Below are 57671 nucleotides of genomic sequence, written 5' to 3' on the forward strand. Positions count from 1 at the left end.
TGCTGTGTTGGCGATACTTCCTAAGGCTGCCCAAGGACAGGTAAATGGGGTAGGGCAGAAGCCGTATTTGGGGTGGAGTACGTTCAGCCAGCAAACGGTGGATGGAAGCTTTCTGACGCAGGCAAATGTGCAGGCGCAGTCGGATGCACTGAAGAGTTCCGGATTGCAGGAGCATGGCTTCACGTACATCAACGTCGACTCGGGATGGCAAGGGACGTTCGATGGAAATGGCAGGCCCACACCGAATGCCAGCCAGTGGGATATGAAGGCGTTGGTCGATCACATCCATGCGAATGGTCAGAAGGCCGGGATTTATTGGATCCCCGGAATTGAGCAGCCGGCTGTCGACGGCAACTATCCGGTGCTGGGGACAGCGCTCCATACACAGGACATCGTCGTGACCCCGCTGGCGCGCGGCAATGCGTTTGGTGGCACGCCTCCGAATCCGTATCACGACAAGCTGGACTTTACGAAGCCGGGAGCGCAGGAGTATATAAATTCGGTGGTTGCGCTGTTCGCATCGTGGGGCATCGACTTCATCAAGCTGGATGCGGTGACGCCCGGGTCTTACTCGAATGATCTTTCGATCGATAACCGAGCGGATGTGGCGGCGTATTCAAAGGCGATCACGTTGACCGGCCGACCGATGTGGTTCACGATCTCATGGCAGTTGGATAAGGACTACCTGAGCACGTGGCAGCAGTTTGCGAATGCTCGGCGGATCGATGACGACGTTGAATGCGAGGGGAGATGCAGCACGCTGACAAATTGGGCGCGTATCGCGTTACGCGAGTACGACAGTGTGGGCTGGGAGCATGATGCGGGCGCGCAGGTTGGTTGGAACGATCTGGATACGCTCGATGTTGGAGACGGCGACCGTGATGGATTGAGCGATGTAGAGAAGCAGACAGCGACGACGATCTGGGCGATGGCAAACTCTCCAATTTATCTTGGGGGTGACCTGACGAAGCTCGACAGTTTTGCTAAAGCGGCGTTCACCAACGACGAGTTGATTGCTGTGGATCAGAGCGGTCATCCGGGTGTGCAGGTAACTGGCGGAGCGCAACCGGTGTGGATTGCCGATGCCGGAAGAGGGAGCTACTACGTTGCGCTATACAACTTGAACGGGATGCCCGGTGCGGTGACTGTTCGGTGGAGCGATCTTGGATTTGGTGGCGCGGCGAGAGTACGTGACGTTTGGAATCGCATTGATCTTGGCGCGTCCACAGCAAGCTTCACGACGACGCTGCTGGGACATGGCTCACGGCTCTTGAAGGTGACACCGTTTGATAAAGCTGTTGTTGCTGCCGGTCAGAGCTATGAGGCTGAAGCTGCGATGCTGACCGGCAATGCGACCATATCGACGTGTGCAGCTTGCTCGGGTGGCTCTAAGGTCAGCTATCTTGGGGCATCGCCTTCGACGAATGATGTTGTATTCAACAATGTATTTGCTGAATCAGCGGGAACGTACCGAATGGAGGTTGATGCCGCTGCGCAGGGTCCGCGAGCGTTGGTGTATGCCGTGAACGGCAGCTCGCCGGCGACGTTGAATCTTAGTGGTGGGAGCTTTAATCTTCCTCAGGTGACAAGCGTTCCAGTGGTTCTTCGTAAAGGTTTGAACACGATTACGTTTGGCAATCCGGGAACTTATGGTGCCGATCTGGATCGTATCGTGATCGGTGGAGATGGCAAGGAGCTTGCACCGCAATTTACGACGTACGAGGCTGAGGCTGCACAGTTGACGGGAACGGCGAGTGTAGGAGGTTGTTCGTTCTGCTCGGGCGGCGCTTACGTGGGCAACTTTGGAGCAGGAACGCAGAATAGTGTCGTGTTTCCGCATGTACATGTCGCACAGGCAGGAACCTACCAACTTGAGGTGGACTATACGACGAGCGGTCCTCGATCTTTGTATGTCGGGTTGAACGGCGGACCTCTGACGGAACTTGATTTAGATGGAAGCACGTTTGATTCGCCTGTGCCGGTTGTCCTACCGGTTGTTCTTGCGGCCGGGGACAATACGGTGACGATCACCAATCCAAATCCTCAGGGATATGCACCGGGACTGGATAGCATCACTGTTGGGCCGGTTGTAAATGCGTCCGATCTTCATGGTGTTGTGACGCACCAGGCCAAGCTGGGCGGCCTCAGTTTGTGGCAGTTGACGCTGACGAATGATGGTGTCGGTCCTGCTTCGAAGGCAGAGGTGAACACCTTTACCGTTGTGCCCACGGGAGGCGATGCTCAATGCAAAGCATCCGTGCTGATGCTTACACCGTCTGTGCTGGGTTTGATTGCACCGGGAGGAAAGCGCAGCCTGGAGATACCGATTCTCTTCTCGTCGGGGTGCCGCGCGGATACAAGCTTCGCTGTGCACGCGGTGTTCTCGGCTAACAATGGTGCGGATGTGGGCATGGTGGCAAGCAGTGGCGAAAAGCGCTAGGGAGAGCTTCCGAGCTGGTACTTGCCGCAGGGATCGCGCGGCGTCGCAGATACAGGGGCGGGACGACCCGCCTTGCTCTGGCGGCCTCGGAGATCAAGGATGAGACAATCGTGGGCGAACGTGCACACGAATGAGACAAACCCATCCTATGAAAAATGACGCAGCCAATGCCGGGATCAAGGATATTGCGAACGCCCTGAACGTGTCGATCGGTACGGTTGATCGGGCACTTCACGGACGCCCGGGTGTGAGCGAGAAGACTAAGGTCAAAGTTCTGGCTATGGCTGACAAGCTTGGCTATAAGCCGAATCTTGCCGCACAGGCTTTGAAACTCAACCGTCGGCTTTCAATCGGTGTTGTGCTGCCGAAGTACATCGCACATTTTTTCGACCCAATGCGGGCGGGTATACGCGCGGCTTCTGCGGCAGCTGTCGGGATGCAGGTCGGGCTGGAGTTCTATGAATACGCACGGCTTGGCTCTGGTGACATCGCGGCGATGGAGAGCGCACTTGGCCAGCATCATGATGGAGTGATCTTTGTGCCCGGCGATCCTCGTCAATTCCATTCACTCATTCAGAAGTTTGCGCGCAGTGGTACGGCAACACTCTGTGTTGGCAGCGATGCACCGAACACGGATCGAAGCGGGACTGTGGCCGCCCACGCTTATGTCAGTGGAGCGATCGCTGCTGAGTTGCTGGCTCTGACCCTGCGAGACAAGGCTAATGTCGCCATTTTTACGGGCGAACGACATACGTTCGACCATGCGGAGAAGCTTCGGGGATTCGCGGCCACGCTGGCGCTGCAAGCTCCTCACCTCACCTTGCTACCTGCACTGGAGAACCATGAGAAGCCGGAAGAGGCTTACCGACAGGCGCTGGCATTGATGAAGCAAGCGGACCGTCCGGCGGGACTTTATCTCAGCACGGCGAACAGTATGCCCGTAATCAGGGCGTTGGATGAGGTCGGCTTGTTAGGAACCGTTCAGGTCATAACTACAGACCTCTTCCGTGAGCTTGTGCCGCTGCTGGAGTATGGCAAGGTGCTCGCTACACTTCATCAGCGTCCGTATACACAAGGCAAGATGGCGTTCGAGAGTATGCTCGGACTGCTCACGCACCCCGGCAAAAAGCATCCAGCGGTGTGGCTCGCGCCGCATGTCATCCTGCGTAGTAATCTTCCTCTCTTTTCACACTTGATCACGGACACTGACGAGGAATAGCCGACGGTTAGTGTTGGTCGACCGGCACAATCCTGATGGCACATCCGCCGCCTGCCGCTAGTTTGAGAGTCAGGGTCTGGCCGCGGCGTACAGTCTGTTTGCGGATGGCGATTTGGGTGGGTTGGGTATCTGCGTTAGGGCCGTCCGCATAAATCTCCGCCGTATATTGACCGGGAGCGAGAAAGTCGAGTGGCACGGTCAGGGTGCGCGGCGACCAGTTTGTCATGCTGCCGATGTACCAGGAATCACCATGCTGTCGCGCGATCGTTGCGAACTCTCCGGGTATGCCGTTGATCACGTGCACGCTATCCCAGGTGACGGGGACGTCTCTTATGAACTGGAAACCAGGCTGACCAGCATAGGCCTGCGGGCTGTCGGAGACCATCTGAAACGGAGTTTGATAAATCACGTAGAGAGCGAGTTGCTGGGCACGTGTTCCCATAGCCATAGGTTCGCTGTCCCGCGCGCTGAAGCCATCTTCGGTAGCGTTGCGGAAGGCACCCGCAGTGTAGTCCATTGGACCTGCTAACAGGCGAGTGAAAGGGAAGACGGCACGATCGGTCGGGCTATCGCGCCGTCCGACTTTATTGTTCTCAAGCCCGAGCACACCTTCGTAGCTCATCACATTCGGATAGGTACGTTCCAGACCCCAGGGTGTGCGAGTGCCGTGAAAGTCGACCATCAGGTGGTGCGCTGCGGCCTCGCGAGCCGTGTCGTAATAGAACTGCACTCCTTGTTGATCGTCGCGGTTGATGAAGTCGATCTTGATTCCGGCGACACCCCAATTTTCGAAGAGCGGAAATGCTTCCTGCATCTGCTTCATGACGGATTCGGAGTAGCACCAGATCCATACTTTTACGTTCTTTGTAGCAGCGTAGCGAGTCAGTTCAGGAACATCGATCTTGCCGTTCATCCGTGTGATGTCCCGGCCTACAGCCCATCCGGCATCCAGCATGAAGTAAGGAAAGCCCGATTGCGCGGAAAAGTCGATGTAGCGCTTCATGTTCTCGGTGGTGAAGGCGGGCTTGCCCTGCGCGTCAACATCGTTGACCCACCAGTTCCACGAGGCTTTACCAGCCTTGATCCAAGAGGTGTCCGTGACGCGACTGGCAGGACTTAGATCGTAGACCAAGGTCGATTCGACGAGTCGGCCTGGGTCATCAGCGATAGCGAGGACGCGCCACGCAGAATGGTAGGGGAGGGTACTCGTGACAGCGAGGTCCGGTCGATCGAATCGGGGTGAGAGCTTCGCCTGAAAGTAGTGGCCAGCCCAGTTACCGGAGGGATTGGTTACGTAGAGCGAGGTGTTGCCCTCGATGTCAGCCTCCATGAGCGAAACCCAAGCGGTGCCGGGCTCATGCATGAGGAGCGGCAGGCCGATGAGGAAGCTGCTCGACACACCACCCTGATTACTCAGGGCTGAGGTTGGAAGCTTGACGTACTCACTCTCATAGCTGCTGCGGTAGTTCGGCAGAGCAAGAAGCCAGTCTGTGGCATCCGTACTCAGGCGGAACTCGGTGCCCTCACCACGTAGCTCAACAGACGAGGAGCCGCCCGCTTGTGGGACGTGATAGCGAAAGGCAATTCCGTTGTTGTAGACGCGCGCTTCGATGTCGAGTTTACGTGCGTGCGTACCGGTTTCGCCAGTATGCAGCATCACGCTGTTGTACGCGTCATGGACCTTGCTCACTTTTTGGTTCTGTAGGGTGTAATCATCAATTCCGCTAGATGGCTCCGAACCGGTGATGGCAACGTCTCGACCAAGGGCGGATCCTTCTCCCAGGTTCAATTCCAGGTCGGAATCATCGATCACCGGCTTGTTATGGAAGGTGATGGAGTAGGACAACCTGCCTGCGCCGGGCGAGGAGCTTTTGTCGGGACGAGTTGTGAAGCGCAGGATGAGTTGACCATTGGGCGAAGCCAGGGCGACTGGTGTTGATGGCGTGACAGTTGTTTGTGCAGAGCAGGGAAAGTTGGCCAGGAGGAGCACGAACGCGGGTAAACCAAAAGACGTGAATATGGCTGATGCTTTCATAGCGGAGTAACTCCTCGTCGCGACCAGGTGCAGAAAAGAGACCGCGTGCCATAGGCCCTTGAGGCTTCGGCACACGGTACCGGAGAAAGTTAGAAAGCGTACCGCAACGCGAGTTGAAAGAAGCGGGAGTCTGGCGTGTTGTTTTGAAAAAACTTTGGTCCAGTGATTTGTCCGGCATTAGAGTCAAGCGAGGTATCGGAAGGATTGCCAAGCGTGGGATGATTGAAGACGTTGAAGACATCAGCACGGAACTGAAGGTACTGTTCGCGAAAGGTCGTAAAGTTCTTGAACAGTGATGCATTGACGCTGTAGTAGCCGGGACCGTAGAGGACGTTCTGGCGACCGCCAAGGAAACGGATAGCCGTGGCTTCATCGGTGATAGGACCAGCGATCTGTCCTGCTGTTGGCGCGGTGCCAACAGGCGCGATCAGGTTGCCCGGTAACGGATTGCGAAATGAGCAAGGATTGTAATAGTGCAGGCGCGTCCTGGTCTGTGTTGGGCACTGATCAGGGGTAAGGCCCGAGGTCGGATCGGGAGTTCCGCCGGGAGCATATGGATCGCCAACGAGAATCGCTCGAGCACTACCGCCGGCCGCCGTATTGTTGTTATTGCCGACGGTAAACGGGCTTCCACTCTGTGCAACCCAGGTTGCACTTCCGGACCACCCACCTGCGATCTCATCGAGAACGCCGTGGTGCGTCAGATGAGCCCGACCGACTCCAAAGGGTAGCTCGTAGTTGCCGTTGAAGGTGAAGCGGTTGCGAACATCGTAGACGGAGTTGGTGTACTCATCGATGAATGGAATGATCGCCATGTTGCGGTCCCCGATTGCGGTAGATAGGCCGCCTGCCGAGCTTGTGTCATCCAGAGCGTGCGCCCAGGTGTAGGTCGACAAGAACGTAAGTCCGTGTGACGCACGCTTCTCCAGCTTGGCTTGCAGCGAGTTGTAGGTACTTACTCCGGCGAAGAGGATCGTACCAATTCCGCCCAGGTCGGGAAAGGGCTGAAAGGCTTGTGTCTGAGTTCCTGGAGCGTAAAGTCCGCGTACCGTGTTTGGATCGTAGTAGGTGGAGAGGTGGCGCGACACGTTGCCGACATAGCTGATCGTCGCCGCCATGCTGGGCGTGACCTGCCGTTGGAAGGAAAGGTTGTAGTTCATGGTGTAGGGCGTCTTCGGAGTACGCTCGACAGCGTGGAAGCCGGGGTTGGAAACAGCGTTCAGGAAGCCAGCGGCAAACTGTGCGCCCTCTCCACTTTCGAGGGTGATGCCATTTGAAGGGCAATTACCGAGGGAGCAACTAACTGGATTAACGTTGAGTTGTCCACGGAATGGGAAGTTATCTCCGAGATTCGTTCCGCCCTGGCTTTCGAGGCCTCCGTAGAAGATGCCGTATCCGGCGCGAACTGCTGTTTGCGGATCGAGTTGATAGGCGATTCCGATGCGTGGAGCGAAGTTGGTTAGCTGCGCGCTGACGAGGCGCTCGTTATCGATGTACGAGACGCCGATCCCATCCTTCGCGAGGATCGATGGCAGCCTGGTTCCGAGTGACACCGTGTTTTGAATCTGCTTCGGAAGAATGAGGGTTCCAGTTCCGGTACCGAAGCCTAGTGAGCCCGGGATGAAGTTCTCCTGCATGTGCGAATTTTCTTTGTAGGGTTCGTAGTAGTCGTAGCGAAGACCCAGGTTTACAGTCAGGTGCGAGGTGAGTTTCCAGTCATCCTGCACATAAGCGGCGTCGTACCAGAGGGCATTGTTGATGTTTGGCGCAGAGGATAACGCGGAGGTATTCATCTGGTCGGCCAGGAAGTCGGCTACACCCGATCCTGTCTTATTGGACAATGCAGGGTCGCTCGTATAAAGACCGGTGAAGTAGTAGTTGCCGAGGGAGGATGGAGCGTACCGATTGAAGAAACGAATGGACTGCATGGAGGCACCAACGCGCAAATTGTGTTTACCGATCGTCTTCGAAGCGTTGTCGAGAATCTGGTAAACATTTTGCGATTCGTTGGATGTCCCGACGGAACCCCACTGGCTGATACCGTAGACGATACCGAGCGGGAGACCGCCCTCATTGGGCGAGAACGGAACACCACCTAAGCCAAGGGTTGGAGAGAGATTGACATTTGCGTTTGGCTGTAGAAAGCTGAACTTCCCTGCGTTGAATCCGAAGCGAAATTCATTTGTAAATGATGGCGTAAAGAAATGAGTTTCGCTGAAGACAAAATCTTGTGCAAAGCTGAGATCGCGTTCTCCGCCATAGCCGGTGCCGTCCAGGATCGGTCCAAGCGGCAGGCCGTTCAACGTGACAACACGGCTATAGCTATACCGGGCATAGGCCTGGTCGCGGGCGGTGGCGTTCCAGTCGATGCGCTGATCCCACTGCACGGTATTGTTATGAGTCGGCGTGTTGACTACGTAGTTGTTCGTTGTCTTGCCTCCGTTTGCGTTCGGGAGCGGATAAAGGTTGAGGATGTTCTGGGCGACTGCGTTTATCTGATTGGCGCAATAGACATTGTTACGACCGTTGCACTGTAACGTGTTGCTCGCACCGCCGCCGGAGTTTGGTTGGTAGAGCTGGACTGACTGTCCGTTGAGCGTGGAGTTCAGCAGCTCTGTAAAATCTCCTTTGCGCATCAGCGCCGTTGGAACGCTGTAGGTTCCGGGATTGCTGCGAGCGATGCGGTTGGCTTCGATATCGCCGAAGTAGAAGAGCCTGTTCTTGAGGATCGGCAGGCCTAGAGTCGCTCCGAACTGATTCTCGTGGTACACCGGAATCGATTGCGCTTCCCAGTCCTTCGCGTCGAAGGCGGTGTTGCGCAGATACTCCCAGAGGCTTCCGTGGATCTGGTTAGTACCGCTCTTGATGCTCGCGTTGACGACAGCGCCGGCAGAGTGTCCGAACTCTGAACTGAAGCTACTTGTCTGGACCGCGAATTCCGCCAGTGCATCGGGCGGCGGTCTCACGACGTAGGTCTGGCCGTTGAGGAAATCGACCAGGTTAGTGTTGTTGTCGACTCCGTCGAGAATGAAGTTGTTTTGCGTGGCCCGCTGTCCATTGGCAACGAAGTCACCTGAACCAGCACCGCGGGTGTTGCCTCCTGGAGGGGCGATTCCAGCCGTCAGTTGTGCGATGTAGACGAAGTTTCGTCCATTCAACGGAGTGTTATCGATCGACTGCGCAGAGATCACCTGCTGCACGGAGCCATCCTGCGTCTGCAACAGAGGAGCCTGGGTGCCTACATCGATGGTCTGTGCAACGGAGCCTGGCTGCAGGGTGAGGTTCACGCCAAGCCTTGTTTGAATGTCGACCCGAAGACCGGTTTGGGTCAGGGGCGCGAAGTTCGGCGCTGTAGCCGTTACAGAGTAGTTTCCGATCTTGAGAGGTGCAAAGACGAAGACGCCGCTGGAATTACTCTTTACGTTGAGACTTAGCCCGGTGTCCGTGTTGACGACCGTGACATCTGCGTTCGGGATGACGGCTCCGGTTGGGTCCTTCACAAAGCCGGTGATCGCACCCTGGTCAGCTTGGGCTATCGCTTCGGCCGGGAAAAGGAGTGGCGCGATTATGGTCAGAGTCGCGCAAGTAAGCCCTAATTTCAGCACTGTCGTATGCAGTGTGCTTTTCATATAGCTACCTCTTTCATCGGTTCGTCGATCTGCCTGATCACTGCTTGCCATGCAATCATGAGGGAGAACGTTGGCGCTGCAAAATATTGTGTACGTTACCGGTGACAACCGTATAGAGCTTACGATAAGGATGTCAAGACCTTTTGTTTTCGACAGGATGTTCTCTGCAGTGGGAGTTTTGTTGCCAGAATTTCAGGTGTGAAGCTGGAGTAATGCTTTGTTCCTGAGAGTGTGTACCTTACCGATCTGAGAAGGAAGGTGAGGTCCCTGCACTCTCCACGATCCACTCCAAAATCATCTATAGGTGAGAGGTCGATTGATCCGTCGGACCGGAACCGAGCGCGAGCTGTATTGGCTTTTGGAAGGGTGCAACTGTGCAGAGTCTATTCGTACTGCGGAACACAGAGATTTCCGTCGATGTTATCCCCGTTGAAGGGGGGCGTATCGCTTCACTGCTAAGCATGAGATCCGATCAGGAGTTCTTCACGCAGCCACATCCTGAGCGCTTGGCATCGCAACCAGGCCGGCATATGCCCTTTGAAGCTGGGCCGTGTGCCGGCGCTGAAGAATGCTTGCCGAGCGTAGGCGCTTGCCAAACCTCTGATGGACGAACTGTTCCCGACCACGGTGATTTCTGGCGATTGCCATGGACGGTAGATGACTATGAGACAAGGTCAATACGAATGCATGCCCTTGGTTTCAGTCGGCCATTTCGTTTCGAACGGCACCTGACACTTGAAGGCAAAACTTTGACACTAAGGTATCGCATCACCAACTTCGGTGATCGGACGGAAACCTTTCTTTATGCCTGGCACCCTCTTTTTGCGTTTGATGAGGGAGATCGAATCGTGCTTTCGCCAGAGGTCGACGTGCTGCAACTCGATTACTCCCATAGTGAGCTACTCGGTAAAAGAGGCGATGTTATTGCCTGGCCTATTCACCAATCGAGACGAGGAGAATGTATAGATCTGAGTCTCTTACGATCCTCCACGGCAGGAACCGCAGACATGTTGTACACCAACCGTTTACGCAGAGGCGTGTGTGGTTTGTATAGGAGCTTGAGCCGCCAAGGATTGATCGTTCGCTTTAATGCTGATTGTCTTCCATATCTAGGATTGTGGATCTGTCACGGAGGCTGGCCGCCAAGTGGGCAGAATCTCCAGGTTGCAGTAGCACTTGAGCCAACGGTTGCTCCCTATAACACTCTCAAGGAGGCAGAAGACGTAGCGCGAGCACCTCAAATTTCGCCCGGCGAATCGTTCGATTGGACTATCAGCATCGAAGTGACTCATCCCGGCCTAAGTCTGGCTGAAGTCTCAGCTCAAATGCTAACTTAGCTAAGATTGGGTTTGGCAACTTGTCGCGACACCGCTCTGGGTGGCTCTTTGCAGGGATGGAAGCGGTTCTCTGGGGCACTTCATGCTTTGTGCTCTCCTCCGTCATTACGACGAAAAACGCTGGTAATGAGATGATCCGCCGCCTGATCTCCACATTGACGAGATGCATTCGGTCGGCGTTAGGCTTGGCAGGGCTACTTTTCACTCGCAGCCCTGAGTGCAGTCGGCAGGGACGTTCCATGAGACCAACAATTATGCTTCAACTGAGAGGTCACCGAGAGATTGCGTCGGGTTCCAGCACCGGTTCCTGAATGATCGATCTAGTGTGGCTTGTGGGCCATCCAGTCCATCGTCCAGCCTGCTTCCATTTTCGATCGAGACCGGATGGCGCGAGGTGCTCCGAGCGAAGCGCAGGTCCGCTGGACGGGGTCCTTGCCGCGTCAAGAGGGCCGTGTCAGGGCACCGGTGCAGAGAAACGGGTCCTCCCCCCTTATGGTGTAGCTTTCATCCGATTAGACCCAGCACAGCGATCCAGGCTGATTACTATGTTCCGAACGAAGTCTATAGATTTTGTCGATGCCACTCGAGCGAAATGCTCGCCGTAGCGGCGGCAAAGGTGAGCCCTGCCTCATGCTGTCCACTTAGAATCGCTTCAATATGTCGAGGTGAAAGTGCCACGAATCGGAATACATTCTGCGCATGGGACCTTTCGACGCCGTACTCTGTGGCTAATTGGTTGAGTCGAAAACTTCACCAGCCGCGATCCGGTCCGCCTACTCCCCTCGCCATCGCGACAGCGCGAATGAGCGATGATACGGGTTAAGCTTCAGCGTGACTTCCCTTAAGGACAAGCCGCACTTTACGTCCCCGCCGCCAAATCTCAAACGGACAGTCAAGGTGATCGGCTCCTCTGAAAGGTGCCCAGTCGGCGTATCCAAGAGTTCCTTCTCAAAGCTCGAGCGTTCGATTTCGATGCTCAACTTTCCGTTCTGGATCGTGATTCGGCGCAATAAGGAGCGGACCAACATGCGAGACGCCGATGTTGCGGCCTCTGTGAGCCGTAGTGCTTTGCCTTCGGCGGAGATGAGGAGACGCTGGGTGTTACGAATGTGGAACGCGCTGAAGTGCTCTGAGAGTTGGAGAGGGTTCATCAGAACGCCCGAACGGTCTCTGCAACCGCTTGCTCCAACCCAACCGCAGGAAGGCGCACCGATTTGGCGCTTGAAGCAATGTCCGCGGCCGAGAAATAGTAGGGGTAGCGCCGGGTTCCTTTTGTGGCATGCGTCGGGCTCAGCCGGCGACCATCGGGAAGAAACAGGAGTCCTCTCAGGGAGCGTTGAGAGTCTGAGCGCGGGTGTCCCTTCCGATTCGGCTCATGGCTTTTCATCATGGCTCTGGTCGCATCCCAGATTCCCTGATCAACGGTGGGACCGATCTCGCGACGACTTTCGATGGCGCCACACGCAACTCCGCCTACGTAAGCGAAGAGGCTTATGCCGATCCGCTCACGGAGGACATCTTCTTCGGCACCAGCGCAACCGGCAGCGTGTGGGGATCAGGTGGTGGGGACAGTGTCATCTTTACCAAGCCCATCTATCAGTTTCTCGTCAGCACTGGGAACAAGAGCTTTCGGACCGTCCCCGATGTAGCTCTGCACATGGGTGGCTGCCCGGTGGTTCGGTCTCGCCCTGCAATCCTGCAGACAGTTTCGACTATGAGGTCTACCAGAACCTCTACTACGGGGTGATCGGCACCAGCGCGTCCGCCCCAGACCCCGACCAACCCCTAGAACCGAGACAGACCACTACACACAAAAGGCAAGCAGAGTTTGCTGGCCTTTCGTGTGTGGTTCGCGGACCTGACAACGGTGTCCTGCTGGTCTTGGGGGCAGCTATTTGTCGGCCTTTTCGAGGGCCATGACGGCGTAACCGGTAGCGGCGTCGCTCATGAAGCGACCAACGTCAGTCGAGAGGTCGCGCTGCTTATTGACAGAGTAGGCAAGCCATTGACCGCTGGCGTGGTCCTGATTCTGCCTGAGCCAGGTGACGGCGCGCCGGACCTGAGGACGTTTATGAGCGAGGCCTGCCTGCTCGAGTGCGTAGATGACAAGGCCTGTAGCGTAGCCATCGCTGCTGGTCGCAAGCGGGGTACTGTCGCGGCGCTTCCACGGGGCGAGTGCGGTCAGACTCCAACCGCCGTCGGGTGCCTGGCAGGCAAAGATCTTTTCCGTGAGTTGCTCCCTTTGAAGCTTGTTAAGCAAGCCAGGGTAACGGGCGGAGGCCCAGAGGAGACCGATCTGGTTGATGAGCGGCTGCTTGTCGTAGTTTGCTGTGAGATAGGTTCGCAATAACATGAGATTTTTAGCGATGCTCGGATCGCTGCTGTACTGGTCGGGGGCGAGGCCCACGCCTACGGCGGCGAGGGTGGCACCCCAGTACTGTGACTCATTCGACTCCCAGGGACCGTTGTGGAAGTTGAGCCAGATCCATGCGCCCTTGCTCTCACCGGAGGTGAGTTGGAGTGCCCACGCATCGTTGAAGGCCTTCTTGGTCACGTCCTGCAACTTGCTTTGGCGGGCGTCATAGCTGGCGAGGATGACGGCATTGAGGACAGCCTCGGTCGCCCGTGACTCGGTAGACTTTGTCGGGCCGTTGGGATTGTCCTTGTAGAAGGGCTCGACCTCATCCCAGAGGTCCACACGCTTGGTGATGTAGCCAAGCATGGTGCGCTCGGTTTCGGTTGGTTGCGCCTCGCCCAAGGCGTGTCGCAGTGCAGGGCGTGAGAGTGCGTAGGGCACCGCGGTGTGGCAGGAGACGCAAGCTGTGCCGTGATCGCGCTGAGCTTTAGGCCAGGTCATCCACCAGCCCTGGCGGCCATCCATGTATTTTGCGGCTGCCTGCCTGTCCCAGTCGGCTGGCATAGAGGCGCTGGCCGTGATGAACGGATTGCCGAGTTGCGCGAGGACACTTGTGGTGCTGAGCAGGGCGAGGCAAAAGGTCAAACGCTTGATTATCATGAGTCCTCCATGACGCGCAGATTGTTGTGCGGAGGCCGGCAGAGAAAGCCGGTTAGTGCGACAGTACAGGATTTGCAGCCAGAGTCTACAGAAAACGTAGGAATCAAAGCATTTCCTCTTGCGTTGTGATGGAAGCGGAAGAGTCGATGTTCAGCATCCGCGAAATTTCCGATTGCAATCTGTCCTATGAAGTGATAACTACTAATCAACACAAGACAACAATTTGCTGCACGACTTTCTTTGGAGCAACTTCCACCCTCTTTTCTCTTGAGAGGCATGAATTTGTGCACTCTCTGCAAGACGCCTTTGTTTGACTTAGCTCGATCGTGTCGCCCCAATATGCAGTTTGTGGTTCTTACTACTCTCACTTCAAAGAATTACCGCACGTGCAGTGAGCAGTTAGTGCTGCATAGACGGAGCCTATCTCCTACACCTCCTCCGTTCTGTACGACGGGCGTCCTTACGCTGCTTCTCCTGAATTGAAAGGGCAGAGTTCATGTCTTGTTTTTCCTGTAGGCGATGCTGGATTGGGACGAAGTTTTTTACTCTGCTACTGGTTGGAGCCGGGCTAACTGCCGGCGCTATTGCGCAACGTGCGCGTGGAACGGCGATTACCGGCGGCAAGGAAGTACATGACGTTTTGATCCCGGTGACTGATCCCTTAGTGATGCAGAAGTGTGGCACCTGTCACTCTGCGGATGCGCTGGGAAACCTGACGCGGATCTCATCCGTGCGCACCACTCCCGAAGGTTGGGAGGAAGCGATTAAGCGTATGGTGCGGCTGAACGGGTTGCAGGTGACGCCCGAAGAGGCACGCAAGATCGTGCGATACCTCAGCGATTCCCATGGGCTGGCGCCGGAGGAAGCGGCGGCGGTTGAATATTTTCCGGAGCATAGGCTGGTCGATGAGAAGTTCCCGGACGACGATACGCAGCATGCCTGCGCCTCGTGCCATGCACTTGCGAAACCTCTGAGCTGGCGGCGAACCCCCGAGGACTGGGATCTGTTGAAGAACATGCACATGGCTTTCTTTCCATCCATCGAAGGATCGTTCCGGCGAGGTGGATTCGGGGCTCGTGCCGAGCCTGTTGCACCCGGAACCGAGGCACCCAAGCAACCGGTCGATATCGCGCTGGCGTACATCAAGAAGAGCACGCCGCTGACGACGCCGGAGTGGTCGAATTGGGTGGCGATGGAGGAGACGCCGAAGCTTGCAGGTGCGTGGTTGGTCTCCGGCAGTTTGCCGGGCAAGGGCAAGTTTTATGGCGAGATGAAGATCGAGGCCAAGTCGGATGATGGCGGCTATACAACGCACACCAAGGTGAACTTCACAAACGGTTCTACGTGGACAGGTGAGGGCAGTTCACTGGTGTACACGGGTTATGCGTGGCGCGGCCGTTCGAAGGGTGATGCAACCGTAGCAGGCATTGATGATCCGAACGGTGTACGTGAGGTGATGATGCTGTCGAAGGACCAGTCGGAGCTGACTGGCCGCTGGTTCTGGGGAACATACCAGGAGTTCGGGTTGGATGTGACGATGCGGCGCGAGACCGCGGCACCCACGGTGCTGGGCACGGATATCGGCGCGCTGAAGACGGGATCGACCGACAACACGGTACGAGTCTTCGGAACGCATCTGCCAGCGGGCTTGACCGCTGCGGATGTAACCCTGGGATCGGGCGTGACCGTGACGAAGGTAGTGAGCAGCACGCCCGAGATGGTGACGGTGCTGGCCAGTGTGGATGCGAAGGCAGTGCCTGGTAGGCGCGTCGTCTCAGTCGCAAACGACACACTCCCGAACGCCTATGCGGTGTACGACCACATGGACTTTTTGAAGGTAAGTCCAACGACCGGCATTGCGCACCTTGGCAGCGACCCGCACGCGAAGGGGTATATGCAGTTCGAGGCGACAGCCTTCAGCAATGGGCCGGACGGCAAGCCAAATACGCCAGACGATATTGACCTGGGCTTTGTTCCGGCCTCTTGGAAGATGGAGGAGTTTGTTGCTTCGTATGGCGACGACGACATTCAGTTTGTTGGAGCGCTGGATGCGAAGACGGGCTTCTTTACGCCGGCGAGCGATGGGCCAAACCCCAAGCGAAAATCCATGCGCAATAACTATGGCGACGTGTGGACTGTTGCAACGTTTATGCCACCGGGTGCGACCGTACCGCTGGTGGGCAGAAGCTACTTCATCATCGCTGTACCGCAGTACATGCAGTGGGATCAACCGGAGGTAGGCCAGTGACGTTATCACTATCAGAAGTACATACCTTCCGTGGAGTTGACTTTGATTTTGCGTACCTCGTGCCGAGCGGCGGCATCGTGGCGCTCGACGAGATTTCAATGGCTGTATTGAAACGGCTCGAACAGGTTTCCCTGACGCGAGAAGAGCTGATTGAGGAGCTTGTAGTGGGCGGGTACTCGGGTGTGCAGGCGTCAGAATGCATCGAAGAACTCCAGGCTGTGCGGGCGATCCAGAACGGCGCGGTGGTGTATGAGAAGTCGCAGGCTTTGCCAGAAGATTTTCCATTGCAGAGCATCGTCCTGAACGTGACCAATCAATGCAATCTCTCATGCTCCTACTGCTACGAGTTTGGGGAAGACAAGATTGCGACGCCTGATGGCAAGAAGAAGTTCATGGACATCGAGACGGCGCAAGCCTCAGTCGACTACCTCTTCGAGGAGTCCAAGGGGCGTGAGTCCGTTCATATCACCTTCTTCGGTGGTGAGACGCTGATGAACTTTCCTCTTATGAAGCAGGTGGTTGACTATGCGCGTCAACAGGCAGCTCTGCGCGGCAGTAAGGTCGAGTTCAGCCTGACAACCAACGCGACGCTGCTGTCGACCTCGATCATCGAGTTTCTTGCAGAGCACGGCGTCGGCGTTACCGTGAGCATGGACGGAACGAAGGAGATGCAGGATAAATTCCGCATCTTCTCAAACGGTAAGGGCAGTTACGACATCATCAAGCCAAAGGTGCAGGAGCTGATCGCGAAACACACCAGCCGGCCGGTAGGCGCACGGGTCACGATGACCTCGGGCGCGATGGACGTACGGAAGATCTATCAGCATTTGAAGCACGAGCTGGGATTTCACGAGGTAGCGTTTGCACCAGTGACCACTTCGCCTGATCGGTTGTACTCGATCGGCGAGGTCGGCATGGACACCGTGCTGGAACAATTCAGTGAGCTGGCGGATGAGTATCTGGAGCATGCGCTGCGGGGCGAACACCATGGCTTCTCGAACGTGAGCGACACGTTGGCGGAGTTGCATCAAGGTGTGAACAAGGCGCTGCCGTGCGGTGCAGGCCTGGGGATGGTTGGCGTTGGTCCTTCGGGCGATATTGCGCCATGCCATCGCTTTGTGGATTCGGATGAGCACACGCTGGGTCACATCTCGACCGGTATCGACAAAGAGAAGCGGGCGGACTTTCTTGGTCGCGGCAACATCGATACAAAGTACGACTGTCATAGCTGCTGGGCTCGTCCGCTTTGCGCGGGTGGGTGCCACCACGAGGCATTCGTGCGGTATGGAGATACTGGCCATGCGAATCTGCACTACTGCGACTGGATTCGGACATGGACGAACAAATGTCTTGAGATCTATGGCGCTATTGCTGAAAAGAATCCATCGTTTCTCCAACACTTCGCGGAAAGGAAGGCTGCATGAAGCATTTACGCGCCATCAACAAGAAAGCTATCCGGATCGAGACCAGCATGCTGGCGGAGACGGAAGATATCGTCGGGCTACAGGCTCCTCAGCCAAAACCCCATGTGCCGATGGGCTGTTCCATTATTTTCTCTCCGGGGTGGGAGGTTGATTCGGCCGGTGGTACGGCAGGTCTCTGCCAGCCGGTGGAGCGCGATATCTATGACTGCTATGTGACGTGCTTCTGGCCGGCGCAGGTGCCGGACCACATGAACAACTATCCGGACTGGACGAGCAAATGTGCGTTGGCGACGAAGGACTGGCGCAACGTCGATATCGTCTTCCCATAGCCTGAGCGGCCTTCCCAGTTTCGAGAGGAGCACCATGAAAGCGGTCGCAACATTGTTGTCGGTCTGTGCCCTTACTACGGCCGTCTTTGCCGCCGGCGCGAAGCCCGTCACGAAGCCAGTGGGTGAGCAATTGATGTATCTGGCGACTTGGCCACACACAATCAAGGTGATCGATGTGGGCAAAGATAAAGTGGTCGACAAGATCGAGTTGCCGTCCGACATCGCGCGCGTGCTCGTGATGTCTCCGGATAAAACGAAGATCTATGCGTCCACGCTGCGGGACAACTCGATCGTTACGGTTGATCTGAAGACTCGCAAGGTCGTTGATTCCTTCACGTTGAACACACCGTCTGAGGGCAATCGGTTGAGTGGCTTTGCGATTGATCCAACAGGCAAGTTTATCTACTCGATCATGACGACGGTTTCGAAGAAGATCGACCACTATGAGATCAGCGAACCCAAGTTCATCGCGATTGATATCGAGCAGAAGAAGATTGTACGGAGCGGCGACTTTCCCAAGGATGAGGTGCCGGGTGCGCGCTCGCTGCTGAGGGTATCGCCTGATGGCAAATCGCTGTATGTCTTCCGTCAGGAGATCCTTGTGATCAACACGGCGGACTTCAAACTCGAAAAGAAGATCGAACTATCGAACCCTGTGGCGCCGCCAGGAATGGATAGTCTTTCGCTCAACGTACTCGATGATCCGAACGAGCCTCCTGGCAAACTGATGAGCATCTTTAATGCCTCCGATCCGTATGTGCATCGCAAGATCTTCGGTATCGCCGAGATTGATCTTTCGAAGCAGACCTTCGAGTTGACGCCGATTGGTCCGGCAGCGACCAGCATACAACCGTTGATGCTGACGCCCGACCGCAAGCTTGGCTACACGGTTGCGGTGAATGGAGACCATGGAGACCGGGTAACAGAGTTCTGGGTCTTCGATATGGCGACCAAAAAACTGATCAACAAGAAGGAGTTTCTAGGGCGGACTCGGTTGAACTTCGGAATCACGGCGGACGGCAAAAAGCTGCTGATCTATAACGCCGGTTATGAGATCGAAGTGTATGACGCCAAGACACTGGCACTCGATAAGACGATCAATCTTGAAGGCGATACGACTTCGAATCTAATCGTGGCCCCGCTGAACTAGAAGACGCAGCACCCTGGGGCGCGCTGAGAGTTTGGCGCGTCCCGCAATCTCCATCCCGGAAGACGCATGAAGCAGGACAGAGCCCGCAGCCCAATACCGTTCCGTCAGTACCGCCGGGCATTTACGTTTGTAGCTCCGTACTGGCGGGGACTGCTGGCGGTGCTGACGCTGGGCCTTTTCTCGACGCTGGTCGGCCTGGCGCAGCCGTACATCTCACGACTGCTGATCGACGATGCGCTGGTGCGGCACAATCTGCATGAACTGTGGAAGATCGCGCTTGCGATGATCGTGATTACGATCGTCGGCCTGGGTGTGAATGCGTGCTCAACCTATTGCTACACGCGATTGTCTGCTGAGAGCCTGTTCCAGATGCGGCTGGCCGTCTTCCAGCACCTGCAGAAGCTATCACCGCGCTACTTCGCTCGCACCAAGCTGGGCGATATCGTCTCCAGGATCAACAACGATATCGGCGAGGTGCAGCGGGTGTGCTCCGACACGCTGCTTTCCATCTTCTCGAACGTACTTTTCCTGGTGGGCAGTGTCGCCATCATGATCTGGTTGAATCCGCGGCTCACGCTGGCGAGTATCATTCTGCTGCCGGTAAGCATCTTGACGCTACGCTACTATCAACGTCGATTGATGTTCCAGACCGCGGAGCTACGGCAGCGGAGCGCAAACTTAGGGAGCTTTCTGATTGAGAGCATTATGGGGCTCCGGCTGATTGTGACGTCGACAGCGGAGCAGAGGGAAACGGAGCGCTTCAGCTGGCACAATACGCAGTTCGTACGGTCGCTGATGTCGATGCAGATGACGTCGTTTCTGGCGAGTGCGCTACCGGGAACCGTGCTCACACTCTCGACAGCGACGGTGTTCCTCTATGGTGGGCGGCTGGTGATCGAAAATCGGCTTACGCTAGGAGCGTTCGTAGCCTTTATGGCCTACCACGTGAAGCTGCTTTCGCCGGTGCAGAACCTGTTGGGGATTTACACAAGCCTGCTGACCGGTGGAGTATCGCTGGCGCGGGTCTTCGAGGTGCTGGATGCGCCGGTGGAGGTGGCAGAACCGAAGGGTGCCGCGCCGCTTTCGCCGTTTGCCGATGAGATTCGGTTCGACCATGTCGCCTTCCAGTTCTCCCCCGATGTGCCGGTACTGCAGGACATCTCGCTGACGCTTCGCAAGGGAACGTTCTATGCGCTGGCAGGGCCGAGTGGTGCGGGCAAGTCGACGATTGGCGACCTGCTGGTGCGCTTTTTCGACGTGCAGCATGGAGCAATTACGATCGACGGGCGTGACATTCGTAGCGTGACATTGCACGACCTTCGATCGATGGTGGCGGTGGTGGAGCAGACCCCGTACCTGTTTCACGCGACGATTCGGGAGAACCTTGCCTATGGGCGGCCGGGTGCGACGCTTGACGAAATTGAGCAGGCCGCGATGCAGGCAGGCATCCACCGTTTTATATGCACCCTCCCGGAGCGGTATGAGACGTTGATCGGCGAGCGCGGGGCTACGCTATCGGTGGGCGAGCGGCAGAGGATGGCACTGGCGCGGGCGCTGCTGCGAGACCCGGCGGTGCTGGTCCTCGATGAGCCGACTTCGGCGCTCGACCCAGGGTCGGAGTCGATCGTGACGGATGAACTGGCGTCTAATCTGCGCGGGCGCACGACGCTGGTGATCACGCATCGCCTCTCGCTGATCGAGGCTGCGGACCACGTGTTTGTGTTGGAAGACGGACGTATTGTGGAAGAGGGACGGCCGGCTGATTTGATGGAGCGGCGTGGACACCTGGCGCAGCAGTTTCGAGCGAGTGGGGCAGAGCGAGCCGGGATGGCGGTGCGGTGACGAGGCCCGTCCGTGTGGCTATGCTCGACAGCGGCGTGTACGCAGCGAATCCGCATATTCAGCGTCCTGTTCAGGGTGGGGTTACGATCCTGCCGGAGGGCGAACAGGCTGGCTTTGAGGACAGGCTGGGACACGGGACTGCCGTGTGTGCGGTGCTCCAGGAGCTGGCGCCGGCAGCCGACCTGTTTGCGGTGAAGATCTTCGATGCGCGGCTGGCAACGAGTCTGCCGGTTGTGCTGCGCGCAATCGACTGGTGTGTCCATCACGAGATGGACATCATTAACCTGAGCCTGGGGACCACGAACGATGCGCATCGGGCTCTGTTCATGGCGGCGATCGAGCGGGTGTGTGCACGGGGTTCCGTGGTGGTGTCGGCTTTTTCGATGAACGGCGCACTGATGCTGCCGGGGTCGCTGCAGCGGGTGGTGGGCGTTGTGGAGGATGCCGCGTGTGCGCGGGATTCGTACAGCGTGGTGGCGGATGCTGAGGGGAGCGTTCACTTTGCTGCGTGTCCGTTCCCACTCGACATTGCCGGGGTGCCGCGCGAGCGGAACTTGCGAGGTGTCAGCTTTGCGGTGGCGCACGTGTCCGCGCAGATCGCGCGGATGTGGCCTGAGGTACAGTCGCCGGTGGACTGGGTGGATCAGCTTCGCGCTAGGCGGGAAGCGGGAGCAGGTCGCGATCCATCAGCCTGAAACGGGGTGGGGGCAGGCTGGCTAGTTCCGTCTGCAACTGCTGGATGCCCAGCTCGAGGAGACGTGTTTCGGAGTGCCAGAACTCGCCGGTGCCCCCGGTGGCGTAGAAGGGCAGGCAGGTCTGCAGGTGGCGAAGGAAGCCCTGTTTGAGACGGGTGGTGTAGTGCTCTGCGAGTTGATCGGGGTTGAAGCCCTGGTGGGCTGCGCGAATGCAGGCTGCGGCGAGGAAGGCCTCGCGTACGGCGTTGCCCGCGCCCTCGCCGCAGAGTGGATCGAAGCCCATCGCGGCGGTGCCGCAGGCGATGGTGCCGGGTGAGGCCAGGCTCCGGGCAAGACGTGGGGCAACGGGAATGGGCGGCGAGACCGAGAGGGCTCGGACGATCAGTGGAGCGATGAGGCGGCTGGTTCCGAGGAGCTGCTCGACGGTGTCGCCGACTGCGATGAGTGCGGCCCTGCCCTGACCGAGTGGCAGCAGGAAGAGCCAGCCGCCGTCGACGGACTCGACCCAGCAGGCCTCGGGGATGACGCTGCTGCTCAGCTCGACCTGGGCGATCCGGCCGATGCGAGTGCCGAAGCTCTGCTCGGGTAGTGGCGCCGACGAGGTGCGGGAGGAGCGAAGGTGCCAGTGAGAATGCGCGGTGCCAGCGGGTGATCGAGGGTCGGGGACACGGTTCCAGAGGCAGTCGAGCAGCTCTGCCTCGGGAGCTACGATGCCTTGATGGGGCAGGTCGATGGGAACGGCGGCGCTGCCCCAAAGGACGATTCGGCGGGTGATGCGGGGGAGGCCGTCGAAGAGGTTGGGGGCAGATGAGTCGAGCGGAGGGAACAGCTCCTGGAGGAGATGCCGGGTCTGCTGGCCGAGGAGAATGGCGGGGAGACGGGGGCCGGGGCGGGGTTGGCGAGTGAAGGGGACGCTGGCATCGCTGAGGAGCCGGGCGACGCAGGCTGAGGCGATCCCGTCGCCCTCGACGGTAACGCTGGGGTCCGGGATTTGAAGTGCTTTGCTAGCTTCCACGTGTCTGGTTGTGCCTTGTTGGTGGGCTCAGGTTGCCTGCTGGGCGGACTTGTCTTCCTCCAGACCTGGACTCAATTATTTTTTCCCAATAAGTCCAAAGTGTTCAAACGAAGGGACTTAGGTCCAAAGTAGTCCAAAAGTCGCTGAAAATGGTCTAACGCCTTCAAACTAAAGCGGTTATCCAGCCCTGTGCAGGGCGGCCAAAATGAGCCCTGTTGATTTTCCAGTTAACCTTTGTCGGTGAGTGTAGCAGGCACCATGCTGGGGCCGAAGTAATGCGGAGCGAGAGGTTCTCGCTCCGCATGGGTGAAGGTTGGGTTTGGGGTTAGAAGGAGACGCGGCCGGTGAGCAGGAGGGCTCGTGGACCGGCGTTTGCCTGCTGGCCGGCGGCCTGACCTTGGACGGTGGTGCTGATGCCGTAGCTGCTCGGCACGTTGATGTCGAGGGCGGTGGTCTCGTAGTTGTGATGGTTGAAGAGGTTCTGGACCTGGACACCCATATCGACCCGGATGCGCTCGGTGAAGGTGATGCCTTTGAGGAGTGAGGTGGAGAAGCTGTCGGTCCCAGGGCCGACGACGCTGCCGACGGCTGCATTACCCTGGCGACCGATGTTGTTGGCTGGGGAGGTGAAAGCGGCGGGGTTGAGGGTGTGACGTGCTCCGCCGCCGGAGAGGTAAGGCGAGACCCCAGCGACGACATCCGGCCGGGTGGCAGCAGCATAGCCGAGGGCTATGAGGCCGGTGCCGGTTGGATCGGAGCCGGAGTTGATGGGCGTCATGAACGGACCGGTCTGGTGGAGGTAGAAGCCGGAGAACTGCCAGTTGCCGATGACCTTATCGATGGCGGAGTTGAGGTTGCCGAGGTAGGCGCGGTTGTGGCCGAAGGGCAGGTCGTAGACGCCTGAGCCGAGGAAGCGCTGGCGGTGCGTGAACTCGACGTTGCCGTAGTCGACCAGCGGGTGGTAGTAGTCACTTGGCAGTGCACCGCTTTCGCCAACTTCTGCGGTGGGAGCCAGGCCGCCCTCGTCGGAGAGATTGCGGGCGAAGGTGTAGCTGCCCTGGAACTGGAGGCCGTGTGTCATACGGTGGGTGGCTTCGACGCTTAGGGCGTTGTAGTTGCTGACGGCGAGGTTCTCGTTGGCCTGAATCTCACCAAGGGCGGGGTAGGGAAAGGAGGATTGCGCGGGGGCGGTCTGGCCGGCGGGCAGAGTGCCGTAGGGGACCTGATTGATGTTGGCCTGCTCGACGAGGTCCTGACCGTGGCTGCCGGAGTAGCTGACGCGGAGGCCGGTCTGATAGCCGAGATCCTGCTCGACGGTCAGGTTCCATTGCTGGACGGTGGGGTCTTTGTAGTGGGGAGCGACGCCGTAGTCGAAGTCCAATGCGCCGGCTGCTCCAGGAGCAGTAGCAAAGGGCGTGGGGAACTTGAGTTGTGGTACACCGGCGGAGGCGTACGTGTTGCTATAGATATTTACAGTGGAGGCACTGACGGCCCAGCCACCGACGACGCTGCCGCCGAGGGCGGTGGCGATGAAGCGGCCAAGGCCGCCGCGGATGACGGTTTTGTCATTGCCGAGTGGCCGCCATGCGAAGCCGAAGCGGGGTGCGAAGTCATTCTTCGAGACGGAGACCAGGCCATCGCTGATACCAGCCTGGGCGGCGGTGAGGAGCGGCAGAGGAGCGATCTGCTTGATGAAGGCTGGAAGGACGTTGTTGGCGAGGGCGTAGGTTCCGGGAACAACGACAGCGCCGTGGACGGTGGTGCCGTTGATGTTGCTGTAGTAGTCCGGCAGGAAGTTGGCACTATTCTGGAACTTATCCGTGAGGACCGGATGGTACTCGTAGCGGAGGCCGAAGTTGAGGGTGAGATTGTTGGTGAGCTTCCAGTCGTCCTGCAGGTAGACAGCGTATGCGTTGCCGCGACCGTTGAGGTCGGGGGCGAGAACATCCGACAGGGTGGTGCTGTCGGGGATGCCTTGGAGGAAGCTGGCGAAGGGCTTGGCGATGACCTTGCCGGGAGCGCTGGAGCCGGTAAAGCTGTATTGGCCAAGCCGTGAACTGCCGAAGACGTTGCTGGCATGGGCGTAGAGACGGCGGAAGTCGCCACCGCCCTTGAGCGTGTGGCGGCCCCTGGTCCAAGTGAGGTTATCGATGAACTGATAGGTATTGCTGCTGCTGACGGCGGAGCTGCCGGTGACCGTCGTGAAGCCGGTGATGGCGATGCGTGGGAGGGCAGCGATGGAGGGATCGAGCAGGTCGGTAATGCCCTGAATACCTAGAGTGGAGATGACGGAGGAGTTGGAGTTGAAGCTGCTGGACTGGATGAACTTGCTGAGCCCGGCGCGGAACTCATTGAAGAGTGTGGGCGTGATGCCGTAGTTATAGGAGCCGGTGAGATTGATGTTCTTGGAGGGAATGCTCTGGATGCCGGTGAGCAGGCCAAGGGCCGTGGCGGTGGAGCGCTGCTTGAAGCCGTAGCGCACGAAGGCCGATTGCTTGGGGGTGAAGATGTGGTCGATGCGACCGTCGCCCTGGTCTGAGCCGATGGAGGTGTTGAAGTTCTGAATGTAGTTGTTGGTAATAGCTCCTGCCGCCCCAGCGTTGGGCAGCGGATAGTAGCGAGCGAGCATGGCAGCGGAGGTGGCGTTGATCTGGCCGGTTGGAATGATGTTGTTGGCGAATGCGACGCCGGCGGGGTTGAAGATCTTCGTGGGATAGACGGAGAGATCGCCGCCACGCATGGCCGCGGTGGGTACGCTGTTCGTAACGGTGGAGGTCTGTGGAAGGCGCAGGCCCTCGTAGCTGAGGAAGTAGAAGGTCTTATCGCGTCCGTTATAGAGGAAGGGCGCAATGACGGGTCCACTGTAGAACAGGCCGAAGTTATTGAGAACGAGGTTCGGCTTCTTGGCACCGAAGGGCAGGTTGGAGTTGAAGCCCTTGGTTGCGTAGTTATCGAAGAGGCCGCCGTGGCCGCGGTTGGTGCCGCCCTTGGAGACGGTGGTGATGTCGGCGATGCCGCCGAACTCGGCTGCGTTGGCGTTCTGGCTGACGCGAATCTCTTCGATGGTGTTGAAGGAGGGGAAGAGCTCTGAGTTGGCGCCGCTGGTGCGGACGTTCATGGTGCTGATGCCGTCGACGGTGATGGAGAGGAGGCTGGGCTTCTGACCGGCAACGGAGATCTGACCGCTCTCATCGGACTGGACGCCGGCCTGTGTCTGCAGGGTGGCGTAGGGGCTGGTGGAGCCGCTGGCGCGGGAGCTGATGGCGATGGGCAGGTTATTCAACTCGATGCCGGAGCGGGTCTCGGTAAGGTTGGATGTATCAGTGTTGATGACGGCTGCTGCGGTCTGGACCTCGATGGTCTGGTTCTCGGCACCGAGTGCCATGGTGGCATCGACGCGCTGGGTCTCTCGAGACTGGAGGACGAGGCCGGGAAACTGAGTCTGGCGGAAGCCCTTGAAGGTCACTTCGATGCGATAGGTTCCGGGGCCTACGTTCTGGAAGGTGTATTGGCCTTCGTTGTTGGAGACCTCTTCGTGGACGGTTGCGGTCTCCGTGTTGATGAGCTTGATGGTGGCGCCAATAATGATGGCTCCCTGCGGATCTTTAACGGTACCGACGAAGACGCCGTAGGTGGACTGGGCAAGCAGAGAGGACGTCAGCAGGAGTAGACAGAGGCACAGGGTGGAGGAGAGCAGCGTGCGAAGAGACTGGCGGAGGCGGGGTGATATCGAATCATGAAAACGTTGCGTCATCAAAACCTCTCTCGATCAATTGGTGCAATTGGATAGAAACGAAGCTGCCGATATCGAGTGCGCGTCTGCTGCGGAACGAAGTGCTGGATGAAGCAATACTGTTGGGAACAGTGGGGCCGTTGCAGCGCTGGGGCGTTGCATGAGCGCGCTGAAAAGTGCTGTTCAGAGCGACACGTCTGCTGCGAGGTTTCACTGAATGAGTGCGTTACTCAGTGGTCTCTGTGCTGTTAAATTTCGTGGTGATGGTGAAACAATAGCGCGGATGTTTCAGTGAGTCAAACGAAATACGCGATAGATGGATTTCATTTTGACTTCAACATCGTGGGTAGATGCGGGATGGCTGGGGTGCAATCGTGTGTTCGATGGCCGACGAGGACGAAGCGACGTTGCAGACCACGGACATCGGACAAGATCGTGCTAAGCGAGGGCCTACCTCTTGCCTCAGATCGTCAAGCACTACTCTCTATAGATGTCAGAACTCAGACCTCGAGTGAGCGGAGTAGGGCTGGACTTATGGACCCGTTGCGCTCACTACAATAAGCCGATCGACATCATTGCAATTAAGATGAAGTGTTGCTCTACCTACTACGCATGCAAGGACTGCCACGATGCGCTTGCTGATCATGCAATCGAGGTCTGGCCGCGTGACGAGTGGGGTTGTGCAGCGGTGCTTTGTGGAGCATGCGGGATTGAATTGACGGTCAGGCAGTACCTTGACTGCGGTAACCAGTGCCCGAGATGCGAAGCTCAGTTCAATCCTGGTTGCCGCAATCACCACAATTTCTACTTTGCGACGATCTGAAGGCCTATGGGCGTAGCGACCACACCACTTATAGTGGTTATCGTTCAGGCGAGCCTTAGGAACTTCATTGCGGCTGAGTTCATGCAGCAGCGAAGGCCGGATCTCGCCTGTCTGGATCTCAGCGATGCCGCCAATGAGGGTACGTTTCCGGATCCCCAGATCGGAGCCGTTTGCTGACAGTTGGAACTATCTCTACCATTTTGGCATCGAGATTGATACGGCTCTGCCGGCTCCGCGCTCCGCGATCCAGATTGTGTCGCCTGCAGGTTCAACTGCCGTCGGCGACTTGAGTCCTTCCTTGAGGACCATGACGCTGGCCTTGTCGCCCGTAATCGTGAGTGCGGTGACTCTGCCGCTGCCACCCTCTGCCATAATGATCTTGCCGTTTGCGGCTCGCATACCGTCTGGCGACTTTACGGGCTGGTCCATCCAGATGTCGACAGGCTGACCTGGTTTCCCCGCAGCATCTACGGGAATGCGGTAGAGCTTGTTGAAGACTACGTTGTTCACGTAGAGCACACCATCGAGGAACGTGATGCCGTCAATTCCATTCAGCACTCGATGCTCTATAAAAAGTTCCGCGTTGGAACCTCCGGCCGGTAGCCTGAAGATTTTGCCATTGGCAGTGTCTGTTATGTAAAGCGCCTTGTCCGGGCCGAGGGCGAAATCATTGCACGTACTATTTTCATCGGGCAGGTTCCAGCGAAGCTTCTGAACCCCTGTGGAGAGATCAAATCCGCGCAAGGCGGTATGACGCTTCACGGGTGTTGAGCCTGGTATTGGAGTCAGCTGACAAGCCCATAGCGTGTTGGTCGTCGCATCCGCAAGCATACCGAAAAAGAAGGTCCCGGCACCTTCAGCGCTTGCATCCACAAACTTGTCGGCAGTAGTCGCCCCCGCGGCTACTTTATAGATAAATGGCGTGCTGGCGCTTCCTACAATTAGGACGCCACCTGGTGCAATGGTCAGACTTTCCGGCTGCGATTTCGCATCGGCAATAAGAATATCCGAAGCGGAAGCGGCGGTTGCGAGACTCCCCAGCACTATGACGCAGGCGGCAAGCCGAAGTGCACTCAGGTTACACATCATTGAATCTCCTTGCGTTTAGTTTCCACCCATCATACTGAATAAAGTTCAGCTGAACCGATTGCTTTGAAGAAATCAATGAGCCGCTGACGACAGGGTTTTGGCCCGCCCGGCTGGTGCCGGAGGACTCTTGAGGAATGGTACGGAGTCGCCTGAAGAAACACATTTTGAGCAGCTATCCCACCATCTTTGTGGGCGGTATAACGCAGCTCGGCAGCTATGCCTCGACACTGTAGCTTTGACATCGAACAATGGTAGCTAGAGAACTCATCTGCTCATATTGATTTGCTTCGCCTGCTGCGTCGGCCTCGGTTTATCTCCTAAAATGTCCGAGTGAGTTTGGAGCTGTCTTGCAGAAGGCCGCTCACCAGCTTCCACGTTCGCCATGCATCTGGATCACCTTCGCCAGGCGTTCGGCACCGTTGACCCAGTTAGCGATCAACGCTTTTTCGGCGGCGTCAGCGTCAGCCTTGTGGATTGCAGTGATGATCGCTTCGTGCTCGCTTACGCTGACGTGCAACTCACTCAGTATGTTGCTTGCATAGAGTCGCCAGTAGCGTTCTGTTTGAGGCTTGATGCCGTTGTGCATGAGCATCAGTCTTGGCCCGGCGCTTGCTTCAACGATCGTTCGATGAAACTCCGTATCCAGATCGAAGATGTTCTTTCCGCCAAGATCTCTGGTCTTCGCGATCCGGTGCAACGTAGTGTTGATCGCGCGGATCTTCGCTACTACGGCCGCGCGCCTTTCTTTTGGGAGTGCGACTGTCTGCCGGCCCGCGAGACCTTCCAGATGGCCGACAATGGAATACAGTTCGGCCGAGTCCTCCTGGGTTAGAGGCGCCACGATCATGCGCGACTTTGAACGGCTTTTATGCTCGATGACATAGCCTTCACGTTGCAGCCACTGCAGAGCGCCCCGTACCGGCGTTCGACTCATCCCAAGTTTATCGGTCAGGTCCGCTTCTACGATCCATGCTCCCGGCGACAACCGGCCATGTACGATCAGGTCTCTCACCTGGGTGAAGGCGGAGCTTAGGGTGGTTCCGTGTTCCGTCGTCGCACGCTTCCGCCCATGAGGCTTTGCGACTTTTTTCGCAGATTTTTTGGTGGTCATCCTTATCGCCCGTATCTACTTCCAGAGCCTGCTGCGCGCAAGGCGACAGGATCTGAAGTATATTGCGCTATTGTATTCAATCTTGTAAACTTCACGTTCAACGACGACTCCAAGGAATCAGATGAATCTGAGCAGGGTACACGTAGTTGATTCGCATACGTGCGGAGAGCCGACGCGGGTAGTCACCTCTGGCGGCCCCGACCTGGGCAAGGGAACACTGGCAGAGCGGCTCGTACGCTTCAACCTCGAGCATGATTCTTTTCGCCATAGCATCATCAATGAGCCTCGAGGCTCGGATGTTCTTGTCGGCGCACTTCTTCTTGAGCCTTGCGATCCAATGTGCGTTACGGGCGTTATCTTTTTTAATAACGTCGGCAGCCTTAACATGTGCGGCCACGGCACCATCGGTGTCATCGCCACTCTTGCCTACCTCGGACGCATCTGTCCGGGACTCCATCGTGTTGAGACACCGGCGGGTATTGTGCAGGCGCACCTGCATGCCGACCATAGCGTAACTATCGACAACGTGCCAAGCTATCGCTATCAGGCGAACGTCACCGTTGATGTGCCTGGGCATGGCAGCATCACTGGAGACATTGCGTGGGGGGGCAACTGGTTCTTCCTTGTTGGGGACCATCCATTCAGTCTGCTCCCAGCGGAGATTCCTCAGCTCACCACATTTACCTCTGCGATCCGTGAGGCACTGACACTTGCAAGCCTCACCGGAGCGGACAGCGGCGAGATCGACCACATCGAACTCTTCACCGCTTCCGACAGGCCTGGCATCGACAGCCGCAACTTTGTTCTGTGTCCCGGGGGAGCCTATGATCGGTCGCCGTGCGGTACGGGCACCAGTGCGAAGCTTGCCTGCCTTTATGCTGATGGCAAGCTGCTTCCTGGCGAGGTCTGGCGTCAGGAGAGCATCATCGGCAGTGTCTTCGTAGGCAGCATCACTGTGCGCGAAGGGCTGATCATTCCGAGCATCACTGGACAGGCTTTCGTCAATGCCGAGGCTGATCTGATCTTCGATCCAGCGGATCCGTTCTGCTATGGGATTCCGGCTTTGTGAGAACTTCTTTCGATACCATCGTCGTCGGCAGTGGGATCGTCGGTGCGGCATGCGCTGCGGCTTTCGCGCGCGATGGTCTCTCGGTGGCGCTGGTCGATCGCGCTCCCAGTGGCCTTGGAGCTACCTCTGCTGGCATGGGCCACATTGTTCTAATGGATGACTCTACGCCGCAGTTTCTACTCACCCAACTCTCCCAAGCGCTCTGGCGGACTCTTGCATCTCGTTTGCCCTCGTCGGCCGAGTATCAGACCTCCGGAACTCTCTGGGTCGCGGCAGATGATGAGGAGATGCGTGAGGTGGTCCGCAAGCAGGCACTTTATCGAAGCTATGGTGTTTCGACAGACGTGCTCGATGCTTCGCAGCTTCGGACGCTCGAACCGCATCTTCGACCGGACCTAACCGGGGCGCTCCTCGTACCGTCCGATGCCGTTGTGTATGCTCCACTTGTCGCTCGCCTACTTGCTGAAGATGCCGTGGCGCATGGCGCCCTCGTCGTGTCGGGCGATGTTGTGCGGATTGGTGAGGGCTCGGTCGACCTGCGCGGTGGTCAGCGACTCCGCTCCACCCGGATTGTCAATGCAGCAGGCGAGCGTTCCGCGGAGCTTACACCTGGAATCCCGGTGCGGCGGCGCAAGGGCCATCTTGCCATCACCGATCGCTACCCCAACTTTGTCAGCCACCAGATCGTTGAGCTTGGCTACCTGAAGAGCGCGCATTCAATCGGGGAAGATTCGGTAGCCTTCAACGTTCAGCCGCGAATGACCGGGCAGGTCCTTATCGGTTCCTCTCGTCAGTACGACGCCACCAGCCCTGAGATTGAACACTCGATGCTGGCTCGCATGCTTACCCGCGCCGTTGCTTACATGCCAGATCTCGCAGATGTTTCGATACTCCGCACATGGACCGGCTTCCGTGCAGCTACCCCGGACAAGCTTCCGCTGATCGGCCCATGGCCTGAGGACGATACCGTCTTCCTTGCCACGGGGCACGAGGGCCTTGGCATCACCACATCGCTAGCTACTGCCTCTCTGCTCTCGGATTGCTTCGCAGGCAGGGCGACGGCTATTCCGCTGGAACCGTATCTGCCCGCACGGGTCCTCTCGGAGGTGTCCCATGCCTGAGACGATCAGACTCATCCTGAATCAACGGTATGTTCAGGTTCCCGAGGGAGCTACTGTTGCGGTTGCCATCCTGCTTGCGGGATCGACGTTCCGCCGATCGATCCATGGAGAGCCGCGCGGCGCTCTCTGTGGCATGGGAACATGCTTTGAGTGTCGTGCCATGGTGAATGGGCGCGCCCAGCAACGAACCTGCCAACTGCTCTGCCAACCTGGAATGATTGTGGCCACGGATGAGTAGTCTTCGGCAGATACGCTGCGACGTCCTCGTTATTGGCGCAGGTCCGGCTGGGATAGCCGCGGCGGTTCGGGCTGCTGAAGCGGGAGCGAACGTGCTGCTCGTCGATGACAATGCGCAACCCGGCGGGCAGATCTGGCGTGCGTCTTTGCAAGGACTTGTGTATCCGGGTGGATCTGATGCGGAGGCTGTTGGATGGCTTAGACGCCTCTCCGCTTGCGGAGCTACGCGCCTGCTTGCAACCCGCATCGTTGCGTGTCTCGCGCACGACGTTGTTCTCGCGGAAACGCTCAGCGATGCGGTTAGCATCACCTTCACAAGCGTGATTCTCGCTACCGGTGCACGCGAGCTTCTGCTGCCTTTTCCCGGCTGGACGCTGCCGAACGTCATGGCCGCCGGAGGCTTGCAGGCGCTCGTCAAATCCGGTCTGCCGGTCTGCGGAAAGCGTATTGTCGTCCTGGGAACCGGCCCTCTTCTGCTGGCCGTAGCGGCTTTCCTGCAGGCAAATGCCGCGGAGGTGGTCGGGGTCTTCGAGCAAAGCCCGTGGACTCGCATCCTCCGCTTTACAGCGTCGTTGTTCGCTCGTCCCGCCGTGCTCGCATCGGCTGCGGCTTATGCTTTTGCACTTGGTGGGCCACGTTATCACTGCGGCTGGTGGCCTGTTGGTGCGCAGGGCACGGAGCAACTCGAGTCCATCACAGTGACGAATGGGAAACGCACCCGCAACATCCCTTGCGATTTTGTTGCAGCGGGGTTTCACCTGGTCCCGAATACTGAGCTTGCCTCTTCCTTCAAGTGCCGTATTGAAAGTGGCCACGCGGTTGTCGACGAAGAACAACGGACCAGCATTGCTAACGTCTTCTCAGTCGGAGAATCGACCGGGATCGGCGGTCTCGACCTCGCCTTGATCGAAGGTCAAATCGCAGGGATCGCCTCTGTTGGGCGACCGAAAGAGCCCTCGCTTTCGAGCCGGAAGAGATCTCTTTCCATCACGGCAGACGCCATGAACGAGGCCTTCGCTCTTCGGCCCGAACTCAAGCACCTCGCCGCACCCGATACGATCATCTGCCGCTGCGAAGATGTTCCCTGGTCCGCTCTTGAGACACAGGCTTCGCTTCGTTCAGCTAAGCTCTACACACGTTGCGGCATGGGCCCATGCCAGGGGCGCGTGTGTGGACCGATCCTGACTTTTCTCCTTGGATGGACTGCAGAACCTTCGCGTCCGCCCATCTACCCTGTCCGGCTCGCGACTCTGATCGCCGAGCCCCAAGCCCAGTACAAGGAGAACTCATGATCTGGAAAGGCGTCATGCCGGCAATGACCACGGCATTCAACAGCGACCTGAGCCTCAACCACGAGGCGATCGCCAAGCGTGCCAATTGGATGATCGCATCTGGATGCTCCGGCCTCATTCTCCTGGGCTCGCTTGGGGAAGCAGCCTGCCTTACTCCTGAGGAAAAGCGCACGATCATCGAACTTGTCCGCGACGCTGTTGGACCCGATGTTCCTGTCGTGGGGGCTATCTCCGGCCTGTCTACTGCAGAGACGGTTAGCTTGGCCATGATGGCGGAAAAAGCGGGTTGTGACGGCCTGATGGTTCTCCCACCATATGTCTACCGGGGCGACTGGCGCGAGATGAAGGCGCACATGGCAGCCATCTTTAACGCAACTCCCCTTCCCTGCATGCTCTACAACAACCCGATCGCCTACGGCACCGACTTCACTCCCGAGCAGGTCGTTGAACTTGCCGCTGAACACCCCAACCTTATGGCTGTCAAAGAGTCCAGTACCGATATACGCCGCGTCACCTCAATCCGCGCGCTGCTCGGCGACCGCCTCGCTCTGTTCGTTGGTGTAGACGACGCCATCATCGAGGGCATCGCCGCTGGAGCTACTGGATGGGTCGCCGGACTTGTCAACGCGTTTCCGGAGGAGTCTGTACGTCTCTTCAATCTCGCTATGGATGGCAATTTCAACGAGGCGTTCGCGCTTTATCACTGGTTTCTCCCACTCCTTCGCCTCGATACCGTGCCGAAGTTCATTCAACTCATCAAGCTCACTGAGGAGCGTATCGGTGTGGGTACGGGCTATGTCCGCCCACCTCGTCTTGAGCTGACCGGCACTGAGCGCGCCGAGGTCCTCGCGCTGATCGATAAAGCCGTGGCCAATCGCCCCGTACCCGCCCTCACCTGACCAAGACGGGAGCGGCTATACGCCGCTCCCGCCACCGCGGCATTTTCGGTGCGACTTCTACTTAGCTGCTATCGCTCGTATGCCGCCTTCGGATCAGAAAGTACACGGGGGCTCCGGAGGCCACGATCGCCAAGCCAGGCCAGGTTGTGGCTGGACGGAAGACAAACAAGCAGACCAAGATCGCTGAGGCTCCAACTACGTAAATGATGGGAGTCACCGGATAGCCAAACGTCCGGTAGGGTCTCTCGGCTTCTGGCTTCTTCCATCGCAATACCACTACCGCCGCAATCGTGAGGATGTAGAAGATCAGTGCGGCTGAAATCACGTAGTCCAGCAGATCGCTATAAAGATTTCCGTATCCTGCTTTAGCCGAGTAGGTCGTCAACAACACCAGAAGCCCCGCCCAGACTGCTTGCATTCCCAACGAAGCTCCCGGAACATTGGCTCGATTCAACTTAGCTGCTGCGGGCAGAAACAAGCCATCGCGAGCCATCGCGTAGTAGGCTCGTGCGCCGGCGAGGATCAGGCTGTTGATGCATCCGAACGTCGAGATCATAATCGCCAGCGCCATCAGCCGCCCACCAACGGATGGGAAGATCTTTTCCAGCATCGCCGTCGCCACACGGTCGTGCGCTGCACCCTGTATCTCGGCGAAGGAGAGCGTCGAAAGGTAAGCTATGTTGGCTGCCAGATATAGCGCGATCACCAAGACACTTCCCAAGATCAAGGCTCTGGGTAAGACCTTTCGCGGATCCCTTACCTCCTCTGCTGCGAAGGTCACGTTGTGCCATGAGTCTGCCGAAAACAGGGATCCCGATTGTGCAACGCAGAGGGCCACGAGCAGTCCTATTGCGCCTGCCACCTCTGGCACATTGCTACCACTCCGATGCGCGAACAGGTGCGCGAAGTTCTGATGCACCGCCGCTGCGCTCCGTCCTATCGTGAACCCGGCTATGATCAAGGCGGCCAGGGCTGCGATCTTCGCAACGGTAAATAAGTTCTGCACCCACTTCCCGTACTTCAACCCAAGGGCATTGGTCCCGGTCAGCATCAAAATGACTCCTAATGCGACCATCTGTGCGGTTGAAAGAGAAATCGCATAATGTGCCGAAAGCCCGATCGGGTGAACGAGGTAGTGCGCCTCGGAGATCCACGGAAACAGCACACCTGAAAATCTTGCGAAGGCCACCGCTACCGCTGCAATGCTTCCTGTCTGGATGACGGTAAAGAACGTCCAGCCATATAAAAACCCCCAGAGCGGCGAGTACGCTTCGCTAAGGTAGAGATACATGCCACCGGCACCTGGCATCATTGAGGAAAGCTCGCCAAAGGAGATAGCCGCACTCACCGTCAGCACACCTGCGAAGACCCATGCTAGAAGCAGCCAGCCGGGGCTTCCCAACACCCGCGCCATGTTCGCCGGAACGATGAAGATTCCTGATCCGATCATCACCCCAACCACGATCATTGACGCATCGAAGAAGCCAAGCTGCCGCTTCAGGAGTCTTGGAGCTGCTGCAGGAACGATCGGTCGCGTCGTCATAGGTCCCTATCTTGTCAAGAATCTTCTGACAACAGCATGTCGCAATGAAGCCCTAATTGTATTTATGCCTGACCGTGCCTTCAGGTGCAGCTAGATCCATCCGCCGTCAATGACGTAGCTTTGATTCGTGATTGCGGAGCTATCGTCTGACGCGAGGAAGAGTATGAGCCGGGCGACCTCTTCGGGGAGCAGGAGACGCTTGAGAGCCTGACGGCCAAGCACCTCAGCCTTGTATGCGTCCGTCAGCCATAGCCTTCGTTGTCTGTCTGTCAGGATCGCTCCAGGCATGACGCTGTTGACGCGGATGTTGTCGGGTCCGAGTTCATGCGCAAGCGTCCGCGTCATGCCTACGATGGCTGCTTTGGAGGTCACGTAGACAGGGAGATGTGTCGACGGAATGACCCATCCGATGGAACTCATGTTGATGATTGAACCACGCCCTTGTGCGCGCATGGAGGGAATGACTCCCTGACACATGAAGAACTGATGTTTGAGGTTGACTGCGATGGACTGGTCCCACGATTCGGAGGTGACCTCTTCGATCGTGTGGCGGGTGTCGTTGCCTGCGTTGTTTACGAGAACATCGATACGGCCATGAGTCTGGAGGATGGTTGCGAGTGTGCTTTGCAAGGCGGCGATGTTCGTGAGATCGCACTGGTGGAAGGAGGGCTTTGGATAACCAGCTTCGACAATTTGCTCAGCCAGGGCGGTGCCGGCCTCTTCCTGAAGATCGAGGTAGACCACGCGAGCATGCTGCATGGCGAACGCTTGTACAAGAGATTCGCCGATGCCACTTGCACCACCGGTGATGACAACTACGCGCTCTTTTAAGCTGGGGTATGTCGCAAAAGCTGAAGCTTGATCCATGTTGCACCTCGACAACCTAGTGTTGGACATCGATCATAACTTGCCAATGCAGTGGGTGCCCTGTTCCCTACAGCAGCCTTGGTAGCTCCTGTGCTTCCATCCAGCCTCGGAGTATCACTACGGCCGCTACCTGATCGATGATCTGCTTACGATCTCGCTTGTCATGTCCAGCCTCGTCGAGGATTTCATGCGCCACGACTGAACTCAGGCGTTCGTCCCAGAGATGGACTGGAAGCTGGGAGCGTTCCCGTAGCTCCTCTGCAAATTGCTGTACCTTGTGTGCCCATGGGCTGAGGTCCCCGGACATATGCAGGGGGTTGCCGACGACAAGCTCGACGACTTCATGCTTGCGTATGAGGCGCATGATGCTTCGCAGATCCTCACCGCGGCTTTTGCGCCATAGGGTCAGCAGAGGTTGTGCGGTATAGCCGAGCGGGTCTGACAGCGCGATGCCCACGCGGACCTTGCCCACATCCAGTGCCATCACGCGGCCAGTTGCCATCTGCCTAGTCTACTAGCCGCTTATTGGAACTCCCTGACAAGGGAAGGACGATGACTGACCCGGCGACTTCGGAGAGCCAGGCTTGACCTTGCGCTACCCTTTCGTTGCTGAGACCGCGAACCCAATCCACATGCTTTGCGTTCTGTTCGCCAGCTTCTCTCTGGAGAGGGCAGGGGAGCGTGGCAGACTTGAATTCAAGCTGGGTCTCATCGAATGTGCTGAGAAGATCATTAAGGCGGGTCGTGCGTTCGCGGATGCACTCGTCGATAGTGACGATGGATTCCTGCAGGACAACGCGAGCCCCCGAGCTTTCTTCGTCGGCAGATGTTTGTGCGAGCCTTACATCCCGGTACCAGCTTCTGAGGGCAAAGAGTTCGCGAAGGTAATCGATGTTCTTTGCTACCTTTTCTGACGGAGCCGATCGACGATGGGGCGAGAAAGGCTTGTCCATCTCTACGCCAATCGAGCCGTAGAGGTGACCTGCCGGGACCGATTTGCGGACAACCTGACCGGCGATTGTGACTGATCCGAAACCAACTTTTTGCGGGCCTACAAGGCCGCTTAGACCGCCTAGAAAGATGCGATCTTCGCGGAGGAATGCGCCGTGGGTGACGTCTCCCATGAGCGAGGGCGTTGCCTTGTCTCCAGATTCACCAAAGGGGGTGAAGTTGAAGTGGATGAAGCCACTCCCGATCTCGGAATGATCTTTACGGGAACGGCCGCCGGACATGAGCGCGTCACAGAAGTTGACCAGGGAGCCGACGGTTACGAAGGCCATGAGGATCGTCTGCTTCAGGCCAACGGCGTGTGCTGTTGAGGCTTCTTCCTCGAGGAGCGTTCCGGCGCGTACGTGGGCGTTCGCACCAAGCTTTGCGCCTTCGAGGAGCACTGCATCCTTGATGTAGCCACTTGCGATCTCTGACCCATTCGCGAAGACGGCGTTATCGAGGGTCGCAGGTCCATCTGTGCCGATCTGTGCACCGCCTCCGACAAAGGTGCGCGGGCCGGAGAGACGAGTGCCCGGGTGCAGAACGGCACCTGGTGCGATTCGCTCCAGGAGGATGTCCGGCGCGACATAGACCTGCCGTGCATCCGGGAGCACGACTCCGCGTGACGCGAGTGCTGCTAAATTGTCCTGAAGGGTGCGATCCATGAATGTGCCTAGTTTCTCGTAATGCGGGCAACCGTGATTGCTGCTGCCTTAGGATAAGTCATGGCAGGAACGGATTGCCCGGCTCGAATTCTTTGTGTATTGTCAGACCAGTGCAGGAATGTGCCAGACACATCGAATGCCAAGGCGTCGCTAGGGATACGAGGCGCTGCTACTTGAATCTTGGAGAACACATGCACAAGCTTGTACCGGTGACCTTCCTGACGGCAGTTGTGGCCACCCTGATGACTGCCGCGCTTTGCACACCTTTGAAATCTCAGGCACAGCCTGCAGCGCCTGCTCCAACCGCTCATGCCGGTGAAGCGATATTTACGCAGCGGTGTTTCCAGTGCCACTCCGTTGTCGAGGATCAGGTTCGTTTTGGACCAAGCCTGTATCACGTGATGAAAGCTCCCCATCCGAGGAAGACGGCGGCAGAGATCCGCGTCATTCTAAAAGAGGGCAAAGGCAAGATGCCTTCGTTCAAGGACATCTTGACCCCCGAAGATACGGATAACATACTGGCCTACCTGCATAGCCTCTAGCTATGAGCTAGAGGTGCGGTGCCCAGCCCTTCTCATACTCGCGTCCCCACATCTCCATCGCCTTGGGATCGTTTTGGATCTTGCCGTCTTTCTGGTCGAGATGCAGTTCGCGGCTTACCTCCCAGGCGACGTTCGATAGCTGGAGCATGGTGACAGCGACATTCCCCACGGCGACTGGAGCATTCAATTTTTCACCCTTCTGGATGCCGGCGATGAAGTTTGTGAAATGCAGGTCGGTCATCGAGTCTCGTCCGGTCAGGTCGGCCGATGAGGTCGCTTTTCCTGTCTTGAACTCGCTCGTCTTGTTCCCCTTCAGGTCGTAGACTTCATAGCCATCGCGATCGATCAGAACTGAACCTGTCGTTCCCATGATGACGGAACCGCGGTCGCGACCGTAGTACTTCATTCCCTGGCAGCTCTTGCCCTCCCAAGTGATTACTTTGTCGCCGTAGTCGAAGCTGGTGACCAAGGTGTCGTAGAACTGCCAGTCGTCTTTGAACTGGTAGCGCCCGCCGGACGACGTGATCTTCTGGGGATAGTCGACACCGAGTGCCCAGCGGCAGACATCGACCTCGTGTGTACCGTTGTTCAGCGTTTCACCCGTGCCGTAGATGCGGAACCAGTGCCAGTTGTAGGGCTGCACGTTGTCCTTGTACGCTCTTCGCGGAGCAGGCCCTTGCCAGAGGTCCCAGTCGAGTTGTGGAGGCACTGGAGCCTCTTTGCCAACACCAATCGACTTTCTGACGTTGCTATACCAGGCTTTGGCGAAGTATGCGTTGCCGATGAGTCCGCCGTGAATCTTATCGACAATTTCGATAGAATGCGGCGACGAGCGTTGCTGCGTGCCCATCTGGACCAGCTTTCCATATTTCTTCTGAGCCTGGACCAACAAGGCACCTTCTGCCGGATTGTGGCTGCATGGCTTTTCGACGTAGACATGTTTTCCAGCCTGCAGACCGGCGATTGCCATAGGCGTATGCCAATGGTCGGGAGCGGCGATCGTGACAGCGTCCACATCTTTCAACTGAAGGATCTCGCGGAAGTCTTTGCCGGTTGCTGGCGCATAGCCCATCTCTCGTTGGGTGCTGTCTGCAAACTTTTTCAGGATGTTGCTGTCCACATCGCAGACATGGGCAATTCGCACCGTATCTTTGTTAGCTTTCAGCGATGACAAATGAGCGTAGGCGCGCCCATTCAGACCAATGACGGCGAAATTGAGGCGCCCATTCGATCCCATGATCTGTGCGTAGCTCTTGGCTGTGGATGCTACCGCTAGTCCGGCGGTGCCAACTGCGAGTGTATCGAGAAACCTGCGCCTGGTAATCATCCTGCTCCCCATCGAAACTGGTGTTCCGCGCAGCATGTGACACGCAGACAGCGCAATGGTACCCGATCGAGCGGACAACACGGAAGTCTGAGTCATCTGGCCAAAAAGATAAGGACCTCTGCACAGAGAGATCCTTATCTTTACTTGGATGAAAAAATCGGTCGCTACAGTGCGAAACGTTCGATAAACCTATCGAGTCTTGACGCGGAGAGGCTTCGGATCGTCGTCAGTTTCTTCATCTTCCTCGTCTTCGTCCTCGTCGTCGTCATCCAACTCGTCGTCATCGTCTTCGAGGTCGTCGTCATCCTCATCATCGTCGTCCTCATCGTCATCGTCTTCGAGGTCGTCGTCATCTGGATCAATAACCTTGTCAGCCTTGTCTTCGTCTTCGTCCTCGCTGTCCTCATCATCGTCGAGTGGCGTTTTGGCTGCAGAGAGAATGTCGTTGTTGTATGCAGTAAAAGCGAAGGTCGGATCGAAGGCAGCAGTCGGTGCCGCGCCCATGGTGACGATGTTCAAAGATTCCGTGTATGTTTCGGTCGTTGCCATGATTGTTCTCCTGGGTCGGTGTGCTTGCTGGCTTTTGGATGCACGTGTTTGGAAGAGGATAGCAAGATGTCGGTGGAAATCAATTAATCCTCGTTCACAAAGCCTCGTTTTCAGCGAATGGTTGCAACTGGGCCAGGGTCGGCTTTGGGGTGATTAAGCTTACGATCACCAGGCAGAGAAGCGATGCGAGCAGCGCCGGAAAGATGGCATCCCGTTCGGCCAGCACCGAGGGAAGATGATTGTGGATGAAGGCTGCATCCCAGAAGATGGTCACGACCGTGCCAGCCGCGATCGAGGCGACTGCCGCCTGGGCAGTCGCCCGCTTCCAGAAGAAGGCAGCGAGGATGACCGGTGTCAGCGCGGCCGCGTAGATGGTATACGCATAGAGCGATTTCTTCAGCACAGATTGAATGTGTTGCGATTGATAGAGCGCCCAGAGCCCCAGCAGAACCACCATAAGGCGGCTAACGATCAGAATCTTCTTGTTGGAGGCTTCGGGCACCATGTAGCGCAGATAAATGTCGTTTACCAGATTTGTCGCTGGAGAGAAGAGCCAGTTGTTTGCAGTGGAGATGATCTTCGCGAATATTGCTCCCATCAGGAGTGCTCCGAGCAACTGCAGGGGCAACGCGCCTGAGAAGCCATGCAGACCAAGATAGGCCAGGATTTCGCGAGGCCGCTCATGCACCTCGCCTGTCGGAAACAGGCTGGACCCAACGACCGCAAGAGCGACGATGACCGTTTCGAGGATGACTGTGCCAATGATCCACCAGAAGACGGCGCGCGTTGCATCTTTTTCGGATCGTGCCGAAAAGAACTTCTGATACATCGACTGATTGCCCAGCAGGAGCAGGCAGGTGGGAAGAAAAAGCTCAAAGCCCTGGATAAGAGAAAGATCCCCGAGAACTTGAAAGTGCGATGCCGGCAGGCTGGCATGGACGGCCGCCCATCCACCGGCACGATGGATCAGCACAGGCAGAGCGGCACATATGGTAAAGGTGGCAAGCAGCCCAATGGCCACGTCCATGTAGGCAACCGACGCCATGCCTGCAATCGCAGTGAAGACGATCACGAAGGCAGCAAGGATGAATTGACCAAGGACTGGAGTGATTACCGTCGGAAAGATGAGGTGCAGAATGTCTCCGCCGCCTACAAACTGATAGCTGGTCACTGCAGTGTAGGTAAAGAGGATGGCGATGACGCCGAGAACGCGCGCCGTCTGGTTATACCGCGCCTCGAGGAGGTCTGGAATCGTGAACTGGGCAAACTTCCGTGCTCGCGGAGCGATGAAATAGATCAGCAACAGCCCAGCCCAGCCTCCACCTCCCTGCCAGAGCGCGGCGAAACCGTGCCGATATGCATTCTCAGCGCCGCCCAGCAGCGATCCCGATCCAATCCAGCTTGAAAGCAGGGTAAAGACTAGAACGAACGCCGGCAGAGATCGCCCTGCGACGAGATAATCAGCCTTGGTCTTGACGCTCCTAAGGCGAGTCAGCGATACGGTCAAGAGGGTGACGACGATAGCGGCAAGTACGGCGGCGTAAAGGTTCATGTTGTGAGGGGATTGTAGAACAGCCGTCGCCCCGAACCTCAACACTGTCACATGATCTATAAACTGCCAGGAGAGGTTGGCGCGCTCACGCTGTACGCCGGTGTCACTCGTGCCATCTCTGTAGCCAGTCCTGCGACGAGTTGAGCAGGCGAGGTCGCCAGGTGTCGCTCTGCTGCATAAGCTTCTATTTCACTGTTCATTTCGGCTCCCAGAAGGAGCATGAGCCCGGTTATATAGAACCAGGTTAGAAGAATGATGACCGCACCAAGCGAGCCATAGGTAACGGAATAGTTGTTGAAGAAGTGCAGATAAACCCGCAGAGCGAAGGAGGAAAGCAGCCAGCAGATGATGCCGAAGAGGGCACCAGGGGTGAACCACCGCCACTGCTTGTTACGGACATCCGGACCCCAGTAGTAGATCACTGCGAACAGGAGTGCCAGCAGTATCGTAGCGATGGTCCAGCCGACGATGCGTGCAAAGATCACGATCGGCATGGCGAGCCGGGCTTGGACGATGTGATTATGAGCGAGCACCGCCAGGAAGTCGCCGCCCAGTAACGAGGCGAGGATGAGCGTCACAATGAACGAGAGCAGGATGGTGATGAGAATGGCTGAACCGCGCACCTTCCAGTAGGGTCGAGTCTCCTTGACCTTGTAGACGACGTTCAGAGAGTCCTGAATCGCGGTGAACCCTACGGAGGCAGCCCAGACAGCGGCTGCAAGTCCAAAGGTCAGCTTCCCGCTGGTGGAAGACGCTGTTGTCTGATTAAAGGTGTCCAACACGATGTTGTACGCCGACGGCGGGATGATGAGCGCGAAATAATGGAGAAGATGGACATAGATCGTCGTGGCAGACTTTGCGGCAAGTCCAAGAATGGAACTCGCACTTACCAGCGTGGGGAAAAGGGCGAAGAGGAAGTAATAGCCCAGTTCAGCGGCGCGCCCGAGCAGGTTGTCGTCCAAAAATGAGTTCATGGTTCGCTTCGCCAGGACGCTTAGCGGCATGCCCTTCAGATCCCATAGGGAGTAGAGCGGCTTGAGCGAGACGTAACCCCAAATCTTCTGCTGGCGGTGATGGGCGGCGTAGTCCAAATCATCGTTTGAGGTGCCCATAAGGAATTCCTTTGGGTAAATAGATGCGTTTCTCGTCAAATTTGGTGGCTGCACCTGGGTTGGTTTGAAGCGGAGTGATCCCGGCAGGCATCCAATCTTTTGGTGATATGAATGCGCAACGCAGCATCTGCAGCTTCGGCGGCTACACGACGCAGCCTCTGGAAGCACCGTCCCTTCGCCATGCGGAAGATCGAACAACTGGTAAAGCTGGTTCACGAGAGCCACGCGGTGCCGTTGTCTGGGGAGTCGCGACCAGTCGACCTGGTGCAGCCGGGCGAGCTGGGCGTAACCTTCATCGGGCACTCCTCTTTCCTTCTCCAAATCGGTGGCAGGAATGTGCTAATCGACCCAGTGTTTTCGACCCGACTGGTAGTGCTTCGACGCCAGCGGAGACCGGGCGTCCTGGTTGCAGCGCTCCCACCGATCGATCTGATTTTGCTAACCCACGCGCACATGGATCACCTTGATAAATCTTCGCTCCGAGCAGTGGTGCGGGCGACGCGCCGGCTTCGCGGGAACGGACAGGATAGTGCACCGGAGGTGATCGTTCCTCGTGGCGTAGAAGATCTGGTTGCGTCCCTCGGATTTTCGAAGGTTCAAGGCATGAGTTGGTGGGACCAGATCAGCGTGCAGGGAATCGAGGTTACGATGACTCCCTGCAAACACTGGGGAGCCCGGATGTTCCGCGACACGCACCGAGGTTACGGCGGCTATTATGTCGCTCGCGGTGGGCACAGTGTCTATCACTCGGGCGATACGGCATATTTCCCTGGGTTTGCAGAGGTCGGGAGCCGACTGAAGCCGGAGGTGGCGCTATTGCCTATCGGCGCTTACTTCCCGGACACGTATCGCTCCGTTCATACCAGTCCGGAGGAGGCGGTGCGTGGATTCGTCGAGTGTGGCGCTCAGACGATGGTCCCGATGCATTTTGGAACATTTCGCCTTGGACGTGAGCCGATGGAGGAACCCGTCCAGCGTCTGCTGGCTGAGGTCGACCGTTTGGGAATTCGCAGCAAACTCAAGGTGCTGGCTGAGGGCGAGACCCTTCGGCGCGCACGTCCAGCGGTTATTCAGCGCTAGCTGCAGCAATGCGACGTAAGCACATTGGTAAGCATCTACTCAATTATGGCTACTACGAACACAGCGACAACTAATGCGAAGGCAAGCGGGACATTCGCTCTCGGTGGAGATTTGCACGTTAACCGCCTCGGATATGGTGCAATGCGCATCACCGGCGAAGGCATCTGGGGTGAACCCAAGGATGCCAACAAGGCGAAGGAAGTTCTGAAGCGGGTTGTCGAGCTAGGTATCAATCTGATCGACACTTCGGATGCGTATGGCCCCGCGGTGAGCGAGCGCCTGATTGGTGAGGCCCTGTCGCCGTATGCAGATGGGGTGGTGATCGCGACGAAGGGTGGCCTGACGCGTCAGGGTCCGAACAAGTGGTTGCCGGTTGGCCGTCCAGAGTATCTTCGGCAGCAGGTGGAACTGAGCCTGCGATACCTGAAGCTTGAGCGGATCGACCTATGGCAGCTTCATCGGATTGATCCGAAGGTGCCGGTTGAGGAGTCGCTTGGCGAGATCGCGAAGCTGCAGCAGGAGGGCAAGATTCGTCACGTTGGTCTGTCCGAGGTAAAACCGCACGAGATCGATCAGGCTCGTAAGGTGGTCGAGATCGTCAGCGTGCAGAATAAGTACAACATCGGCGACCGTGACCATGACGACGTGGTTGATTACTGCACGAAGAACAACATCGGATTCATCCCCTGGTACCCGGTGGCTGCTGGTGAGCTGGCCAAGCCGGGCGGAAAGCTCGATGCCGCTGCAAAGAAGCATGGCGCAACCGTGAGCCAGCTATCCCTTGCGTGGTTGCTCAATCGTTCCCCGGTGATTCTGCCGATTCCCGGAACGACCTCGACGGCTCACCTTGAAGAGAACGTCGCTGCGGCAAGCGTCAAGCTGACTGACGCTGAATGGGCGGAGATCGAAGCTTCGGCTAAGTAATTCGTCTGTTGGACCAGAGGCCGCGCCATATGCGCGGCCTCTATTTGTCTGTCATCCAGTAATTGGAACGGGCCTGTACGATCAGGCCTGGCTGGTTCTTCACATCCACTCGGAGGGCGTGCAGACCGGGTCGGTCGCTGGTTGGGCGGAAGCTTAGGGTGTAGCGGTTCGTAACGTGATTTGTAAGCGTGCCTAGGCCTGCTTCGAAGCTCGCCTTGTCTCGAAATTCGAACGTCTCGCCACCAGACAGCGCGGCGACCTCCGTAGCTACGTTTCGCTGCAATGCATCGTAAGCCATGCTGAGCGGTGCGCCGAGATCGAAGTATGCCACGCAGCCTACACAAGCGCCGACGGTGATTGGTTTGTTTCCGGGCTTGTGCTCCTTCAGCAGAAACTCACGCTTCAGCCTTTGCTTCCCCGGTGAAAAGGTCAGGCTATAGATCGCCGTGTTCGTCTCGCCGATCTCGCGGATAAGGTCTTCCCGCTTCGTCTTGCTGCCGACGTCCTGAGGCTCGCTGATGAGCAGGATCACCCTTCGCATCGTTGGCGGTTGCCGCTTGAGAAGACTGAGCGCGTAAGCGACACCGTCGAAGATGGCTGCGCCGTCCGCTTCGGGATCGACCTGGGGATCGGTCAGCTCCGGCGGGAACGCGTCGAGATCTGCGGAGAACGGCGCAATCAGGTGCGGTTCGCTGTCGAAGTCCACTACGGCAATTCGAGCAGGATTGCTGTCAGCCAATGCTCGCAGCATGGTGTCGAGATGTCGATACGCTGCAAACTCTTCCCTGGCTAAACCGCCGGTCTGCATGAGCACTACCAGCGCCATCGGCTGAGCCTGGGTATCTTCCAGAGTGATTCGCTGAGGCACGCCATCATCCGTGACCGAAAATCGTCAGCAGTAAGTGAGTACGCGAGATCGCCACTTGCACCGTGAACGAGTGTCGGAACCAGAATAAGTGTGGAGTTCGACCGCAGCGTCGTAGTTGGGGTCTGCTGGCCGCACGCGACACTGGCAAACAGCAAGGACACCAGGCAGGTAGCCAATCGCACCATAGACCGAAACCTCCTGTGTCAAAGCCTATCGCTAGATTCGTCCGGCTGCTCGAAGTACAGCAATCTCGGTGTCCGTAAAGACTCGCGATCGGATCAAGAATCGCAGTCCGCGCGATCCTTCGACTGAAAACATGCCGCCACGTCCTGGCACCACATCAAGGGTTAACTGCGTGTGCTTCCAGTATTCGAACTGGCTTCGCGTCATGTAGAACGGCACGTCGGCAATCGTTCCAAGCAGCACGTCCACATCGCCGATCATCAGGTCGCCTGCCGGGTAGCACATGGGTGAACTGCCATCGCAGCATCCACCAGACTGGTGAAAGATCAATGGTCCATGTTCGCCTTTCAGGCTGGCAATCAACTCACGTGCGGAGTCGGTCACCAGCACCTGCTCGGGCGTCGTTTCGCTTACAGTCATCTAGAAGAATCCGAGAGCATCAGGGCTGTAGCTGACGAGTTGGTTCTTCGTCTGCTGGTAGTGGTCGAGCATCATCTTATGATTCTCGCGCCCGATCCCGGAAGCCTTGTAGCCGCCGAACGCGGCGCCCGCGGGGTAGAGGTGATAGCAGTTCGTCCAAACGCGGCCTGCCTGGATACCGCGACCGAACTTGTACGCCCGATGGATGTCACGCGTCCAGATGCCGGAGCCGAGCCCGTAGAGCGTGTCGTTCGCGATCTCCATCGCCTCGGCGTCGTCCTCAAAGGTCGTGACGGAGAGGACGGGTCCGAAGATCTCCTCCTGGAAGATGCGCATCTTGTTGTGGCCTTCAAAGACAGTTGGCTCAACATAGTAACCATCCGCGAGATCGCCTTCGTGCTTCGCGCGATGGCCGCCGGTCAGCAGCGTTGCGCCCTCTTGCTTGCCGATGTCGATATAAGAAAGAATCTTTTCCAACTGCTCACTCGATGCCTGCGCACCGATCATGGTCGTCGGATCAAGTGGGTTGCCGCGCTTGATCTTGTTGACCCGTGCGATCGCCCTGTCGAGGAACTGGTCGTAGATCGAGGCCTGAATCAGTGCTCGTGAGGGAGCCGTACAAACCTCGCCCTGGTTGAAAGCGAAGAGAGCAAAACCTTCCAAAGCCTTGTCGAAGAGGGCGTCGTCCGCGTTCATGATGTCGGCGAAGAAGATGTTTGGCGACTTGCCGCCAAGCTCGAGCGTGACTGGGATGATGTTCTGCGAAGCGTACTGCATGATCAGGCGACCGGTCGTCGTTTCACCGGTGAATGCGATCTTGTTGATCCGCGGATTGGACGCCAGCGGCTTGCCCGCTTCAAGGCCAAAGCCGTTGACGATGTTCAAGACACCCGGAGGCAGCAGGTCGCCGATCAATTCCATCAATACAAGGATCGAAACTGGCGTCTGCTCCGCAGGCTTCAGGACAACACAGTTGCCGGCGGCGAGTGCGGGAGCAAGCTTCCAGGCAGCCATCAGGATCGGAAAGTTCCAGGGAATGATCTGGCCGATGACGCCGAGCGGCTCGTGATAGTGGTACGCGACGGTGTCATTGTCTATCTGCGAGATGCTGCCTTCCTGTGCGCGAACGGCGGCGGCAAAGTAGCGGAAGTGGTCGGCAGCGAGCGGAATATCGGCGGCCATTGTCTCGCGGATCGGCTTGCCGTTATCCCAGGTTTCAACTGTCGCGAGGAGCTCAAGATTCTGCTCGATGCGCGTCGCGATCTGCTCCAGAATCTTGGCGCGCGCTGCAACCGACGTTTTGCCCCAGGCGGCTTTTGCAGCGTGGGCGGCGTCGAGGGCGCGCTCGATATCCGCAGAGGTCGAACGAGGAACTTCGCAGAAAGGCTTGCCGGTTACGGGCGAGATGTTCTCGAAGTAATTACCTGATTCGGGCTTCTCCCACTTGCCGTTGATGTAGTTGCCGTAGCGCGTCTTGAACTCGACCGGAAAGCCGTATTTGCCGGGATGGATCTGTGGAATCGTAGCCATGCGCGTTGCTCCTTACACAGAGATAGGACGGACCGAAAGGCAATCCGTCAGCGCTCGAAAGTGTAATCCTGCGCGACCAGCTTTGTCGCCTTTTCTGTCCGCACACCCTGGCATCGGAGACTGTTCTCCACTTTGTAACGAAGTAGCTCCACTGTGCACGATTCTTTAACAAGGCATCTCCAAATGCCTGTGATATGTTCCATTTCGACCGAAGCAGACCGGGCCAGAAGATCTGAATCTTCGGCAATCAGGAACGAATAAAAGGAGCAATTGAACATGGCAAATTTATCCGAGAACAAGGTTACTGGAGCGGGTATTACCGCACAGGAGCACGCACACGCACAGGCAGTCGAGGAGTATTGGACAGAGGAACGGCGCGCCAACGCAACGCCGGTTCCAATGCCGAAAGAACCCGGCTCCGCACACAAGGCTCACGAAGTCCCTCAGCATGGCGAAGCAGGCCATACCGAACCGGGACATCCTGACGGGGAGAAGCACGCGCACACCGCGCAACCGCACATCGTCCCTGGTGGAAACCCTGTCGTCAACCCGCTGCTCCATCCCTACCGGACGTGCGGCAAGGTCTTCTTCACGCAAGGCGGCAGCAACTTCGCTGGCTCTGCTGCGATGATCTCGCCAAACATCCTGCTGACGGCTGGTCATTGTGTCTACAACGGTGGCTGGTCCACCAACTTCATCTTCTATCCTTCGTACGGCAAACGGGCTGCTAACGATCCGGCTTACAAGTTCACCTACAACTATCTGGCGTCCTGGACGGCGTGGTCGCAGCATGGCAATCGCGCTTACGACTATGGAATGGTCTGGATGCCGAGCACGCCGGGCAACCTGATCAGCTGGCTTGGGCTTTACTGGAACGCCCCGACTGCGAACCGAACCTGGCGCGCCGTCGGTTATCCTGCGACTCCCAATCCGCCGTTCAATGGGAACACAATGGACGAGGCTGTCGGTCACTTTGCGTCTTCGGGCGTTGCTGGAACGCAGGGTCTGACGAACGACAACATGGAGCATGGTTCGAGCGGTGGTCCGTGGATTACGGACTTCAACGGTGCTGCGGTCTATGCAAACGGTCTCCAAAGCACGCATGTGCATGATGGAGACTTCACGGAGTACGGTCCGACGTTTACGGCAGAGACGAAGGGTCTCTTCGACTGGATTAACAATCCAGCTAACCGTAAGTAGCTTCAGCAGTTGATCGTAGGATCGAGCGCAGCCTCTACTTCGGCTGCGCTCTTTCCTGTGATCCGAAGCGACTTCGACCGGCTGGTGGCGCCGGTCAGGAGGGCGACGCGGGACCTGGGCAAGCCGAGCAGTTCGGCCACAAAAACGATGAGTGCGTCGTTGGCGCGGCCATCGACAGGCGGCGTGGTCAGGGCGATCTTCAGGGCTTCGTCGTGGATGCCGGTGACTGCGTTTCTGCGTGCTCCGGGATGTGCGCGGACGCTTAGGATGCAGCCGTCTGGTGTGTCGCGGACAAAGGCTGGAACGTCGCGGGCGAAGCTGCTCATTCTATGGGGCGCGGGCGCTTACCGAAGATGGCGGTGCCGACGCGGACGCAGGTGCTGCCCTCTTCGATGGCTACGGCGAAGTCGTTCGACATGCCCATGGAAAGCTGGGTGAGCGTCGGGCAGAGCTGCTGCTGTTCGTCGCGCAGCCGGCGAAGTTGCTGGAAATAGGGTCGTGCTGTTTCGGCCTCTTCCGACCACGGTGGAACGGTCATGAGGCCGCTTGGGATCAATGAATCGAGTGGCTGAAGGGCGGCGATCAGGGCGGTCAGATCATCAGGCGCTACGCCGTGCTTGGACTCTTCGTGGCTCAGCTTGACCTCGATGAGGATGGGCAGCTTCTTGTTCAGAGCCTGTGCGGCGGTGTTGAGGCGCTGGGCGATTTTGAGCGAGTCGACGGTGTCGACGGCGTAGAAGAGTTCGGCGGCGCGTGTGGTCTTGTTCGATTGCAACGGACCGATGAGGTGCATCTCAAAGTCGCTAAGAGTGCCGAGTGATGCGGCTTTCTCCTGAAACTCCTGGACTCGGTTTTCGCCGAAGAGGCGCTGACCGGCGGCGTAGGCTTCGAGCAGGGCTTCGACGGGATGCACTTTGCTGACGGCCATCAGGGCGACTTCCCTCTCAGGGCGATTGGCGTGGCGGCAGGCTTCGGCGATCTGTTCGCGAATCAGGGTAAGGTTTGCTTCGATAGACATCTAGTGGCATCTTATCGTTAGAAGGTATTCTGGAACCCTGATGCAAAGCCTGCGTTGTTGTCCGACCAAATCCGCACGATGTCGACGTTGAGCTGACCGGCCCAAGGCTTGCAGACGCTCCGGCGAACGAGAAGTCCAAACGCATGACCAACAAATTCTGACAAAAGGAACCGACAGCTATGTCTTTACAGATTGGCGATATCGCGCCTGACTTTACGGTGCAGACTACTGAAGGCGAGATTCACTTCTACGACTACATCGACGGCCACTGGGCTGTTCTTTTCTCGCACCCTAAGAACTTTACCCCGGTTTGCACGACGGAGCTTGGCTACACGGCGTTTCTGAAGCCGCAGTTTGATGCTCGTGGCGTGAAGGTGCTTGGCCTGAGCGTCGACAAGCTTGAGAGCCACGGCGACTGGGCAAAGGACATTGAGGAGACGCAGGGAACGGCGCTCAACTTCCCGCTGATCGCGGATACGGACCGCAAGATCGCGCTGCTCTACGACATGATCCATCCGAACGCCTCGGACTCGATGACGGTGCGAACGGTTTTTGTCATCGGACCAGATAAGAGGGTGAAGCTGTCGATGAACTATCCAGCGGCGACCGGGCGGAACTTCGACGAGGTGATCCGCGTGATCGACTCGTTGCAGCTTTCCGCCAAGCACCAAGTGGCGACTCCGGTGAACTGGAAGGTCGGCGAGGACGTGATCATCAGCGGCGCTGTTTCGGACGAGGCGGCCAAGGAGAAGTATCCTGCGGGCTTCAAGACGATCAAGCCTTATCTGCGGACCGTTGCTCAGCCTAAGTAAACCTTTTCGTTTGGCCTTGGACTTTAAGTGTCTTGTTTACAGCAGCTTAGGTCTCGGTGTACAGCTAAAGTATTCAAACGACTGAGCTTACGAGCAAAGTGCTCATTCTAAAGGACATTGCTACTGCAAGAAGAGAGCCCCGGCCGTGGCCGGGGCTCTCTTATCCCTCTTTCCAGTATACGAGATTGGGTGGAACTAACAGGCCAACTTTGTATGCTTATTTTTACCGGTTATGTTGCTGATAACAGTGGAGTTGTGGTTTCACGGTGCTAAGGTCGGATTGACAACACTTTTGGAAGAACGGATCTGCTGAAAGTGTGTGGCTCCCCCTTCGGGGAATGGAAAGAACAGCATGACAAAGGGACGGGGCCGCATAGATCGTCGAGGGTTGGCAAAGTAGTCGGCACGATAGAGTAGGTGCATGACGTTTGGTTCGCTTGCCCCTGCTCTTCTGTTCCTTGCCTTGACTGCTTCGGCCCAGGAACATCCTGCCCCGAAGCCTGATGCTGCTAAACCTGCAGCCGAGAAGGAAAAGCTGCCGCCGCTTCCTGCGGATGCGCATGTTGAACAGACCATGCAGATGAACGGCAAGACGCTTCGCTATATGGCGACGGTCGGGACGATTACGCTGCACGACGATCAGGGTAAGGCGACGGGTGATGTCGTTTATACGGCGTATACGGTTGAGCCGGAAAAAGGTGCTCCAGCGCGGCCGGTTACGTTTGCGTTCAATGGCGGGCCGGGCGCTTCGTCGGTGTATCTGAATCTTGGTGCGATTGGGCCGAAGCATATCCGGTTTGCGAATGAGGGTGATAGCCCTTCCGATCCGGCCGCCTTGACGGACAATCCGGGAACGTGGCTGGACTTTACGGACCTTGTGTTCATCGATCCGATCGGCACGGGCTTCAGCAGGACTCTGGTAGATGAGGCGGAGACAAAGAAGCTGTTCTATGCGCCGACGCCGGATATTCAGTACCTCTCGCTGGTGGTTTACGACTGGCTGATCAAGAATGATCGGCTGCTCTCGAAGAAGTATCTTGTGGGCGAGAGCTATGGCGGCTATCGCGGGCCGCGGATGACGCATTACCTGCAGTCCGAGCTTGGTGTGGCGATGAACGGCGTGGTGTTAGTGAGTCCGTATCTGAACCCGGGGCTGGATGATTATGGCGACTTATCGCCGATTCCGTGGATGGTGACGCTGCCGCCGATAGTGGCGTCGAACCTGGAGCGGCAGCATAAGCTGACGCCCGAGGCGATGGCGGACGTGATCGCTTATACACGCGGTGAGTATGCGACGACGCTGCTGAAAGGCCGGTCGGATCCGACGGCGACGGACCGGATGATTGCGCATGTCGCGGAGCTGACGGGGCTCGATCCGACGTATGTTCGCTATGCTGGCGGCCGTTTGGATGTGGGTTCTTATCTGCGTGAGGTGCATCGGCGGGAGGGCAAGATCGGCTCAGTGTACGACTCGAATGTGACCGGCTACGATCCGTTCCCATATGCTCCGGACCAGCAGACGAATGACCCGATTCTCGAGAGCATTATCGCTCCGACGACGACGGCGATGGTGGACTTTACGACGCGGGTGGTGGGCTGGAAGACGACGAACCGGTACTACGCGCTGAGCGGGACGGTGAACCAGATGTGGGATCGGCAGACGGATCTTCGCAAGGGTGCGGTGGCGGATCTTCGCGAGGCTGTGGCGGCTGATCCCAAGATGCAAGTGCTGATTGTGCATGGCTGGAACGATCTTTCGTGCCCGTTTATGGGTTCGATTCTGAGCGTGGACCAGATGCCGGTGATGGGCGACGCGGGGCGTGTTTCAGTGCATGAGTACAACGGCGGGCACATGTTCTATACGCGGCCGGACAGCCAGTCGCTGCTGCGTAAGGATGTGCAGGAGATGTACGCGAAGCACTAAGCGGGCGGATGCGAAATGAGTCTGCGGGCTGAAGGCCTCGGTGCCGAGAAGCTGACCTGCAGTCGTCCAAGGAACCACGCGACAAGCGATACCGTATAAGACTCGGTGCGCTGAAGCGATCCTGGAGGTTAGAAGGTGTGTCTATGAGCAGAGCTGTGAGCCGTCGTGACGTGACGCGGTGGATGCTTTCAGCATCGATTGGTGGCCTTGCGGCTGCGAAGCTGAGGGCCGATGTGACGGTTTTTCCTGGTGCGGCCAGCAAAGTAGATTTTGAGCCGGTACGTCGTCGCATTCTGCAGACGGTTGCGGGAGGCGACGCGACCGGAGTGGCTGTTGCAGTGGTGCAGGACGGGCGCATCGTTTGGGAGGAGGGTTTTGGCTGGGCCGATCAGAAGGCGGGCGTGAAGGCTACACAGCATACCCCGTTTACTCTGGCGTCCATCACAAAGCCGTTTACCGCGACCACGCTCATGACCCTGGTTGCTGAAGGTCGACTCTCTCTGGACGAGCCTGCCAATCGCTACCTTAGAGGATGCAAGCTCGTGGGCACCTCCCGTACTGAGCAAGCGGTGAAGGTCCGGCAACTGGGTGCACACGTCAGCGGTCTGCCGGGTATGTATGAATCCTACGAGGTGAATGAGGCGGGACTGGTTTTAAGCCCGGAGGCCCTTCTGCGAGCGTATGGAAGGCTGGCGTACCCTCCAGCGGCCGGCTATGAATACAGCAACATCGGGTTTGCTGCGCTGCATGCGGTCGCCTCAGGCCTCACAGAGACTGAGTTTGGGTTGCTGATGCATCGACGAGTGCTTGCGCCTCTTGGGCTGAACGATAGCTTTTTTGGCAGTGATACCGTTCGAGTGCAAAGTGGGGCAATGCGTTACGACTCGCATGGCCGCCTCATCCCGTACTACACCACCTCTACGCCTGCTTCAGGCGAACTGTACGCGAGCGCTCACGACCTTGCTCTTTTTGCGCTCCTCAACATGCACCGTGGAGCTAAGGGCCAGTCGGCAGTGCTTAGCGCGCAGAGTATTGAGGAGCTGCAAAAGCCTGTCTTTACTGGCCCTTCCGGGGTTGCGACTACCTTTGGATGGTTCAGGAGCGAGACCGCGTCCGGGGTTCCCTTCTTCTTCAAGACCGGTGGGGACCCGGGAGTGGCCAACAGAATGTGCTTTGTGCCATCGAAGGGCCTGGCCTGCGTCGTCGTCACCAATCGATCGAATACTGCGGAGCTGGCCTATAGCGTGTGCGATGAAGTGCTCGCGAAGTACCTGCCGGACTGGCGTCGTCCAGAGGAAGACTGCGGCTTGCCAGCCAAATCGTTCGTCGCGACCCCGGAGTGGAAAGGACGATGGCGGGGGCTGCTTGAGGGTGGCGGCGCGAAGATGCCGATTGAGCTCGACATCGAGTCCGATGACGCCGCGAGCCTGGCGATTGGGGGAGATCGAGCGGAAGCGATAACCAGGTTGCGGTCAGAGGGTGAGGCGTTTACAGGCCTTTCCACTGGGAAGATCGATGCACCTGATGCCGTAAGAACGGGGGCCAGGACGCTTCAGATCAAACTGGTTCTGCGCGAAGATCGGGTCGCCGGCAGAGTGCTTGCCGTCGCCGGTGACCCGAATGTGAAGAATGTGAGCCTGCCGTTTGTGATCACATTGTCGCGACGTTGAACTGAGTCTTGGCGTCATCTGCGTGTTTATTGGGCGGGTTTCTGCAGGGGCTCTCCTATGGGGACGGGTTTGCCGAATTGGGGGCGGCCCAGTTTGTTCCAGGTGAACTGCTGGATGCGAGGTGAGCGGAGGTTGCCGCAGCCTTCGCCGGCTTTGGGATTGGCGTGGTAGATGATCCAGTCCTGCTTGCCGTCGGGGGATTTGAAGAAGCCGTTGTGGCCGGGACCGAAGGCTCCGGCGGTGGGATCGGTGCTGAGGAAGGGATGGTCGATTTTGTTCCAGGTGCTCGCTTCGAGGGGGTTGGCGGAGGTGCTGGCTTCGAGGACGCCGAGGGTGTAGAAGTCGGTCCAGCAGCCGGAGGCGGAGAAGACGATGAACATCTTGTTGCCGTGGGCGAGGAACTCGGGGCCTTCGTTGACGTTGACGTGGCGGTTGGGGAGGTCGCCGTGCTGCTCCCAGGGGAAGGTGGGTTTGGAGATGAGGGTGCGGGGCGAGTCGATGGTCCAGGGATTGCTCATGTGGGCGATGTAGAGGTCCTGCTCGCCGTCGGTGGCACCCTTCCAGCCGGCCCAGACGAGATAGTGCTGGCCGTGGAGTTCGAAAGTGGTGGCGTCGATGGCCCAGTTATCACTGGGATCGCTGATTTTGCCTTTCATGATCCAGGTGCCCTCGATGGGATCGTCACTGTCATTTTCGACGACGTAGATGCGGTGGTCAGCGTTTTGGCCGGCATCGGCGGCGAAATAGATGTACCACTTGTTGTCCCAGCGATGGAGCTCGGGAGCCCAGAGGTCCTTGGACCAGGGATGGTTTGGCTCGGGGGTCCAGACGGCCTTCTTCTGGGCGTGGCGGAGGTCGGTGATGTCGGCTGTCTTGCGCAGGGTGAGATTGCTGCCGGTGGAGTTCAGGTAGTAGTAGAAGCCCTTCCACCCGACGACCCAGGGGTCAGGGCCATCGTCGAGCAGCGGGTCGGTGAAGGTGTTTGCCTGCGCAGGAGAGGCGGCTTGCGGGGGTGCTGCCTGGGCGAAGCTGGTTGGTATTGCGCACAGCAGCGCACCGAGTAGAAGGCCTGTCATCCGTTGCAGAATCATCGTGGGTCTCATCGGGCCATTCTAGGGAATTTGCGGCGCGCGTGTGAAATCGCTTACAAAACTTTTCGTCGCTTTCAACCGGTGGCAAGGGCGGTCTCCTGAAGCCGCAAAGGAATGACATGGCGATGACGGGGGCGTGACAACGCTCTCGGCGTTCCGGGGCAGGATCGAAGGCATGATGGATTTAGTGTTCCTGAGTGATTGCGGTAGTGTGCAGGTCGAACGAAGCGACACTGCATGAGCCCTGTCGCCACGCTTCGCAAGACGTTACGCCGTGTGCTGCTGGGTTCGGCTGGGCGGCCACAGATCCTTGACCTGCCGCTCCACTCGCCGCAAGCGCAGGTGGCGGTGTGGCTGCATGGGCTGGGCGAGCCGCTGGAGGTGACGGGCTGCCATGCGGTGGCATGCGTCGCGCCATTCCTGCTATGTATCGGGCTTGGCTCGGCTGGGCGGCGGGTGCCGGTTCGGAGCCAGCGGCTGCTGCTGCGGCTGAGTGAGCGGGCCGGGGATGAGCGGCTGCTGGGAGAGATTCGGCTGAGGTGGGTGCGGACGATTGCGACTTCGGGGGTTGAGTTGTGCCTGTTTCGGGCCGTGGCGTGTACCAACTTTCGGCTACCGATGCTGCGGCGTTGGACCCGCATGTTTTATTCGGCGCATGATCGGTGGAAAAGCCGTAAGACGGTGGCGGTGAAGGTTTCGTCGCTCGATGTGCGGTGTAATGAGGTGGTGTTTATCTGTCCTCGGCCGACGGCGCTGGTCAGTCTGGACCGTGAGGGGATCGGGAATCTCTTCCCAATGAACCTGATGGGGGATGTGGGCGAGGGCTACTTCGTGTTCGCGCTGAACGCTGCGCGGCAGGCGCCGATGGTCGCTGAGTTTGCGCAGGTGGCGATCGTGACGGTTCCGTTCGAGCGGGCGGAGGAGGTGCGGCAGTTAGGCAAGAATCATCACCGGGCGTCGATCGAGTGGGACGAGCTTCCGTTTGAGATGCGTCCTTCGCCGGTGCTGAAGGTGCCGATCCCGTGCTTTGCATTGATGGTTCGTGAACTTGCAGTTGAAGGCGTCCATACGCTGGGCAGCCATAGCTTCTTTGTGGGGCGGATTCTGCACGAGCAGGTGTATCGCGCCGGTCCCGAGTTCTACCGCGTGCATGGTGTGAATCTCAATTAGCTGCGGGTCGGGTCAGTGTCGATCCACTGGAAAAACTCTGGAAGACCAGGACGGAGATGCTGGGCGATGATGCCGTTCGTGTTGCTCCAGAGGCGGTAGTAGGGCCTTGCGTGGTCGAGGTGGGTGGGAGCGGCGACGGGCTCCTGTTGGGTGGCGAGGGTGATCTCGTCAGGGCTGAGTGGACGGACGCCCTGGGTGCCGATCGTCTGAGGGTTATCGCCGAGCCGTCGGAAGGTGAGGTAGTTGCCGACGAGGTTGAAGGTGGCCCATGGAGCGGTGATTCGCTCACCATCGATGAGAAGGGCCGGGTGTCGACCGGCGGCATAGGCGTAGTAGATCAGCGCGCCGTTGGGTGGCCACGCGGTGGGGAGACCTGGTGTGAGGCGCACGTCCCAGAAGACGTGATGGGTGACGTCGAGGGTCTCGGTGGAGGCGGAGAGGTGCTGCTTTGTGGCGGGCCACTCGGTGTCGAGGATGCGTTGGATGGCAGGGTTCATTGGCTTAGGTAGAGTAGCCCGTTACTCGGACGACCTTATACTTTTCGGTATGCCTAGCGATCTGTTGCAGCCGGTGACTTTGAAGGGGGAGTACGTGGAACTGGTGCCGCTTTCGATGGAGCATCGCGAAGGGTTGATGCGGGCGGTCGAGGATGGTGAGGTATGGCAGCTCTGGTATACGAGCGTTCCTTCGCCTGCGGGAATGGAGGCGGAGATCGAGCGGCGGCTGGGACTGTGGAGAGCGGGATCGATGCTGCCGTTTGCGGTGATCGAGCCGGGGACGGGCGACGTGGTGGGAATGACTACGTATATGAATGTCGATGTGGGGAATCGCCGGGTAGAGATCGGGTCGACGTGGTATGCGGCGCGGGTGCGGCGGACGGC

The 57671-nt window shown here is 57.8% G+C and carries 47 protein-coding genes (2 of these 47 running past the window's edge); 25 read left to right on the forward strand and 22 right to left on the reverse strand.

The features are described from left to right. Together OHL20_RS10135 and OHL20_RS10140 are read left to right on the forward strand one after the other, a co-directional pair. On the forward strand, positions 1 to 2440 hold the 3' portion of the coding sequence (locus tag OHL20_RS10135; protein WP_263383070.1) for an alpha-galactosidase D. It extends 65 nt beyond the left edge of the window; 2440 of the gene's 2505 nt are visible here — the last part of the coding sequence; its start codon lies off the left edge, out of view; the stop codon is at positions 2438 to 2440. A gap of 148 nt (positions 2441 to 2588) precedes the next feature. Then, positions 2589 to 3659: a LacI family DNA-binding transcriptional regulator gene (locus OHL20_RS10140; RefSeq protein WP_263383071.1), complete on the forward strand. Its 1071-nt coding sequence runs from the start codon at positions 2589 to 2591 to the stop codon at positions 3657 to 3659. A 7-nt stretch (positions 3660 to 3666) separates the two neighbouring features. On the opposite strand, the gene OHL20_RS10145 is transcribed toward OHL20_RS10140, so the two are convergent. Together OHL20_RS10145 and OHL20_RS10150 are read right to left on the reverse strand one after the other, a co-directional pair. Continuing rightward, positions 3667 to 5694, reverse strand: a complete 2028-nt coding sequence (locus tag OHL20_RS10145) for a glycoside hydrolase family 97 protein (RefSeq protein ID WP_263383072.1) — start codon at positions 5692 to 5694, stop codon at positions 3667 to 3669. Positions 5695 to 5783: 89 nt separating this feature from the next. Further along, a complete protein-coding gene (locus OHL20_RS10150; protein ID WP_263383073.1) occupies positions 5784 to 9323 on the reverse strand; it encodes a TonB-dependent receptor domain-containing protein in 3540 nt (1179 codons plus the stop codon). A 2691-nt stretch (positions 9324 to 12014) separates the two neighbouring features. Between OHL20_RS10150 and OHL20_RS10155 the strand changes: the two genes are divergently transcribed. Further along, the gene (locus OHL20_RS10155) at positions 12015 to 12407 is read left to right on the forward strand and encodes a hypothetical protein (RefSeq protein WP_263383074.1); all 393 of its coding nucleotides are present in this window, start codon (positions 12015 to 12017) and stop codon (positions 12405 to 12407) included. Positions 12408 to 12551: 144 nt separating this feature from the next. On the opposite strand, the gene OHL20_RS10160 is transcribed toward OHL20_RS10155, so the two are convergent. Next, on the reverse strand, positions 12552 to 13676 hold the full coding sequence (locus OHL20_RS10160) for a prenyltransferase/squalene oxidase repeat-containing protein (RefSeq protein WP_263383075.1): 1125 nt from the start codon (positions 13674 to 13676) through the stop codon (positions 12552 to 12554). Between the two features lie 496 nt (positions 13677 to 14172). Between OHL20_RS10160 and peaA the strand changes: the two genes are divergently transcribed. The 6 genes from peaA (at position 14173) to OHL20_RS10190 (ending at position 21364) form a co-directional block, all read left to right on the forward strand. Beyond that, positions 14173 to 15924 (forward strand): quinohemoprotein amine dehydrogenase subunit alpha, encoded by a 1752-nt coding sequence (gene peaA, locus OHL20_RS10165; protein WP_263383076.1) that lies wholly within the window; start codon positions 14173 to 14175, stop codon positions 15922 to 15924. Then, a complete protein-coding gene (gene peaB / locus OHL20_RS10170; RefSeq protein WP_263383077.1) occupies positions 15921 to 17348 on the forward strand; it encodes a quinohemoprotein amine dehydrogenase maturation protein in 1428 nt (475 codons plus the stop codon). The genes peaA and peaB overlap by 4 nt, the downstream gene beginning before the upstream one ends. Beyond that, the gene (qhpC, locus tag OHL20_RS10175) at positions 17345 to 17677 is read left to right on the forward strand and encodes a quinohemoprotein amine dehydrogenase subunit gamma (RefSeq protein ID WP_263383078.1); all 333 of its coding nucleotides are present in this window, start codon (positions 17345 to 17347) and stop codon (positions 17675 to 17677) included. Before peaB ends, qhpC begins: the two co-directional genes overlap by 4 nt. Positions 17678 to 17711: 34 nt before the next feature. Then, on the forward strand, positions 17712 to 18827 hold the full coding sequence (locus OHL20_RS10180; RefSeq protein WP_263383079.1) for a YncE family protein: 1116 nt from the start codon (positions 17712 to 17714) through the stop codon (positions 18825 to 18827). Positions 18828 to 18893: 66 nt separating this feature from the next. Beyond that, positions 18894 to 20669 (forward strand): ABC transporter ATP-binding protein, encoded by a 1776-nt coding sequence (locus OHL20_RS10185; protein WP_263383080.1) that lies wholly within the window; start codon positions 18894 to 18896, stop codon positions 20667 to 20669. Beyond that, a complete protein-coding gene (locus OHL20_RS10190) occupies positions 20666 to 21364 on the forward strand; it encodes a S8 family serine peptidase (protein ID WP_263383081.1) in 699 nt (232 codons plus the stop codon). The genes OHL20_RS10185 and OHL20_RS10190 overlap by 4 nt, the downstream gene beginning before the upstream one ends. Here OHL20_RS10190 and OHL20_RS10195 read toward each other — a convergent pair. Both OHL20_RS10195 and OHL20_RS10200 read right to left on the reverse strand, forming a co-directional pair. After that, a complete protein-coding gene (locus OHL20_RS10195) occupies positions 21324 to 22379 on the reverse strand; it encodes an NAD(P)/FAD-dependent oxidoreductase (RefSeq protein WP_263383082.1) in 1056 nt (351 codons plus the stop codon). The two genes, OHL20_RS10190 and OHL20_RS10195, sit on opposite strands and share 41 nt — an antisense overlap. A gap of 325 nt (positions 22380 to 22704) precedes the next feature. After that, entirely contained in the window at positions 22705 to 26133 is a 3429-nt protein-coding gene (locus tag OHL20_RS10200) for a TonB-dependent receptor (protein WP_263383083.1), read from the reverse strand. Between the two features lie 469 nt (positions 26134 to 26602). Between OHL20_RS10200 and OHL20_RS10205 the strand changes: the two genes are divergently transcribed. Further along, a complete protein-coding gene (locus OHL20_RS10205; protein WP_263383084.1) occupies positions 26603 to 26935 on the forward strand; it encodes a CHY zinc finger protein in 333 nt (110 codons plus the stop codon). A gap of 6 nt (positions 26936 to 26941) precedes the next feature. After that, the gene (locus OHL20_RS10210) at positions 26942 to 27112 is read left to right on the forward strand and encodes a hypothetical protein (protein ID WP_263383085.1); all 171 of its coding nucleotides are present in this window, start codon (positions 26942 to 26944) and stop codon (positions 27110 to 27112) included. 15 nt (positions 27113 to 27127) lie between these two features. Here the strand turns inward: OHL20_RS10210 and OHL20_RS10215 are convergent, their stop codons facing one another. Both OHL20_RS10215 and OHL20_RS10220 read right to left on the reverse strand, forming a co-directional pair. Beyond that, a complete protein-coding gene (locus OHL20_RS10215) occupies positions 27128 to 28024 on the reverse strand; it encodes an SMP-30/gluconolactonase/LRE family protein (RefSeq protein ID WP_263383086.1) in 897 nt (298 codons plus the stop codon). 361 nt (positions 28025 to 28385) lie between these two features. Next, positions 28386 to 29135, reverse strand: a complete 750-nt coding sequence (locus tag OHL20_RS10220) for a GntR family transcriptional regulator (RefSeq protein ID WP_263383087.1) — start codon at positions 29133 to 29135, stop codon at positions 28386 to 28388. A gap of 121 nt (positions 29136 to 29256) precedes the next feature. Between OHL20_RS10220 and OHL20_RS10225 the strand changes: the two genes are divergently transcribed. The 5 genes from OHL20_RS10225 to OHL20_RS10245 are packed head-to-tail and all read left to right on the forward strand — an operon-like array spanning position 29257 to position 33753. Further along, positions 29257 to 30204, forward strand: a complete 948-nt coding sequence (locus OHL20_RS10225) for a proline racemase family protein (protein WP_263383088.1) — start codon at positions 29257 to 29259, stop codon at positions 30202 to 30204. Next, positions 30201 to 31325, forward strand: a complete 1125-nt coding sequence (locus OHL20_RS10230; protein WP_263383089.1) for an NAD(P)/FAD-dependent oxidoreductase — start codon at positions 30201 to 30203, stop codon at positions 31323 to 31325. The genes OHL20_RS10225 and OHL20_RS10230 overlap by 4 nt, the downstream gene beginning before the upstream one ends. Further along, positions 31318 to 31563 carry a (2Fe-2S)-binding protein gene (locus OHL20_RS10235; protein ID WP_263383090.1) on the forward strand — a complete coding sequence of 82 codons (246 nt, stop codon included), beginning with the start codon at positions 31318 to 31320 and terminating at the stop codon, positions 31561 to 31563. Before OHL20_RS10230 ends, OHL20_RS10235 begins: the two co-directional genes overlap by 8 nt. Then, the gene (locus OHL20_RS10240; protein WP_263383091.1) at positions 31556 to 32854 is read left to right on the forward strand and encodes an FAD-dependent oxidoreductase; all 1299 of its coding nucleotides are present in this window, start codon (positions 31556 to 31558) and stop codon (positions 32852 to 32854) included. Before OHL20_RS10235 ends, OHL20_RS10240 begins: the two co-directional genes overlap by 8 nt. Continuing rightward, on the forward strand, positions 32851 to 33753 hold the full coding sequence (locus OHL20_RS10245; RefSeq protein WP_263383092.1) for a dihydrodipicolinate synthase family protein: 903 nt from the start codon (positions 32851 to 32853) through the stop codon (positions 33751 to 33753). Before OHL20_RS10240 ends, OHL20_RS10245 begins: the two co-directional genes overlap by 4 nt. 61 nt (positions 33754 to 33814) lie before the next feature. Here the strand turns inward: OHL20_RS10245 and OHL20_RS10250 are convergent, their stop codons facing one another. The 4 genes from OHL20_RS10250 to OHL20_RS10265 all read right to left on the reverse strand — a co-directional run bounded on the left by OHL20_RS10250 (position 33815) and on the right by OHL20_RS10265 (position 37818). Next, positions 33815 to 35296, reverse strand: a complete 1482-nt coding sequence (locus OHL20_RS10250; RefSeq protein ID WP_263383093.1) for an APC family permease — start codon at positions 35294 to 35296, stop codon at positions 33815 to 33817. 90 nt (positions 35297 to 35386) lie between these two features. After that, positions 35387 to 36163, reverse strand: a complete 777-nt coding sequence (locus OHL20_RS10255; protein WP_263383094.1) for an SDR family NAD(P)-dependent oxidoreductase — start codon at positions 36161 to 36163, stop codon at positions 35387 to 35389. A 67-nt stretch (positions 36164 to 36230) separates the two neighbouring features. Further along, positions 36231 to 36665: a Holliday junction resolvase RuvX gene (gene ruvX, locus OHL20_RS10260; RefSeq protein WP_263383095.1), complete on the reverse strand. Its 435-nt coding sequence runs from the start codon at positions 36663 to 36665 to the stop codon at positions 36231 to 36233. A gap of 4 nt (positions 36666 to 36669) precedes the next feature. After that, entirely contained in the window at positions 36670 to 37818 is a 1149-nt protein-coding gene (locus tag OHL20_RS10265; protein WP_263383096.1) for an LbetaH domain-containing protein, read from the reverse strand. Between the two features lie 191 nt (positions 37819 to 38009). On the opposite strand from OHL20_RS10265, the gene OHL20_RS10270 reads away from it, so the two are divergent. Beyond that, on the forward strand, positions 38010 to 38360 hold the full coding sequence (locus OHL20_RS10270) for a c-type cytochrome (RefSeq protein WP_263383097.1): 351 nt from the start codon (positions 38010 to 38012) through the stop codon (positions 38358 to 38360). Positions 38361 to 38367: 7 nt separating this feature from the next. Here OHL20_RS10270 and OHL20_RS10275 read toward each other — a convergent pair whose 3' ends face one another. From OHL20_RS10275 to OHL20_RS10290, 4 genes are all read right to left on the reverse strand, one after another. After that, positions 38368 to 39687, reverse strand: a complete 1320-nt coding sequence (locus OHL20_RS10275; RefSeq protein ID WP_263383098.1) for a Gfo/Idh/MocA family protein — start codon at positions 39685 to 39687, stop codon at positions 38368 to 38370. Positions 39688 to 39876: 189 nt separating this feature from the next. After that, positions 39877 to 40236 (reverse strand): hypothetical protein, encoded by a 360-nt coding sequence (locus tag OHL20_RS10280; RefSeq protein ID WP_263383099.1) that lies wholly within the window; start codon positions 40234 to 40236, stop codon positions 39877 to 39879. Positions 40237 to 40330: 94 nt separating this feature from the next. After that, positions 40331 to 41788 (reverse strand): sodium:solute symporter family protein, encoded by a 1458-nt coding sequence (locus OHL20_RS10285; protein WP_263383100.1) that lies wholly within the window; start codon positions 41786 to 41788, stop codon positions 40331 to 40333. A gap of 56 nt (positions 41789 to 41844) precedes the next feature. Further along, positions 41845 to 42900, reverse strand: a complete 1056-nt coding sequence (locus OHL20_RS10290) for a YihY/virulence factor BrkB family protein (protein ID WP_263383101.1) — start codon at positions 42898 to 42900, stop codon at positions 41845 to 41847. Between the two features lie 111 nt (positions 42901 to 43011). On the opposite strand from OHL20_RS10290, the gene OHL20_RS10295 reads away from it, so the two are divergent. Further along, positions 43012 to 43980 (forward strand): MBL fold metallo-hydrolase, encoded by a 969-nt coding sequence (locus OHL20_RS10295; RefSeq protein ID WP_317890948.1) that lies wholly within the window; start codon positions 43012 to 43014, stop codon positions 43978 to 43980. A gap of 45 nt (positions 43981 to 44025) precedes the next feature. Further along, positions 44026 to 44904: an aldo/keto reductase gene (locus OHL20_RS10300; RefSeq protein WP_263383102.1), complete on the forward strand. Its 879-nt coding sequence runs from the start codon at positions 44026 to 44028 to the stop codon at positions 44902 to 44904. A gap of 40 nt (positions 44905 to 44944) precedes the next feature. Here OHL20_RS10300 and OHL20_RS10305 read toward each other — a convergent pair whose 3' ends face one another. The 3 genes from OHL20_RS10305 to exaC all read right to left on the reverse strand — a co-directional run bounded on the left by OHL20_RS10305 (position 44945) and on the right by exaC (position 47905). After that, positions 44945 to 45772 carry a VWA domain-containing protein gene (locus OHL20_RS10305; protein WP_263383103.1) on the reverse strand — a complete coding sequence of 276 codons (828 nt, stop codon included), beginning with the start codon at positions 45770 to 45772 and terminating at the stop codon, positions 44945 to 44947. Positions 45773 to 45988: 216 nt separating this feature from the next. Next, on the reverse strand, positions 45989 to 46375 hold the full coding sequence (locus OHL20_RS10310) for a DUF779 domain-containing protein (protein WP_263383104.1): 387 nt from the start codon (positions 46373 to 46375) through the stop codon (positions 45989 to 45991). Continuing rightward, positions 46376 to 47905: an acetaldehyde dehydrogenase ExaC gene (gene exaC, locus OHL20_RS10315; RefSeq protein WP_263383105.1), complete on the reverse strand. Its 1530-nt coding sequence runs from the start codon at positions 47903 to 47905 to the stop codon at positions 46376 to 46378. 276 nt (positions 47906 to 48181) lie between these two features. On the opposite strand from exaC, the gene OHL20_RS10320 reads away from it, so the two are divergent. Further along, positions 48182 to 49105 carry a trypsin-like serine peptidase gene (locus tag OHL20_RS10320; RefSeq protein WP_263383106.1) on the forward strand — a complete coding sequence of 308 codons (924 nt, stop codon included), beginning with the start codon at positions 48182 to 48184 and terminating at the stop codon, positions 49103 to 49105. Positions 49106 to 49107: 2 nt separating this feature from the next. Here the strand turns inward: OHL20_RS10320 and OHL20_RS10325 are convergent, their stop codons facing one another. Further along, entirely contained in the window at positions 49108 to 49431 is a 324-nt protein-coding gene (locus OHL20_RS10325) for a DUF167 domain-containing protein (RefSeq protein ID WP_263383107.1), read from the reverse strand. Next, on the reverse strand, positions 49428 to 50123 hold the full coding sequence (locus OHL20_RS10330) for a YggS family pyridoxal phosphate-dependent enzyme (RefSeq protein ID WP_263383108.1): 696 nt from the start codon (positions 50121 to 50123) through the stop codon (positions 49428 to 49430). The genes OHL20_RS10325 and OHL20_RS10330 overlap by 4 nt, the downstream gene beginning before the upstream one ends. A gap of 179 nt (positions 50124 to 50302) precedes the next feature. Here OHL20_RS10330 and OHL20_RS10335 point away from each other — a divergent pair, with 179 nt between their 5' ends. From OHL20_RS10335 to OHL20_RS10345, 3 genes are all read left to right on the forward strand, one after another. Then, positions 50303 to 50935 carry a peroxiredoxin gene (locus OHL20_RS10335; protein WP_263383109.1) on the forward strand — a complete coding sequence of 211 codons (633 nt, stop codon included), beginning with the start codon at positions 50303 to 50305 and terminating at the stop codon, positions 50933 to 50935. 421 nt (positions 50936 to 51356) lie between these two features. Beyond that, positions 51357 to 52859, forward strand: a complete 1503-nt coding sequence (locus tag OHL20_RS10340) for a S10 family peptidase (RefSeq protein WP_263383110.1) — start codon at positions 51357 to 51359, stop codon at positions 52857 to 52859. A 143-nt stretch (positions 52860 to 53002) separates the two neighbouring features. Next, a complete protein-coding gene (locus OHL20_RS10345; protein ID WP_263383111.1) occupies positions 53003 to 54529 on the forward strand; it encodes a serine hydrolase domain-containing protein in 1527 nt (508 codons plus the stop codon). Positions 54530 to 54555: 26 nt separating this feature from the next. Here the strand turns inward: OHL20_RS10345 and OHL20_RS10350 are convergent, their stop codons facing one another. Further along, positions 54556 to 55620, reverse strand: a complete 1065-nt coding sequence (locus OHL20_RS10350) for a glycoside hydrolase family 43 protein (protein WP_263383112.1) — start codon at positions 55618 to 55620, stop codon at positions 54556 to 54558. Positions 55621 to 55857: 237 nt separating this feature from the next. Between OHL20_RS10350 and OHL20_RS10355 the strand changes: the two genes are divergently transcribed. Then, a complete protein-coding gene (locus OHL20_RS10355; RefSeq protein WP_263383113.1) occupies positions 55858 to 56790 on the forward strand; it encodes a hypothetical protein in 933 nt (310 codons plus the stop codon). On the opposite strand, the gene OHL20_RS10360 is transcribed toward OHL20_RS10355, so the two are convergent. Then, on the reverse strand, positions 56787 to 57287 hold the full coding sequence (locus OHL20_RS10360; RefSeq protein ID WP_263383114.1) for a hypothetical protein: 501 nt from the start codon (positions 57285 to 57287) through the stop codon (positions 56787 to 56789). The genes OHL20_RS10355 and OHL20_RS10360 overlap by 4 nt on opposite strands. Here OHL20_RS10360 and OHL20_RS10365 point away from each other — a divergent pair. Next, positions 57274 to 57671 carry the 5' portion of a GNAT family N-acetyltransferase gene (locus tag OHL20_RS10365; protein WP_263383115.1) on the forward strand. 271 nt of this gene lie beyond the right edge of the window, so the window shows 398 of its 669 coding nt (coding positions 1–398); the start codon lies at positions 57274 to 57276; its stop codon lies off the right edge, out of view. The genes OHL20_RS10360 and OHL20_RS10365 overlap by 14 nt on opposite strands.

The organism is Granulicella arctica, from assembly GCF_025685605.1.
Taxonomy (GTDB): Bacteria; Acidobacteriota; Terriglobia; order Terriglobales; family Acidobacteriaceae; genus Edaphobacter; species Edaphobacter arcticus.

Coding starts and splice junctions, on each gene's coding strand:
- OHL20_RS10140 (WP_263383071.1), top strand. CDS start 2,589: ATGAAAAATGACGCAGCCAATGCCGGGATCAAGGATATTGCGAACGCC.
- OHL20_RS10145 (WP_263383072.1), bottom strand. CDS start 5,694: ATGAAAGCATCAGCCATATTCACGTCTTTTGGTTTACCCGCGTTCGTG.
- OHL20_RS10150 (WP_263383073.1), bottom strand. CDS start 9,323: ATGAAAAGCACACTGCATACGACAGTGCTGAAATTAGGGCTTACTTGC.
- OHL20_RS10160 (WP_263383075.1), bottom strand. CDS start 13,676: ATGATAATCAAGCGTTTGACCTTTTGCCTCGCCCTGCTCAGCACCACA.
- peaA (WP_263383076.1), top strand. CDS start 14,173: ATGTCTTGTTTTTCCTGTAGGCGATGCTGGATTGGGACGAAGTTTTTT.
- qhpC (WP_263383078.1), top strand. CDS start 17,345: ATGAAGCATTTACGCGCCATCAACAAGAAAGCTATCCGGATCGAGACC.
- OHL20_RS10180 (WP_263383079.1), top strand. CDS start 17,712: ATGAAAGCGGTCGCAACATTGTTGTCGGTCTGTGCCCTTACTACGGCC.
- OHL20_RS10185 (WP_263383080.1), top strand. CDS start 18,894: ATGAAGCAGGACAGAGCCCGCAGCCCAATACCGTTCCGTCAGTACCGC.
- OHL20_RS10200 (WP_263383083.1), bottom strand. CDS start 26,133: ATGACGCAACGTTTTCATGATTCGATATCACCCCGCCTCCGCCAGTCT.
- OHL20_RS10205 (WP_263383084.1), top strand. CDS start 26,603: ATGTCAGAACTCAGACCTCGAGTGAGCGGAGTAGGGCTGGACTTATGG.
- OHL20_RS10210 (WP_263383085.1), top strand. CDS start 26,942: ATGGGCGTAGCGACCACACCACTTATAGTGGTTATCGTTCAGGCGAGC.
- OHL20_RS10215 (WP_263383086.1), bottom strand. CDS start 28,024: ATGATGTGTAACCTGAGTGCACTTCGGCTTGCCGCCTGCGTCATAGTG.
- OHL20_RS10220 (WP_263383087.1), bottom strand. CDS start 29,135: ATGACCACCAAAAAATCTGCGAAAAAAGTCGCAAAGCCTCATGGGCGG.
- OHL20_RS10225 (WP_263383088.1), top strand. CDS start 29,257: ATGAATCTGAGCAGGGTACACGTAGTTGATTCGCATACGTGCGGAGAG.
- OHL20_RS10235 (WP_263383090.1), top strand. CDS start 31,318: ATGCCTGAGACGATCAGACTCATCCTGAATCAACGGTATGTTCAGGTT.
- OHL20_RS10240 (WP_263383091.1), top strand. CDS start 31,556: ATGAGTAGTCTTCGGCAGATACGCTGCGACGTCCTCGTTATTGGCGCA.
- OHL20_RS10245 (WP_263383092.1), top strand. CDS start 32,851: ATGATCTGGAAAGGCGTCATGCCGGCAATGACCACGGCATTCAACAGC.
- OHL20_RS10250 (WP_263383093.1), bottom strand. CDS start 35,296: ATGACGACGCGACCGATCGTTCCTGCAGCAGCTCCAAGACTCCTGAAG.
- OHL20_RS10255 (WP_263383094.1), bottom strand. CDS start 36,163: ATGGATCAAGCTTCAGCTTTTGCGACATACCCCAGCTTAAAAGAGCGC.
- ruvX (WP_263383095.1), bottom strand. CDS start 36,665: ATGGCAACTGGCCGCGTGATGGCACTGGATGTGGGCAAGGTCCGCGTG.
- OHL20_RS10265 (WP_263383096.1), bottom strand. CDS start 37,818: ATGGATCGCACCCTTCAGGACAATTTAGCAGCACTCGCGTCACGCGGA.
- OHL20_RS10270 (WP_263383097.1), top strand. CDS start 38,010: ATGCACAAGCTTGTACCGGTGACCTTCCTGACGGCAGTTGTGGCCACC.
- OHL20_RS10275 (WP_263383098.1), bottom strand. CDS start 39,687: ATGATTACCAGGCGCAGGTTTCTCGATACACTCGCAGTTGGCACCGCC.
- OHL20_RS10280 (WP_263383099.1), bottom strand. CDS start 40,236: ATGGCAACGACCGAAACATACACGGAATCTTTGAACATCGTCACCATG.
- OHL20_RS10285 (WP_263383100.1), bottom strand. CDS start 41,788: ATGAACCTTTACGCCGCCGTACTTGCCGCTATCGTCGTCACCCTCTTG.
- OHL20_RS10290 (WP_263383101.1), bottom strand. CDS start 42,900: ATGGGCACCTCAAACGATGATTTGGACTACGCCGCCCATCACCGCCAG.
- OHL20_RS10295 (WP_317890948.1), top strand. CDS start 43,012: ATGCGCAACGCAGCATCTGCAGCTTCGGCGGCTACACGACGCAGCCTC.
- OHL20_RS10300 (WP_263383102.1), top strand. CDS start 44,026: ATGGCTACTACGAACACAGCGACAACTAATGCGAAGGCAAGCGGGACA.
- OHL20_RS10310 (WP_263383104.1), bottom strand. CDS start 46,375: ATGACTGTAAGCGAAACGACGCCCGAGCAGGTGCTGGTGACCGACTCC.
- exaC (WP_263383105.1), bottom strand. CDS start 47,905: ATGGCTACGATTCCACAGATCCATCCCGGCAAATACGGCTTTCCGGTC.
- OHL20_RS10320 (WP_263383106.1), top strand. CDS start 48,182: ATGGCAAATTTATCCGAGAACAAGGTTACTGGAGCGGGTATTACCGCA.
- OHL20_RS10325 (WP_263383107.1), bottom strand. CDS start 49,431: ATGAGCAGCTTCGCCCGCGACGTTCCAGCCTTTGTCCGCGACACACCA.
- OHL20_RS10330 (WP_263383108.1), bottom strand. CDS start 50,123: ATGTCTATCGAAGCAAACCTTACCCTGATTCGCGAACAGATCGCCGAA.
- OHL20_RS10335 (WP_263383109.1), top strand. CDS start 50,303: ATGTCTTTACAGATTGGCGATATCGCGCCTGACTTTACGGTGCAGACT.
- OHL20_RS10340 (WP_263383110.1), top strand. CDS start 51,357: ATGACGTTTGGTTCGCTTGCCCCTGCTCTTCTGTTCCTTGCCTTGACT.
- OHL20_RS10345 (WP_263383111.1), top strand. CDS start 53,003: ATGAGCAGAGCTGTGAGCCGTCGTGACGTGACGCGGTGGATGCTTTCA.
- OHL20_RS10350 (WP_263383112.1), bottom strand. CDS start 55,620: ATGATTCTGCAACGGATGACAGGCCTTCTACTCGGTGCGCTGCTGTGC.
- OHL20_RS10355 (WP_263383113.1), top strand. CDS start 55,858: ATGAGCCCTGTCGCCACGCTTCGCAAGACGTTACGCCGTGTGCTGCTG.
- OHL20_RS10360 (WP_263383114.1), bottom strand. CDS start 57,287: ATGAACCCTGCCATCCAACGCATCCTCGACACCGAGTGGCCCGCCACA.